50 protein-coding genes and 1 tRNA gene (1 of these 51 running past the window's edge) are annotated in these 57,671 nt (G+C 60.5%); 18 read left to right on the top strand and 33 right to left on the bottom strand.

From position 1 onward, the window contains the following. The first annotated feature begins 160 nt into the window (after positions 1 to 160). Positions 161 to 607, top strand: a complete 447-nt coding sequence (locus HX793_RS23550; RefSeq protein WP_016977834.1) for a response regulator — start codon at positions 161 to 163, stop codon at positions 605 to 607. Positions 608 to 726: 119 nt separating this feature from the next. After that, entirely contained in the window at positions 727 to 1,182 is a 456-nt protein-coding gene (locus HX793_RS23555) for a hypothetical protein (protein ID WP_157787149.1), read from the top strand. A 73-nt stretch (positions 1,183 to 1,255) separates the two neighbouring features. On the opposite strand, the gene HX793_RS23560 is transcribed toward HX793_RS23555, so the two are convergent. Next, on the bottom strand, positions 1,256 to 3,433 hold the full coding sequence (locus HX793_RS23560; RefSeq protein ID WP_177052749.1) for a malate synthase G: 2,178 nt from the start codon (positions 3,431 to 3,433) through the stop codon (positions 1,256 to 1,258). A 363-nt stretch (positions 3,434 to 3,796) separates the two neighbouring features. Between HX793_RS23560 and HX793_RS23565 the strand changes: the two genes are divergently transcribed. Further along, positions 3,797 to 4,309 (top strand): glycine cleavage system transcriptional repressor, encoded by a 513-nt coding sequence (locus HX793_RS23565; RefSeq protein ID WP_177096555.1) that lies wholly within the window; start codon positions 3,797 to 3,799, stop codon positions 4,307 to 4,309. A 237-nt stretch (positions 4,310 to 4,546) separates the two neighbouring features. On the opposite strand, the gene rarD is transcribed toward HX793_RS23565, so the two are convergent. From rarD to HX793_RS23590, 5 genes are all read right to left on the bottom strand, one after another. Then, positions 4,547 to 5,431 carry an EamA family transporter RarD gene (gene rarD / locus HX793_RS23570; RefSeq protein ID WP_016977837.1) on the bottom strand — a complete coding sequence of 295 codons (885 nt, stop codon included), beginning with the start codon at positions 5,429 to 5,431 and terminating at the stop codon, positions 4,547 to 4,549. Positions 5,432 to 5,486: 55 nt separating this feature from the next. After that, on the bottom strand, positions 5,487 to 6,461 hold the full coding sequence (locus tag HX793_RS23575; RefSeq protein WP_016977838.1) for a serine/threonine protein kinase: 975 nt from the start codon (positions 6,459 to 6,461) through the stop codon (positions 5,487 to 5,489). Positions 6,462 to 6,626: 165 nt separating this feature from the next. Further along, positions 6,627 to 8,525, bottom strand: a complete 1,899-nt coding sequence (locus tag HX793_RS23580) for a PhoX family protein (protein ID WP_177059268.1) — start codon at positions 8,523 to 8,525, stop codon at positions 6,627 to 6,629. Between the two features lie 78 nt (positions 8,526 to 8,603). Next, positions 8,604 to 9,368 carry a TOBE domain-containing protein gene (locus tag HX793_RS23585; RefSeq protein WP_016977840.1) on the bottom strand — a complete coding sequence of 255 codons (765 nt, stop codon included), beginning with the start codon at positions 9,366 to 9,368 and terminating at the stop codon, positions 8,604 to 8,606. A gap of 58 nt (positions 9,369 to 9,426) precedes the next feature. Further along, positions 9,427 to 10,164 carry a ComFC family protein gene (locus HX793_RS23590; protein WP_177059270.1) on the bottom strand — a complete coding sequence of 246 codons (738 nt, stop codon included), beginning with the start codon at positions 10,162 to 10,164 and terminating at the stop codon, positions 9,427 to 9,429. A gap of 92 nt (positions 10,165 to 10,256) precedes the next feature. Between HX793_RS23590 and bioB the strand changes: the two genes are divergently transcribed. From bioB to HX793_RS23640, 10 genes are all read left to right on the top strand, one after another. Further along, positions 10,257 to 11,312 (top strand): biotin synthase BioB, encoded by a 1,056-nt coding sequence (gene bioB, locus HX793_RS23595; RefSeq protein WP_016977842.1) that lies wholly within the window; start codon positions 10,257 to 10,259, stop codon positions 11,310 to 11,312. 3 nt (positions 11,313 to 11,315) lie between these two features. Next, entirely contained in the window at positions 11,316 to 12,497 is a 1,182-nt protein-coding gene (bioF, locus tag HX793_RS23600) for an 8-amino-7-oxononanoate synthase (RefSeq protein WP_177096553.1), read from the top strand. Further along, a complete protein-coding gene (locus tag HX793_RS23605) occupies positions 12,490 to 13,221 on the top strand; it encodes an alpha/beta fold hydrolase (protein WP_177059274.1) in 732 nt (243 codons plus the stop codon). The genes bioF and HX793_RS23605 overlap by 8 nt, the downstream gene beginning before the upstream one ends. Continuing rightward, positions 13,214 to 14,026 (top strand): malonyl-ACP O-methyltransferase BioC, encoded by an 813-nt coding sequence (gene bioC, locus HX793_RS23610; RefSeq protein WP_177059276.1) that lies wholly within the window; start codon positions 13,214 to 13,216, stop codon positions 14,024 to 14,026. The genes HX793_RS23605 and bioC overlap by 8 nt, the downstream gene beginning before the upstream one ends. Beyond that, on the top strand, positions 14,023 to 14,703 hold the full coding sequence (gene bioD / locus HX793_RS23615; RefSeq protein WP_177096551.1) for a dethiobiotin synthase: 681 nt from the start codon (positions 14,023 to 14,025) through the stop codon (positions 14,701 to 14,703). Before bioC ends, bioD begins: the two co-directional genes overlap by 4 nt. Positions 14,704 to 14,809: 106 nt before the next feature. Then, positions 14,810 to 15,091, top strand: a complete 282-nt coding sequence (locus tag HX793_RS23620) for a hypothetical protein (protein ID WP_016977847.1) — start codon at positions 14,810 to 14,812, stop codon at positions 15,089 to 15,091. Positions 15,092 to 15,429: 338 nt separating this feature from the next. Beyond that, complete coding sequence (locus HX793_RS23625) at positions 15,430 to 17,235, top strand: phenylacyl-CoA dehydrogenase (protein ID WP_016977848.1); 1,806 nt, start codon at positions 15,430 to 15,432, stop codon at positions 17,233 to 17,235. A 306-nt stretch (positions 17,236 to 17,541) separates the two neighbouring features. Beyond that, on the top strand, positions 17,542 to 18,831 hold the full coding sequence (locus tag HX793_RS23630) for a GGDEF domain-containing protein (protein ID WP_025999849.1): 1,290 nt from the start codon (positions 17,542 to 17,544) through the stop codon (positions 18,829 to 18,831). 90 nt (positions 18,832 to 18,921) lie between these two features. Then, a complete protein-coding gene (locus HX793_RS23635; RefSeq protein WP_177052753.1) occupies positions 18,922 to 20,691 on the top strand; it encodes an acyl-CoA dehydrogenase C-terminal domain-containing protein in 1,770 nt (589 codons plus the stop codon). Between the two features lie 123 nt (positions 20,692 to 20,814). Continuing rightward, entirely contained in the window at positions 20,815 to 22,593 is a 1,779-nt protein-coding gene (locus tag HX793_RS23640) for an acyl-CoA dehydrogenase C-terminal domain-containing protein (RefSeq protein WP_016977851.1), read from the top strand. A gap of 226 nt (positions 22,594 to 22,819) precedes the next feature. Here HX793_RS23640 and HX793_RS23645 read toward each other — a convergent pair whose 3' ends face one another. Next, positions 22,820 to 23,719: a LysR family transcriptional regulator gene (locus tag HX793_RS23645; protein WP_177052754.1), complete on the bottom strand. Its 900-nt coding sequence runs from the start codon at positions 23,717 to 23,719 to the stop codon at positions 22,820 to 22,822. A gap of 209 nt (positions 23,720 to 23,928) precedes the next feature. Here HX793_RS23645 and HX793_RS23650 point away from each other — a divergent pair, with 209 nt between their 5' ends. Both HX793_RS23650 and HX793_RS23655 read left to right on the top strand, forming a co-directional pair. After that, positions 23,929 to 25,191: an aspartate aminotransferase family protein gene (locus HX793_RS23650; RefSeq protein ID WP_016977853.1), complete on the top strand. Its 1,263-nt coding sequence runs from the start codon at positions 23,929 to 23,931 to the stop codon at positions 25,189 to 25,191. Positions 25,192 to 25,375: 184 nt separating this feature from the next. Next, positions 25,376 to 25,534, top strand: coding sequence for a YqaE/Pmp3 family membrane protein (locus tag HX793_RS23655; protein ID WP_007904205.1), 159 nt, complete (start codon positions 25,376 to 25,378; stop codon positions 25,532 to 25,534). A gap of 5 nt (positions 25,535 to 25,539) precedes the next feature. On the opposite strand, the gene pqqE is transcribed toward HX793_RS23655, so the two are convergent. The 14 genes from pqqE to rpsU all read right to left on the bottom strand — a co-directional run bounded on the left by pqqE (position 25,540) and on the right by rpsU (position 42,988). After that, positions 25,540 to 26,670, bottom strand: a complete 1,131-nt coding sequence (gene pqqE, locus HX793_RS23660; protein ID WP_177059280.1) for a pyrroloquinoline quinone biosynthesis protein PqqE — start codon at positions 26,668 to 26,670, stop codon at positions 25,540 to 25,542. Continuing rightward, positions 26,663 to 26,938, bottom strand: a complete 276-nt coding sequence (pqqD, locus tag HX793_RS23665; protein WP_033898094.1) for a pyrroloquinoline quinone biosynthesis peptide chaperone PqqD — start codon at positions 26,936 to 26,938, stop codon at positions 26,663 to 26,665. The genes pqqE and pqqD overlap by 8 nt, the downstream gene beginning before the upstream one ends. Continuing rightward, on the bottom strand, positions 26,935 to 27,687 hold the full coding sequence (pqqC, locus tag HX793_RS23670; protein ID WP_016977856.1) for a pyrroloquinoline-quinone synthase PqqC: 753 nt from the start codon (positions 27,685 to 27,687) through the stop codon (positions 26,935 to 26,937). The genes pqqD and pqqC overlap by 4 nt, the downstream gene beginning before the upstream one ends. 11 nt (positions 27,688 to 27,698) lie before the next feature. Then, positions 27,699 to 28,610: a pyrroloquinoline quinone biosynthesis protein PqqB gene (pqqB, locus tag HX793_RS23675; protein WP_177059283.1), complete on the bottom strand. Its 912-nt coding sequence runs from the start codon at positions 28,608 to 28,610 to the stop codon at positions 27,699 to 27,701. Between the two features lie 66 nt (positions 28,611 to 28,676). Then, positions 28,677 to 28,751, bottom strand: coding sequence for a pyrroloquinoline quinone precursor peptide PqqA (pqqA, locus tag HX793_RS23680; RefSeq protein WP_003194766.1), 75 nt, complete (start codon positions 28,749 to 28,751; stop codon positions 28,677 to 28,679). Positions 28,752 to 28,910: 159 nt separating this feature from the next. After that, positions 28,911 to 31,253 (bottom strand): pyrroloquinoline quinone biosynthesis protein PqqF, encoded by a 2,343-nt coding sequence (gene pqqF, locus HX793_RS23685; RefSeq protein WP_177059285.1) that lies wholly within the window; start codon positions 31,251 to 31,253, stop codon positions 28,911 to 28,913. 48 nt (positions 31,254 to 31,301) lie between these two features. Next, on the bottom strand, positions 31,302 to 32,096 hold the full coding sequence (locus HX793_RS23690) for a carbon-nitrogen hydrolase family protein (protein WP_177059287.1): 795 nt from the start codon (positions 32,094 to 32,096) through the stop codon (positions 31,302 to 31,304). Positions 32,097 to 32,106: 10 nt separating this feature from the next. Then, positions 32,107 to 33,810, bottom strand: coding sequence for a flavin monoamine oxidase family protein (locus HX793_RS23695; RefSeq protein ID WP_028618176.1), 1,704 nt, complete (start codon positions 33,808 to 33,810; stop codon positions 32,107 to 32,109). 132 nt (positions 33,811 to 33,942) lie between these two features. Then, on the bottom strand, positions 33,943 to 34,389 hold the full coding sequence (locus HX793_RS23700) for an Lrp/AsnC family transcriptional regulator (RefSeq protein WP_177052760.1): 447 nt from the start codon (positions 34,387 to 34,389) through the stop codon (positions 33,943 to 33,945). Positions 34,390 to 34,477: 88 nt separating this feature from the next. Beyond that, a tRNA-Ile gene (locus HX793_RS23705) sits at positions 34,478 to 34,554 on the bottom strand. A gap of 16 nt (positions 34,555 to 34,570) precedes the next feature. Further along, positions 34,571 to 38,314, bottom strand: coding sequence for a bifunctional diguanylate cyclase/phosphodiesterase (locus HX793_RS23710; protein WP_177052761.1), 3,744 nt, complete (start codon positions 38,312 to 38,314; stop codon positions 34,571 to 34,573). 121 nt (positions 38,315 to 38,435) lie between these two features. Beyond that, positions 38,436 to 40,286 carry an RNA polymerase sigma factor RpoD gene (gene rpoD / locus HX793_RS23715; protein ID WP_016977864.1) on the bottom strand — a complete coding sequence of 617 codons (1,851 nt, stop codon included), beginning with the start codon at positions 40,284 to 40,286 and terminating at the stop codon, positions 38,436 to 38,438. A 67-nt stretch (positions 40,287 to 40,353) separates the two neighbouring features. After that, positions 40,354 to 42,327: a DNA primase gene (gene dnaG / locus HX793_RS23720; protein WP_016977865.1), complete on the bottom strand. Its 1,974-nt coding sequence runs from the start codon at positions 42,325 to 42,327 to the stop codon at positions 40,354 to 40,356. A gap of 445 nt (positions 42,328 to 42,772) precedes the next feature. Beyond that, positions 42,773 to 42,988, bottom strand: a complete 216-nt coding sequence (gene rpsU / locus HX793_RS23725; protein ID WP_002551877.1) for a 30S ribosomal protein S21 — start codon at positions 42,986 to 42,988, stop codon at positions 42,773 to 42,775. Positions 42,989 to 43,190: 202 nt separating this feature from the next. Here rpsU and tsaD point away from each other — a divergent pair, with 202 nt between their 5' ends. Continuing rightward, positions 43,191 to 44,216: a tRNA (adenosine(37)-N6)-threonylcarbamoyltransferase complex transferase subunit TsaD gene (tsaD, locus tag HX793_RS23730; protein ID WP_177052762.1), complete on the top strand. Its 1,026-nt coding sequence runs from the start codon at positions 43,191 to 43,193 to the stop codon at positions 44,214 to 44,216. Positions 44,217 to 44,249: 33 nt separating this feature from the next. Here the strand turns inward: tsaD and plsY are convergent, their stop codons facing one another. Next, positions 44,250 to 44,819 (bottom strand): glycerol-3-phosphate 1-O-acyltransferase PlsY, encoded by a 570-nt coding sequence (gene plsY, locus HX793_RS23735; protein WP_016977867.1) that lies wholly within the window; start codon positions 44,817 to 44,819, stop codon positions 44,250 to 44,252. A gap of 74 nt (positions 44,820 to 44,893) precedes the next feature. Here plsY and folB point away from each other — a divergent pair, with 74 nt between their 5' ends. Both folB and folK read left to right on the top strand, forming a co-directional pair. Continuing rightward, positions 44,894 to 45,247: a dihydroneopterin aldolase gene (folB, locus tag HX793_RS23740; RefSeq protein ID WP_133075364.1), complete on the top strand. Its 354-nt coding sequence runs from the start codon at positions 44,894 to 44,896 to the stop codon at positions 45,245 to 45,247. Beyond that, a complete protein-coding gene (gene folK, locus HX793_RS23745) occupies positions 45,238 to 45,756 on the top strand; it encodes a 2-amino-4-hydroxy-6-hydroxymethyldihydropteridine diphosphokinase (RefSeq protein ID WP_177052763.1) in 519 nt (172 codons plus the stop codon). The genes folB and folK overlap by 10 nt, the downstream gene beginning before the upstream one ends. 57 nt (positions 45,757 to 45,813) lie before the next feature. Here folK and HX793_RS23750 read toward each other — a convergent pair whose 3' ends face one another. From HX793_RS23750 to HX793_RS23800, 11 genes are all read right to left on the bottom strand, one after another. Beyond that, entirely contained in the window at positions 45,814 to 47,043 is a 1,230-nt protein-coding gene (locus tag HX793_RS23750; RefSeq protein WP_016977870.1) for a multifunctional CCA addition/repair protein, read from the bottom strand. 63 nt (positions 47,044 to 47,106) lie between these two features. Continuing rightward, complete coding sequence (locus HX793_RS23755) at positions 47,107 to 48,672, bottom strand: SpoVR family protein (protein WP_016977871.1); 1,566 nt, start codon at positions 48,670 to 48,672, stop codon at positions 47,107 to 47,109. Further along, complete coding sequence (locus HX793_RS23760) at positions 48,669 to 49,940, bottom strand: YeaH/YhbH family protein (protein ID WP_016977872.1); 1,272 nt, start codon at positions 49,938 to 49,940, stop codon at positions 48,669 to 48,671. The genes HX793_RS23755 and HX793_RS23760 overlap by 4 nt, the downstream gene beginning before the upstream one ends. A 113-nt stretch (positions 49,941 to 50,053) precedes the next feature. After that, the gene (locus HX793_RS23765; RefSeq protein WP_016977873.1) at positions 50,054 to 51,976 is read right to left on the bottom strand and encodes a PrkA family serine protein kinase; all 1,923 of its coding nucleotides are present in this window, start codon (positions 51,974 to 51,976) and stop codon (positions 50,054 to 50,056) included. A gap of 285 nt (positions 51,977 to 52,261) precedes the next feature. Then, the gene (gene glpE / locus HX793_RS23770) at positions 52,262 to 52,591 is read right to left on the bottom strand and encodes a thiosulfate sulfurtransferase GlpE (protein WP_033898114.1); all 330 of its coding nucleotides are present in this window, start codon (positions 52,589 to 52,591) and stop codon (positions 52,262 to 52,264) included. Between the two features lie 9 nt (positions 52,592 to 52,600). Next, positions 52,601 to 53,452: a symmetrical bis(5'-nucleosyl)-tetraphosphatase gene (locus HX793_RS23775; protein WP_177096549.1), complete on the bottom strand. Its 852-nt coding sequence runs from the start codon at positions 53,450 to 53,452 to the stop codon at positions 52,601 to 52,603. After that, a complete protein-coding gene (gene apaG, locus HX793_RS23780; protein ID WP_003194726.1) occupies positions 53,452 to 53,832 on the bottom strand; it encodes a Co2+/Mg2+ efflux facilitator ApaG/CorD in 381 nt (126 codons plus the stop codon). Before apaG ends, HX793_RS23775 begins: the two co-directional genes overlap by 1 nt. Before the next feature lie 97 nt (positions 53,833 to 53,929). Next, positions 53,930 to 54,742 carry a 16S rRNA (adenine(1518)-N(6)/adenine(1519)-N(6))-dimethyltransferase RsmA gene (rsmA, locus tag HX793_RS23785; RefSeq protein WP_016977876.1) on the bottom strand — a complete coding sequence of 271 codons (813 nt, stop codon included), beginning with the start codon at positions 54,740 to 54,742 and terminating at the stop codon, positions 53,930 to 53,932. After that, positions 54,739 to 55,728: a 4-hydroxythreonine-4-phosphate dehydrogenase PdxA gene (gene pdxA, locus HX793_RS23790; RefSeq protein ID WP_177096547.1), complete on the bottom strand. Its 990-nt coding sequence runs from the start codon at positions 55,726 to 55,728 to the stop codon at positions 54,739 to 54,741. Before pdxA ends, rsmA begins: the two co-directional genes overlap by 4 nt. Next, positions 55,725 to 57,062: a peptidylprolyl isomerase gene (locus tag HX793_RS23795; RefSeq protein ID WP_016977878.1), complete on the bottom strand. Its 1,338-nt coding sequence runs from the start codon at positions 57,060 to 57,062 to the stop codon at positions 55,725 to 55,727. Before HX793_RS23795 ends, pdxA begins: the two co-directional genes overlap by 4 nt. Further along, positions 57,037 to 57,671: the final stretch of an LPS-assembly protein LptD gene (locus HX793_RS23800; RefSeq protein WP_177096545.1), read on the bottom strand. The gene runs 2,179 nt beyond the window's last position; the window shows 635 of its 2,814 coding nt (coding positions 2,180-2,814); the start codon falls outside the window, past its right edge — the gene reads right to left on this strand; its stop codon occupies positions 57,037 to 57,039. The genes HX793_RS23795 and HX793_RS23800 overlap by 26 nt, the downstream gene beginning before the upstream one ends.

Genomic DNA, 57,671 nt, shown 5'->3' on the forward strand with positions numbered 1-57,671 from the left:
GCTACTTCAGACCATCCCTAGGGAAAAACCTTACATGACTATCGTCCAAAACCCGTAGAACGCCCACTAGGCAAACTTTCCGACGAAGTGCACATTGATCGCCCTTCCGCAGATGTCTGACGAGTGTGCTGGGAGATTGATGAGAACTGCTGAGAACCGTATGTCCGACCACGATATTTTGAGTGATGCCGAGCGCGAGGCGCTGAGCGCCGTGATGCTGGAGCCTGATTTACCGCCACAACGCGTGTTGATCGTCGACGACGACAAGGACGCACGCGAACTGCTGGCGGAAATCCTGGGGCTGGATGGTATTCGCTGCATGACCGCCGACAGTGGTGAGGCGGCGTGGGATTTATTGAAGACCAGCAGCTCCATCGGTTTGCTGATCACCGACCTGCGCATGGCGCCCAGCAATGGCCTGGAACTCATCCGACAAGTGCGTGAATCTACGCGTGCGGCGCTGCCGATCATCATCATGTCGGGGGACGCCGAGGCGCCGGACGTGATTGATGCGATGCATTTGAGCGTGGTGGATTTTTTGCTGAAGCCAATTGATAGCGTGAAGTTGGCGAAGATGGTGAAGCGGGAGTTGGGGATGGCGCAGTAGATGCCGCTGGTCGAGACTGTTAATTCTGACAGTAGATGGACTGAAGTCGCACTTGTTTACTGAGTGAGAGGACGCTGACGCTTGATCAGCATGCCCTACTTGGGAAGCAGGGGTTCATCATGACGGCTATTAAATCGGGTTTTTCAAAAGAAGAATGGAAACAGGCTCGCGCTAAAATCAATGAAAGTGATGCGTTCATTCTGATTATCACAAATGGTGCCGCAGATTTTTTTCGAGCGAAGATTGTGAGTGGATCGAAGCAGGGCACTTCAATTTACAGAGACGTTCTGCCCAGCCGCGAGCGCGTGAATTGGCGGTACGAGGAGGCATTAACTGATGGACTACATGAATTTGAAGTGGATAATTTAATTCAGTTTGAATATGTAAATGCCTCCGGAACTTCGTTTTATCCCTCCGATCCCCCCGAACCCTTCCATCCTGGCAAAATTATTGTCACGGTTGAGAATCATGCAGATGGTAGCTTCACCCACTCGGGAATACTGTTGAATGTACATGTCTCAGCAGGCCAAGAGCATGCTTCAGTTAACGGTACTTATGTGTTTCATGGTTTCTGAAGTCGACCCTGCGTTGTAGGGACCAAGACGCCCTGATCGAATGATCAGGGCGTCTTGGTTTTTCAGCGGTTACTCAAAGACCATTCCTAGCCTTGAACTCCCGACGCCGACGGTGCAACACCGGCTCGGTATACCCATTCGGCTGCTTGGTCCCTTCAATCACCAACTCCACGGCCGCCTGAAACGCGATATTGCTATCGAAGTCCGGGGCCAGCGGGCGGTACAGCTTATCCCCAGCGTTCTGACGGTCCACCACCGGCGCCATGCGCTTGAGGCTTTCCATGACCTGGTCTTGGTTGACGATGCCGTGGCGCAGCCAGTTGGCGATGTGTTGGCTGGAGATGCGCAGGGTGGCGCGGTCTTCCATCAGGCCCACATCGTTGATGTCCGGCACTTTCGAGCAACCGACGCCCTGGTCGATCCAACGGACCACATAACCCAGGATGCCCTGGGCGTTGTTGTCCAGTTCGTTGCGGATCTCTTCGTCGGACCAATCGGTGTTGCTGGCCAGAGGAATAGTCAGGATGTCGTCCACCGACGCACGCTCGCGCTTGGCCAACTCGGCCTGGCGGGCAAACACGTCCACCTTGTGATAGTGCAACGCGTGCAGCGCAGCCGCCGTTGGCGATGGCACCCAAGCGGTGTTGGCGCCGGCCAATGGGTGGGCGATTTTCTGTTCGAGCATCGCCGCCATCAGGTCGGGCATGGCCCACATGCCTTTACCGATCTGCGCGCGACCTTGCAGGCCGGTGCTCAAACCGATATCGACGTTCCAGTTTTCGTAGGCGCCGATCCATTTTTCCGCCTTCATCGCGGCCTTGCGCACCATCGCGCCGGCTTCCATGGAGGTGTGGATCTCGTCGCCGGTACGGTCAAGGAAGCCGGTGTTGATAAACACCACGCGCTCGCTGGCCGCCTTGATGCAGGCCTTGAGGTTGACCGTAGTACGGCGCTCCTCGTCCATGATCCCGACTTTCAGCGTGTTACGTGGCAGGCTCAGTACGTCTTCGATGCGGCCGAACAGCTCGTTGGTGAACGCGGCTTCTTCCGGGCCGTGCATCTTCGGCTTAACGATGTACACCGAACCGGTGCGGCTGTTCTTGCGGCTGTTGTTGCCGTTGAGGCTGTGGGTCGCGGCGAGGCTGGTGACCAGGCCGTCGAGGATGCCTTCCGGCACTTCGTTGCCGTCTTTGTCGAGGATCGCATCGATGGTCATCAGATGACCCACGTTGCGCACGAACAACAGCGAGCGACCGTGCAGCGTCACGTCCTGGCCATCCACGCCGGTATAAACGCGGTCGGCGTTCATCGTGCGGGTGAAGGTCTTGCCGCCCTTGGCCACTTCTTCGGCCAGGTCGCCCTTCATCAGGCCGAGCCAGTTGCGGTAAATAACCACTTTGTCGTCGGCATCGACGGCGGCGACGGAGTCTTCGCAGTCCATGATGGTGGTCAGCGCGGCTTCCATCAGCACATCTTTGACGCCGGCGGCGTCGGTCTGGCCGACCGGGGTGCTGGCGTCGATCTGGATTTCGAAGTGCAGGCCATTATGTTTCAGCAAGATCGCAATCGGCTCAGCCGCAGGGCCCTGGAAACCGATCAACTGTGCGTCGTCGCGCAGGCCGCTGTTGCTGCCGCCCTTGAGGCTGACAATCAGAGTGCCGTCGACGATCTTGTAGCCGGTCGAGTCGGCGTGGCTGCCGGCGCTGAGCGGTGCGGCCTCATCGAGGAAGGCGCGGGCGAAGGCGATGACTTTGTCGCCACGCACTTTGTTGTAACCCTGGCCCTTTTCGGCGCCGTCGGCTTCGCTGATGGCGTCGGTGCCATACAGCGCGTCGTACAGCGAGCCCCAGCGCGCATTCGAGGCGTTGAGGGCAAAGCGGGCGTTCATCACCGGCACTACCAGCTGCGGGCCGGCCATGCGGGCGATCTCGTCATCGACGTTTTGGGTCGTGGCCTGGAAATCTGCGGCTTCTGGCAGCAGGTATCCAATATCTTGCAGGAAGGCTTTGTAGGCCACCGGGTCGTGCGCCTGGCCGGCATGAGTCTGGTGCCAGGTATCGATCCGCGCTTGGAAATCGTCGCGTTTGGCGAGTAGGGCTTTGTTCTTCGGGGCCAGGTCATGGATGACCTTGTCGGCACCGGCCCAGAACTGGTCGGCAGTAATGCCGGTGCCGGGAATGGCTTCGTTGTTCACGAAGTCGAACAGGACTTTGGCGACCTGCAGGCCACCGACTTGAACGTGTTCAGTCATTGCTTGCCTCACTCTGCACAGCTTAAGCGCTTTTTAGATTTTCATTATGTAGTGCCAGGTTGCGCATACTACATGATGACTTGCGGTTGTGAAAATTAGACTAAATACGTCGTTTAGCGACCCACTTTGGTCGTACGGTCACAGCGGAGAACCGGATGTTCTCAAAAAACTATTGGATTGTTCCAGATAAATATAAAAATGGTACACGATTTGTTTTCAAACGCACCTGCGTCCACCTTGTAGGAGCGAGCTTGCTCGCGAAAAACGAATAGGCGACGCGAGCTGTCTGAAAGAGCTGCGTTATCGTTGACGTATTTCGCGAGCAAGCTCGCTCCTACAGGTCATGCACCAGAGGGCTTTGCCATGGACCATCTTGTACTCACAATTATCGCTGCCGACAAACCCGGACTGGTTGAACGCATCGCGCAGAACATCGCCGCCCACGGTGGCAACTGGCTGGAAAGCCGCATGGCGCACATGGCCGGACAGTTTGCCGGGATCCTGCGGGTCAGTGTGCCTGCAGAGAACCGTCAGGCGTTGGTGGGGGCGCTGGAGGATTTATCCACCCATGGCATTCGCGTGTTGGTGGGCGAGGGCAGCAGCGGGCAGGCCTCGTCGTCCAAGTCGATCATGATGACGCTGGTGGGCAATGACCGTGCGGGCATTGTGCGTGAGATCACGGCACTGTTGAGCAAGCAAGGCGTGAACCTGGAGAGCCTGAGCACCGATGTGCGCCCGGCGCCCATGAGCGGTGATCCGTTGTTTACCGCCGAGGCGCTGTTGCAGGTGCCGACCGCGTTATCCCTGGACACCTTGCAGTTGTCCCTGGAAACCCTGGCCGATGACTTGATGGTGGAACTGCATCACGAGGAATAAATCACGAGGAATAATCTGCCCACAGGGTTATGCATGGAAATCTTGCATGGGCCTGTGGATAACCTGTAGAGACCCCTCGCCAGGCCACGCCGGCCGGGGTTCTTCGCGGATTGAGCAAAAAACGAGCAATTTCAAAAGCTTGTGCACAAATGGCGGGGATCAGGTTGTGGATAACCTTGGGGTGGATGCCTGCAAGCCATGTCCGCTGTGGCTTGCAGAGGTTTGTACGTTATTTGATCAGCGTTTGCGCGCGCTGAGCCAGATATCCACGCTGTACACCACCAGGCCCGCCCAGATGAAGGCGAAGGCGGTCAGGGTGCTTGGTGCCAGGTGTTCGCCGAACAGCAGCACGGCTTCCAGCAACACCAGGGTCGGTGCGACGTACTGCAAAAAGCCCAGCGCGGTGTAGGGCAAATGCCGTGCGGCGGCGTTGAAACACACCAGCGGGATCAGCGTCACCGGGCCGGCCGCTACCAGCCACCAAGCTTCGGACGTACTCCAGAATGCCATCTGCGCGCTATGGGCGGTCGGGTTGAACAGCAGCCAGGCAATCGCAATCGGCACCAGCATCCAGGTTTCCACCACCAGCCCCGGCAGCGCCTTGACCGGCGCCTGCTTGCGAATCAGCCCGTAGAAGCCAAAGGTCAACGCCAGCACCAGCGACACCCATGGCAAGCTGCCGACCTGCCACACCTGTTGCGCCACACCCACGGCTGCCAGCCCGACGGCGACCCACTGCAAGCGGCGCAGGCGCTCACCCAGGATCAGCATGCCCAGCACCACGTTCACCAATGGGTTGATGTAGTAACCCAGGCTCGCCTCCAGCATGCGCCCGGTGTTCACCGACCACACATAGGTCAGCCAGTTACCCGCGATCAGTGAGCCACTGAGGGCCAGGATCGCCAGGCGCTTGGGGTTGTCGCGCAATTCGCGGAACCAGCCGGGGTGCTTCCACACCATCAACAGCAAACCGCCGAACAGTGCCGACCACAACACGCGGTGCACGATGATCTCGGCGGCGGGCACGCTGGCGATGGCTTTGAAGTAGAGCGGGAACAGACCCCAGATGACGTAGGCGCTCAGGCCCAGGATGTACCCCTTGCGGGGGTTGGCGGCTTGCATTGCAGAATCCTTGCTTAGGCAGCTAACAAAGCGCGATTGTAAGGATATTTGTCCGTCAAAACAGCTTCAATGGCTCTTCATTCAAGGCGGCCAATTGTTCGCGCAACGCCAACACCTGATCGCCCCAATAACGCTCGCTGCCAAACCACGGAAAGCTGTGGGGAAACGCCGGGTCGTCCCAGCGCCGTGCCAGCCAGGCGCTGTAGTGCATCAGGCGCAAGGCGCGCAGGGGTTCGATCAGCGCAAGTTCACGCGGGTCGAAGTCATGGAATTCCTGGTAGCCGTCCATCAATTCCGACAACTGTCCCAGACATTCCTGACGGTCGCCGGCGAGCATCATCCACAGGTCCTGTACCGCCGGGCCCATGCGGCAGTCGTCCAGGTCGACGATGTGGAACATCTCGTCGCGGCACATCATGTTGCCGGGGTGGCAATCGCCGTGCATGCGGATGTTCTTGTGCGGCGTGGCTTTGTACACCTCTTCCACACGCTTGAGCAGGTCGCGTGCCACGGACTCGTAGGCCGGCAGCAGGCTCTTGGGGATGAAATTGCCTTCCAGCAGCGTGGTGAGCGAGTCGTGACCGAAGTTCTTCACGCCCAAGGCTTCGCGGTGTTCGAACGGGCGGGTGGAGCCCACCGCATGCAAACGGCCGAGCAATTGCCCAAGGCGATACAGCTGATCGAGATTGCCCGGCTCCGGCGCACGGCCGCCACGGCGGGGGAACAGGGTGAAGCGGAAACCGGCGTGTTCGAACAGACTTTCGCCGTTGTGGATCAGTGGAGCAACCACCGGCACTTCGCATTCGGCCAGTTCGAAGGTGAAGCGGTGTTCTTCGAGGATCGCCTCGTTGGTCCAGCGCTGCGGCCGATAGAACTTGGCGATCAGCGGTTCCGAGTCTTCGATGCCCACTTGATAGACGCGGTTTTCGTAGCTGTTGAGCGCCAGGACGCGGGCATCGCTGAGGAAACCGATGCTTTCGACAGCGTCGAGCACCAGGTCGGGCGTGAGTGTTTCAAACGGGTGGGCCATGCGAACTCCTGCGCGCAGCAGGGCGCCGCGTCCGGCCGGGTATGGTAACCCTGTAGGAGCGAGCTTGCTCGCGAAAAACCTGAGCGCGCCTCGGGGCGTCAGGCTTTGCGCGTTTTCGTTGACGTTTTTCGCGGGCAAGCCCGCTCCTACAGGGACTGTGGTCTATCAGGCGCCGACGATGCCGCCATCATCCCGCCGAATTGCCATCACCGACGAGCGAGGCTTGCCATTCGGCAGATGCTCCGGCCAGGTCGAGCCGCCGGTTTCGCCGGGATGCTGGATCCCTACAAACAGCGTCTTCTGATCCGGCGAGAAGCTGATGCCCGTCACTTCACAGGCCACCGGTCCGACCATGAAGCGGCGGATTTCTCCGGTGGAAGGGTCGGCGCAGAGCATCTGGTTGTTGCCCATGCCGGCGAAGTCACCCGCGTTGCTGTAGTCCCCATCCGTAAGAATCCACAGGCGTCCAGCCTTGTCGAAGCCCAATCCGTCTGGACTGTTGAACATGTTCTGCGGGTTGATGTTCGACGAGCCACCTTTGGGCGTACCGGCGTGCACGCCCGGGTTGCCGGCCACCACGAACAGGTCCCAGCTGAATTCCGTGGCGCCGTGGTTATCAGCGTCGGCCTTCCAGCGCAGGATCTGGCCGTAGACGTTTTTCTCACGCGGGTTGGGGCCGCCCACCGGTTGGCCGTCTTCACCGCGCTTGGCGTTGTTGGTCAGGGTGCAATAGACCTGGCCGTCGGTGGGGCTGACCACGATCCATTCCGGGCGGTCCATGCGCGTGGCTTTCACCACACTGGCGGCGAGGCGCGCGTGGATCAGCACTTCGGCCTGGCTGGAGAAGCCGGTGCTGGCGTCGATGCCGTTTTTACCGTGGGTCAGCTCGACCCATTGGCCTTTGCCCTTGGGGTGATCGGCGTTGCCATCGCCCGCGTCGAAGATCGCGACATACAAGGTGCCGTGGTCGAGCAGGTCTTTGTTGGCCTTTGGATTTTTGTGGTTGATCTTGTCGCGGCTGACGAACTTGTAGATGAACTCGCCGCGCTCATCGTCGCCCATGTACACCACGGCGCGGCCGTCGCGGGTTTCTGCCAGGGCCGCGTTTTCATGCTTGAAGCGGCCCAGGGCGGTGCGCTTGGCCGGGGTGGATTGCGGGTCGAACGGGTCGATTTCCACCACCCAACCGTGGCGGTTGAGTTCGTTGGGGTTCTTCGCCATATCGAAACGAGGGTCGTGTTGATGCCAGTTGATATCTTTGCTGGCGGCGACCACGCCATAGCGTTTCTGCCCGGCATCGAAGGTCTGTTGTGGGTTGCTGCTACCGAAGCAGTCCGTGAAGTTCTCTTCACACGTCAGATAAGTGCCCCACGGCGTCTTGCCGTTGGCGCAGTTCTGGAAGGTGCCCAGGGCCTTTTTGCCAGATTTGTCGGCGCTGGTTTTGAGCCAGTCGTGACCGGCGGCCGGGCCGCTGAGGCGGATCGGCGAATTACCGTGGATGCGGCGGTTGTAGCGCGAGTCCTGCACGAACTGCCAGGTGTCGCCCTTGCGCCGCACTTCGATGACCGACACGCCTTCGCTGGCCTGGGCCTTGTGCACGTCTTCGGCCGACTGCGGCGCGCCACCGTGGGCGAAGAGGTAGCGGTAGTTGGTGTATTCGTTGTTGATCGCCATCAGCGCGCGGTTGTCGTCGCCGGGAAAGGCAAACAGGCTCATGCCATCGTTATTGTCGCCGAACTGCTGTTCCTGGGCCTTGGCCGTGCCGTTGCCGGACGGGTCGAAGGCCGGCGCGTTCTTGCTCAGCGGCTGGCCCCAGCTGATCAGCACCGAAGCGCTATAGCCCGGCGGCAGAGTGATTGCGTCGCTGGTGGCGGCGGCGATGCTGGTAAAACCCAGCAAGGGGCTGGCGCTGGCGGCGTTGACGGCGAGGGCGCTGCGGGTCAGCAGGTTGCCACCCAGAAACATCGCGGCGCCACACAGGGCACCGGCGCCGATAAAGCGGCGACGGGTGAGGCCGACCATCTGTTCAAGGTCGGTGGCTTGGTTTTCTTCTAATAGGCTCATCTCAGGCTCCCTGCGGTTTTTGCAGACACCATAAGGAGCGGGCGTGACGAAATTGTTGCAGTTTAAATAGCGGGCCGCTTACACCGGCGTGCCGAGCAGCACATTGCTCGGCGCAAATTGCACCTGGATCGCTTTGCCTTCGGTCACACGCAGCGCCTTGAGCGCGGCGGGCTGCGCCAGGGCGCATAAAACCTGGCCGTTGGGCAGTGTGACGCGCACTTCGCTGGGCCCGTCCTCTGCGTCGAGAACGGCGTCGACGATGCCGCTCATGCAATTGTGTCCAGTTGTTGCGGGAGCCTCGGGTGCCAGCAACTCCAGCCAGCCGGCTTTGATCAGTGCGACCACTTCCACGCCAGTTTCCAGCTCCAGTCGCTGCGTGCTGTCATGGGTAATCTGTGCAGCCAGGGTCAGCCCGCCGGCCAGTTGCAGGCGGATCAGATCATTGCGGCCATGCTGCTCGATGGCGACGACCTGACCATGCAGTTGATTACGCGCGCTGGTGCGCAGCATCAGGCGGCCGAGCAGGTTGAAGTCGCTGGCAGCTTCGTCCGAGCCCAGCACTTCGGCCTGCACCGCTTGCAGGCGCTGGTAAAGACGCAGCACGCGCTCGCCTTCTGCCGTCAGCTTGGCACCGCCGCCGCCCTTGCCGCCGACGCTGCGTTCCACCAGCGGTTTTTGCGCCAGGTTGTTCAACTCGTCGATAGCATCCCACGCCGCCTTGTAACTCAAGCCGGCACTTTTTGCCGCGCGGGTGATGGAGCCCTGCTCGGCGATATGCGCCAGCAAGGCAATGCGCTGGGGACGGCGGATGATGTGTTGGCTGAGGGACGTTGGCAGAGACATGGGGATACGCTTCGATGTGATGGACCGAACGTTGCGGGCAAGGTGGGACGGAGTCAAGTCAACTGCCCGGTTTGGGCGTGCGGGCCAGGCAGTACACATCGACCTGTCGCGCCCCGGCGTTCATCAGCAACCGCGCCAGGCTGTGGGCGGTGGCGCCGGTGGTGAGCACGTCGTCCACCAGTGCGAAGTGACGGCCTTGTACCTTGGCGTCGGGCGCCAGGGCGAAGGCGCCGAGCAGGTTGCGTTGGCGGGTCTTGGCATCGAGGGCCTGTTGGGCGACGGTTTCATGGGGGCGTAACAACAGGTGTTCATCGTAGGGGATGTTCAAATCGCTGCTGAGCCAGCGCGCGAGCATCAAGGCCTGGTTATAGCCGCGTTCACGCAGGCGCTTGCGCGCCATCGGCACCGGCAGCAGGCAGTCGGGGCGAGTGAGTTCGGTGTTGTCGAAGCGATGTTGCAGGTGCTGGGTCAACAGTCGCGCCAGCATCTGCCCCAGGGGCCAGCGCGCTTGGTGCTTGAAGCGGCTGATCAGGCTGTCGACCGGAAAGCTGTAGGTCCAGGGCGCAATCACCTGTTTAAAGGCCGGCGGATGTTTCTGGCATTGGCCGCAGATCAAGCCCTCCATCGGCAGGGGCAGGGCGCACAGGTTGCAGTGTTCTATCAGCCACGGCAGCTCGGTTTCGCAGACGTTGCACACAGAGTCGGCTGATTCCGTTGCCTCATCGCAGAGTAAACAGGTTTGAGTGTTTATTGACCAGATGTAAACCTGGTGTTTGTAGTCTGGTTGACAGTGCATGAATCTTCCTTAAATATGCCGAGCATCCGTGTCGTGCCTGTGGGTATTGCCCTTCCCGCAGCGCTTGCCAAAGCATAATCAAGGAATCGCCCATGAGCGCCAGCACCACCGCCACCTTGCGTCACGATTGGTCCCTCGCCGAAGTCAAAGCGCTGTTCGTGCAGCCGTTCAATGACCTGCTGTTCCAGGCGCAGACCGTGCACCGCGCGCATTTCGACGCCAACCGTGTACAAGTGTCGACGCTGCTCTCGATCAAGACCGGCGCCTGCCCGGAAGATTGCAAATATTGTCCGCAGTCTGGCCACTACAACACTGGCCTGGAAAAAGAGAAGCTGATGGAAGTGCAAAAGGTCCTCGAAGAGGCTGCCCGCGCCAAAGCCATCGGCTCGACCCGCTTCTGCATGGGCGCCGCCTGGAAGCACCCGTCGGCTAAAGACATGCCCTACGTGCTGCAGATGGTCAAAGGCGTGAAGGCCATGGGCCTGGAAACCTGCATGACCCTTGGCCGCCTCGATCAGGACCAGACCGAAGCCCTGGCCCAGGCGGGCCTGGACTATTACAACCACAACCTCGATACCTCGCCCGAGTTCTACGGCAGCATCATCACCACCCGTACCTACAGCGAACGCCTGCAAACCCTGGCCTACGTGCGGGATTCGGGGATGAAGATTTGCTCCGGTGGCATCCTCGGCATGGGCGAGTCCCTCGATGACCGCGCCAACTTGCTGATCCAACTGGCCAACCTGCCGGAGCATCCGGAGTCGGTGCCAATTAACATGTTGGTCAAGGTGGCCGGTACGCCGCTGGAAAACGCCGAAGACATCGACCCATTCGACTTCATCCGCATGCTCGCCGTGGCGCGCATCCTGATGCCGCAGTCCCATGTACGCCTGTCGGCCGGTCGTGAAGCGATGAACGAGCAGATGCAGGCCCTGGCGTTCTTCGCCGGCGCCAACTCGATTTTCTACGGCGACAAACTGTTGACCACCGCCAACCCGCAGGCGGACAAGGACATGCAACTGTTCTCACGCCTGGGCATCCTGCCGGAAGCCCGTGAAGAACACGCGGATGAAGTGCATCAGGCGGCGATCGAGCAGGCGCTGGTGGAGCAGAAAAGCAGCGAGCAGTTCTATAACGCTGTGGTGTGAGGGATGTCTTTCGATCTCGCCGCGCGCCTCGCTGCCCGCCGTGCCGAACACCTTTATCGCCAGCGCCCGCTGCTCGACAGCCCCCAAGGCCCGGAAGTGGTGGTGGACGGCAAGCCGCTGCTGGCGTTTTGCAATAACGATTACCTGGGCCTGGCCAATCACCCACAAGTGATTGAAGCCTGGCGCGCCGGTGCGTCCCGCTGGGGCGTGGGCGGCGGTGCTTCGCACCTGGTGGTCGGGCATGCGACGCCGCACCATGAGTTGGAAGAAGCGTTGGCCGACCTCACCGGTCGTCCGCGTGCGTTGCTGTTTACCACCGGCTACATGGCCAACCTCGGTGCGGTCACGGCGTTGGTGGGGCAGGGCGATACGGTGCTGGAAGACCGACTCAACCATGCCTCGCTGCTGGATGCGGGCTTGCTGTCGGGGGCGCGTTTCAATCGCTACTTGCATAACGACGCCGGGAGCCTGGCCAAGCGCCTGGAGAAAGCCACCGGCAATACCCTGGTGGTCACCGATGGCGTGTTCAGCATGGACGGCGACTTGGCCGACCTGCCCGCGCTGGCCCGTGAAACCAAGGCCAAGGGCGCCTGGTTGATGGTGGATGATGCCCATGGTTTCGGCCCATTGGGTGCCAACGGCGGCGGTATCGTCGAGCACTTCGGCCTGAGCCAGGAGGACGTGCCGGTACTGGTTGGCACCCTTGGCAAGGCGTTCGGCACGGCCGGCGCTTTTGTGGCGGGCAGTGAAGAGCTGATCGAAAGCCTGATCCAGTTCGCGCGCCCGTACATCTACACCACCAGCCAACCGCCGGCCCTGGCCTGCGCCACCTTGAAAAGCCTGGAGCTGCTGCGCATCGAGCATTGGCGGCGTGAGCACCTCAACGGCCTGATCCGTCAGTTCCGCCAGGGTGCCGAGCAGCTCGGGCTGGACTTGATGGACAGCTTCACGCCGATCCAGCCGATCCTGATCGGCGACAGCGCCAAGGCCATGCGCCTGTCGCAGATGCTGCGCGAGCGCGGCCTGATGGTGACCGCGATCCGCCCACCGACCGTGCCGGCCGGCAGTGCGCGTTTGCGCGTGACGTTGACGGCGGCCCACACCGAGGCGCAGGTGCAGCTATTGTTAAACGCATTGGAAGCGTGTTTCCGCGTATTGAGTAGTTCGGAGCCCGACCATGCGTGATCGACTGATATTGCTGCCCGGCTGGGGCCTCGGCGTATCGCCGCTGGAACCGTTGGCCGCTGCATTGCAGGGCCTGGACGAACACCTGCAGGTGCAGATTGAACCGTTGCCCGCACTGGATTCCAGCAACCTGGAAGAATGGCTCGACGAACTTGACGCCACGCTGCCGGACAACGCCTGGCTGGGCGGTTGGTCGCTGGGTGGCATGCTGGCTTCGGAGCTGGCGGCGCGGCGTGGCGAACGCTGCTGCGGCTTGCTCACGCTGGCGAGCAACCCGTGTTTTGTTGCCCATGAGGGTTGGCCGAGTGCGATGCCTGCCGAGACCTTCGATGCGTTTCTTGCCGGTTGCCACGCCGACTCCCAAGTTACCCTCAAGCGCTTCGGTTTGCTGTGCGCCAAAGGCGCCGAAGACCCGCGTGGATTGTCGCGCTTGCTGGTCAGCGGCGCACCCAATACCCCATCCAATGTGCTGATGCCCGGCCTCGAACTGCTCGCTCAACTCGACACCCGTGAAGCCTTGCTGGCGTATCGCGGCCCGCAGTTGCACCTGTTCGCCGGGCTGGACGGATTGGTGCCCGCCGAAGCCGCCAGCGACCTGCTGGCGTTGCTGCCCGATGTTGAAATCGGCCTGATTGAACAGGCCGGCCACGCGTTTCTTCTAGAAGACCCCCACGGTGTCGCGGGGGCCATCCAGGCTTTTTTGCATGAGTGCGTCGATGACTGATTTATCCCACGCCCCGCTGCCAGGCGCGTTGCCCGACAAGCGCCAGGTGGCGGCGTCCTTTTCCCGTGCTGCCGCCAGTTACGACAGCGTTGCCGAGTTACAGCGCGCAGTGGGCAGCCAATTGCTGGCACGCTTGCCGGCTGACATTGCGCCGCAACGCTGGCTGGACATGGGCTGCGGCACCGGTTATTTCAGCCGCGTGCTGGCCGAGCGTTTGCCCGCCAGCCAAGGCATTGCACTGGACATCGCCGAAGGCATGCTCAATCACGCACGCCCATTGGGTGGTGCCCAGCACTTCATCGCCGGCGACGCCGAACGCTTGCCGCTTAAAACTGACAGCTTGGAGCTGATCTTCTCCTCCCTCGCGGTGCAGTGGTGCGCGAACTTCGAAGCCGTGCTCAGTGAGGCCTCTCGCGTGTTGCAACCAGGCGGCGTGCTGGCTTTCGCCAGCCTGTGCGTGGGCACCCTGGAAGAACTGCGCGAAAGCTGGCGCGCGGCGGATGGCCTGGTTCACGTCAACCGCTTCCGCACGTTCGAGGCTTATCAACAACTGTGCGCGGCCAGCGGCCTGCGGGTGGTGAGCCTGGAGCGCCGCCCCCATGTGCTGCATTACCCGGACGTGCGCAGCCTCACCCATGAATTGAAAGCCCTGGGTGCGCATAACCTCAACCCCGGCCGGCCGGGAGGGTTGACGGGGCGCGCGCGGATTGTTGCACTGGTGCAAGCGTATGAGCGGTTCCGCCAGGCCCAAGGTCTGCCGGCGACTTACCAAGTGGTGTATGCCGTACTGGAGAAACCTCTATGACCGCCGCCTACTTCATCACCGGCACCGACACCGATGTCGGCAAGACCACCGTCGCCGCCGGCCTGTTGCACGCCGCCCGGCAAGCTGGCAGAAGCACCGCCGCCGGCAAACCCGTGGCTTCCGGCTGCCAGGTCACGCCCAAAGGCTTGCGCAACGCTGATGCACTGGCGTTGTTGGCCGAATGCTCGTTGCCCCTGACGTACGCCGAGGTCAATCCGGTGGCGTTCGAGCCGGCCATTGCGCCGCATCTGGCGGCGCGGGAGGCGGGCGTATCGCTGACTGTGCAAGCCTTGCTCAAACCCATGCAACAGATTCTGGCGCGCGAAGCGGATTTCACGTTGATCGAAGGTGCAGGCGGTTGGCGGGTGCCTTTGGCCGATCAGGCGAACCTGTCGGATTTGGCCATGGCGCTCAAGCTGCCGGTGATCCTGGTGGTGGGCGTGCGCCTGGGTTGCATCAGCCATGCCTTGCTCACCGCCGAAGCCATCGCCCGTGACGGTTTGCAACTGGCCGGGTGGGTGGCGAATATCATCGACCCCAAGACCTCTCGTCTGGAAGAAAACCTCGCCACCCTGGCCGAGCGGCTGCCTGCACCGTGCCTGGGACGTGTGCCGAAACTCAAGCATGCAGGGGCTGAAGCCGTGGCGGAGTACTTGCAGTTGGACCTGCTTGACTGATTTTGGCTATCGCTAAGGCATTATGCCATTAGTGTTTTTGACGGGCGTTTTGCGGGCGACTCTGCTTCAATCACGGTTCACGATTCTCTAAAGGCAGGCTTACGCCATGGAAATCTCTGGAAGCAGCGCGTTTTATTCGGGCCTGAGCAGCATTCAGACCGGGCAGAACCGTGTCGACCAGGCCGCCGGTAAAATTGCCAGCGCCGCGACGACCCAGCCCTCGGATGCGCAAAGCGACCGACTGCAAGCCAACGACCGCGCCCAGCCGTCCAACTCGGCCAGCAACATGGTCGAAATGGCCCAAGGCAAATTCCAAGTGGAGCTCGGCGCCAAAGTCGCCAAGGCTTCGGATGAAATGCTCGGCACCCTGATCGACACCTACGCTTAATCCCTCTACAGGCCGACCGGCTCTCGCTTTATGTGGGAGCTGGCTTGCCTGCGATAGCATCAACTCGGTCCTAATGATCTACCGCGGCGCCTGTATCGCAGGCAAGCCAGCTCCCACATTTGTCCTCCGTCGTATTGTTGAACTCCTACACTCCTGAATCATGTGGCACCCCGCCGCAGACGTCGCCGTGCGCGCCTTTGATTCATGTCATGACAAACGGCATCCGGACGACGCTTGACATCCCCAGGTGGTAAACGTATGTTTCAAACACCTGTTTGACCGCCACAACAATTCCACGCGGTTGTTCATTCCAGATACATCAGCAGAGGTTTATCGCTATGCCTGACTACAAGGCCCCCTTGCGTGATATTCGCTTCGTTCGTGACGAACTGCTTGGCTATGAAGCGCACTATCAGAGCCTGCCGGCTTGCCAGGACGCTACCCCGGACATGGTTGACGCCATCCTTGAAGAGGGCGCCAAGTTTTGTGAGCAAGTGCTGGCACCGCTGAACCGCGTGGGTGACATCGAAGGCTGCACCTGGAGTGAGTCGGGCGTTAAAACCCCAACCGGTTTCAAAGAAGCCTACAAACAATTCGTCGAAGGCGGCTGGCCAAGCCTGGCCCACGACGTGGAGCACGGCGGCCAAGGCCTGCCGGAATCCCTGGGTCTGGCAGTCAGTGAAATGGTCGGCGCCGCCAACTGGTCGTGGGGCATGTACCCGGGCCTGTCCCACGGTGCGATGAACACCATCTCCGAGCACGGTACTCCCGAGCAGCAAGAGGCTTACCTGACCAAACTGGTGTCGGGCGAATGGACCGGCACCATGTGCCTGACCGAGCCACATTGCGGCACCGACCTGGGCATGTTGCGCACCAAGGCTGAACCTCAGGCTGACGGTTCCTACAAAGTCTCCGGTACCAAGATCTTCATCTCGGCCGGTGAACACGACATGGCCGACAACATCGTCCACATCGTACTGGCCCGCCTGCCGGACGCACCGGCCGGCACCAAAGGTATCTCGCTGTTCATCGTGCCGAAGTTCCTGCCGAACGCCGACGGTTCGATCGGCGCGCGCAACGCCGTGACCTGTGGATCCCTGGAACACAAGATGGGCATCCACGGCAACGCCACCTGCGTGATGAACTTCGACGCAGCCACCGGTTTCCTGATCGGCCCGGCGAACAAAGGCCTGAACTGCATGTTCACCTTTATGAACACCGCTCGCCTGGGCACCGCGCTGCAAGGCTTGTCCCACGCCGAAATCGGCTTCCAGGGCGGCCTGAAGTACGCTCGTGATCGCCTGCAAATGCGCTCCCTGACTGGCCCGAAAGCGCCGGACAAGGCTGCCGACCCGATCATCGTGCACCCTGACGTGCGCCGCATGCTGCTGACCATGAAAGCCTTCGCCGAAGGCAACCGTGCGATGGTGTACTTCACCGCCAAGCAAGTGGACATCGTCAAATACGGCACCGACGACGAAGCCAAGAAACAGGCCGACGGCCTGCTGGCCTTCATGACTCCGATCGCCAAGGCGTTCATGACCGAAGTCGGCTTCGAGTCTGCCAACCACGGCGTACAGATCTACGGCGGCCACGGCTTCATCGCCGAGTGGGGCATGGAGCAGAACGTTCGCGACAGCCGCATTTCGATGCTGTACGAAGGCACCACCGGTATCCAGGCCCTCGACCTGCTGGGCCGTAAAGTGCTGATGACCCAAGGCGAAGCGCTCAAGGGCTTCACCAAGATTGTGCACAAGTTCTGCCAGGCCAACGAAGGCAACGAAGCGGTCAAAGAGTTCGTTGCACCGCTGGCGGCACTGAACAAAGAGTGGGGCGAGTTGACCATGAAGGTCGGCATGGCTGCGATGAAAGACCGCGAAGAAGTGGGTGCCGCCTCGGTGGACTACCTGATGTACTCCGGTTACGCGTGCCTGGCTTACTTCTGGGCCGACATGGCGCGCCTGGCTGCCGAAAAACTGGCTGCCGGTACCACCGAAGAGGCGTTCTACACCGCCAAGCTGCAGACTGCGCGCTTCTACTTCCAGCGCATCCTGCCGCGTACCCTGGCCCATAAAGCCACCATGCTGTCGGGCGCAAACAACCTGATGGACATGAAAGAAGAAGACTTCGGCCTGGCTTACTAAGCCTTACCAGGTTCACTTCAAGAGCCGCCGCTCCCTCACGGGAGCGGCGGTTTTTTCGTTTCTCTATAGGAGCGAGCTTGCTCGCGAAAAAGCCACAAGCGCCGCGTTTATTCAGGCGGCTCCCGTCATCGTTGACGACCTTCGCGGGCAAGCCCGCTCCTACAGAAAGCGTTGCAACAAAAAGCTCAGGGATTGGCGAAGCCTGCCGTTACAGTGATGGCAATGTGATACATGCGTGCCAGGTTGTGCTTAACTGTCGGCATCAAGGCACAGTGCCATCATTTTTTGCGGGTCGGAGTTTTACCCTTGTCGCGCGTGTCCGCTGTACGTTTCAGTCACTTTTTACCTTCGTTGCTGCTCTTGCTGGCCGGGCTCTCGGCTGCGTACGTCAAGGACCTCAACGTCTTCTTCACGTCGCTGTTCAATGTGTTGCCGACCCTGGTGCTGTTGCTCGGCGGCTCGTACTGCGCGGTGTATCGCCGTCAGCGCGAACTGTTCCTGATGATCACGGTGTACATCGCCTACTTCCTGCTGGATACCCAGACCGATTTCTATCGTGACAACGGCCGCGTGCGCGAAGACGCGGCCGTGGTGTTTCATCTGTGTTGTTTGTTGCTGCCGTTGTTGTTCAGCATCTACGCGCTATGGCAGGAGAAGACCCACCTGTTCCGCGACTTCGTCGCCCGTGGCGCGGTGTTGCTGGCGATCGGCAGCGTGGCCTTGGCGCTGGAGCAGAGTTATCCCCAGGCGGTGCTCAATTGGCTGGCGGAGATTCGCTGGCCGGCGCTGCATGGCAGCTGGATGAGCCTGATCCAGCTGTCATACCCGATGTTCCTGATCGGCTTCCTGACCCTGGCGGCGCAGTACTGGTATCAGCCCCGTCCGCTGCACGCGGCGCAATTGGTGGGCCTGCTGGGCCTATTCTGGATGTTGCCGCAGACCTTTATCTTGCCGTTCACCCTGAACATCATGTGCAGCCAGGTGATGCTGATGATTGCTGCCGGCGTGGCCCACGAGGCTTATCAAATGGCCTTCCGCGATGAACTCACCGGCTTGCCAGGGCGCCGCGCACTGAACGAGCGCATGCAGCGGCTGGGGCGCAATTACGTGCTGGCGATGAGCGACGTTGACCACTTCAAGCGCTTCAACGACACCCACGGTCATGATGTCGGTGACCAGGTGCTGCGACTGGTGGCGAGCAAGTTGTCCAAGGTCAACGGCGGCGGGCGGGCTTATCGCTACGGTGGTGAAGAGTTCGCCGTGGTGTTCGCCGGCAAGACGGTCGAGGAGTGCTTGCCGCACCTGGAGGAGATCCGCGAGATCATCGCGGATTACGATATCAAGCTGCGCAATGCCGACCGCCCGCAGGACGACCACCAGGGCCGTCAGCGTCGTGCGGGCAGCGGTGCATCGAGCGTTTCGGTGACCATCAGCATCGGCGTGGCCGAGCGTCAGGCCGAGCAGCGCACACCGGAAGAAGTGCTCAAATCCGCCGACCAGGCGCTGTACGCCGCCAAGGGCGCCGGACGTAACTGCGTAGTTGCGGCTGGGCAAACCCGTCGTGGCGCGGTGCGCACAGAGGGCGCTGCCGGTTGAGTGATGGCGCTGTATTCAGCAGCGCTACAGTGATTGTCCGAGGCAATGCCCGGCAGTAGGTTGAAACCATCTGCTGACGGAGACATTGCCATGCCTGACTACAAAGCTCCCCTTCGTGACATGCGTTTTCTGATCGACAACGTGTTTGATTTCCACGGCCATTACGCCGCGTTGGGCGCGACCGACGCCAGCCCGGACATGATCAGCGCGATTCTCGAAGAAGGCGCCAAATTCTGCGAAAACGTGCTCGCACCGCTCAACCGCAGCGGCGACGAAGAAGGCTGTCATTTCGACAACGGCGTGGTCACTACGCCCAAGGGTTTCAAGGAAGCCTTCGCCCAGTACGTGGAAGGCGGCTGGCACGGCCTGGCCGCAGACCCGGCCTACGGCGGCCAGGGCTTGCCGTCGTCGCTGGGCCTGGTGCTCAGCGAGATGATCGGTTCCAGCAACACGTCCTGGGGCATGTACCCAGGGCTGACCCACGGCGCGATGTCGGCGATCCACGCCCACGGCACCGCCGAGCAGAAAGACACGTTCCTCAGCAAACTCACCGCCGGCGAATGGACCGGCACCATGTGCCTCACCGAAGCCCATTGCGGCACCGACCTGGGCCTGATCAAGACCCGCGCCGTGCCCCAGGCGGACGGCAGCTATGCGGTCACCGGCAGCAAGATCTTCATCTCGGCCGGCGAACATGACATGAGCGCCAACATCATCCACCTGGTACTGGCCAAACTGCCTGACGCGCCGGCGGGCACCAAGGGCATCTCGCTGTTTATCGTGCCCAAGTTCCATGCGGATTCGGGCGAGCGCAACGCGGTGCACTGCGGCTCCATCGAACACAAGATGGGCATCAAGGGTTCGGCCACCTGCGTGTTGAACTTCGACGGCGCCAAGGGCTTTTTGATTGGCGAGGCGAACAAAGGCCTCAACTGCATGTTCACCATGATGAATCACGCGCGCCTGGGCACTGGCATGCAGGGATTGTGCAACGGCGAAGCGAGCTTTCAGGGCGCGATCAAATATGCCAACGACCGCTTGCAGATGCGCTCGCTGACCGGCGCCAAGGCCCCGGAAAAAACCGCCGACCCGATCATCGTGCACCCCGACGTGCGTCGCATGCTGCTGACCATGAAGGCCTTCAACGAAGGCAACCGCGCACTGACCTACTTCACTGCACAGTTGCTCGACACCGCGCACCTGAGCAGCGACGCCACCCAGCGTCAGGACGCCGAAGACCTGCTGGCGTTCCTCACGCCGATCTGCAAAGCCTTCATGACCGACACTGGCCTTGAGGTGACCAACCACGGCATGCAGATCTTCGGTGGCCACGGCTACATCCGCGAATGGGGCATGGAACAACTGGCCCGCGACGCACGGATTGCGCCGATCTATGAAGGCACCAACGGCATCCAGGCCCTCGACCTGCTGGGGCGCAAGGTGCTGGGCAGCCAGGGCAAACTGCTGCGTGGTTTTACCAAGATCGTGCATAAGTTCTGCGCGGCGAATGCCGAGCACCCGCAGCTCAAGGCCTATGTGGCGCAGCTCAACCAGCTGAACGGGGAGTGGGGCGAACTGACCACCAAAGTCGGCATGGCCGCGATGAAGAACCCCGATGAAGTGGGGGCGGCGGCCGTGGATTACTTGATGTACAGCGGCTACGTGATCCTTGCCTATCTGTGGCTGCGTATGGCGATGGCTGCCCTTGGGCAACCGGACTCGGATTTCTCCAAGGCCAAGCTCGCGACCTGCGACTTCTATTTCAAGCGCCTGTTACCGCGTACCGCCACCCACCGTGCTGCGGTGGAAGCGGGCAGCGAATGCCTGATGAGTCTGCCTGCGGAGGCATTTGCGCTGTAGTGACTTAAAAATACCGATCAGTCATAAGTGGACCCTATGTGTCTGAAAAGTTGTTCGGGTACACTCTGAGCCTGTAAAACCGACTCTTACCGAATTACTTTTCACGTTCTCACGAGGTTTGCCATGGCTGATTACAAAGCGCCGCTGCGTGATATGCGCTTCGTCCTCAACGAAGTCTTTGAGGTCGCCACCACTTGGGCCCAATTGCCGGCATTGGCAGACACCGTTGACGCCGAAACCGTAGAGGCCATCCTCGAAGAAGCCGGCAAAGTCACCGCCAAATCCATCGCCCCGCTCAGCCGCGGTGGCGATGAGCAGGGTTGCCGCTGGGACAACACCGCGGTGTTCACACCGGACGGTTTTCCACAGGCCTACAAAACCTATGCCGAAGGCGGCTGGGTTGGGGTAGGTGGTGACCCGATGTTCGGCGGCATGGGCATGCCCAAGGCGGTGTCGGCCCAGGTTGAAGAGATGATCAACTCGTCGAGCCTGGCGTTCGGTTTGTACCCGATGCTGACCTCCGGCGCCTGCGTGTCGATCAACACCCACGCCAGCGAAGCACTGAAAGCCGCTTATCTGCCGAAGATGTATTCCGGTGAATGGGCCGGCTCCATGTGCCTGACCGAAGCCCACGCCGGTACTGACTTGGGGATTATCCGCACCAAGGCCGAGCCACAGGCGGACGGCTCCTACAAAGTCAGCGGCACCAAGATCTTTATCACCGGTGGCGAACATGACCTCACCGACAACATCATCCACCTGGTGCTGGCCAAGCTGCCGGACGCACCGGCCGGTCCCAAGGGCATCTCGCTATTCCTGGTGCCGAAATTCATGGTCAATGCCGACGGCAGCCTGGGCGCGCGCAACACCGTGAGTTGTGGTTCCATCGAGCACAAGATGGGGATCCAGGCGTCGGCGACCTGCGTGATGAACTTCGACGAGGCCGTGGGCTACCTGGTGGGTGAGCCGAACCGTGGCTTGGCGGCGATGTTCACCATGATGAACTACGAGCGTCTGGGTGTGGGCATCCAGGGCCTGGCGTCCGGCGAGCGTTCCTACCAGAACGCCATCGAATATGCGCGCGACCGCGTGCAAAGCCGTGCACCGACTGGCGCCCAGCATAAAGACAAAGTGGCCGACCCGATCATCGTGCACCCCGACGTGCGCCGCATGTTGCTGACCATGAAGGCCGCGAACGAAGGCGGCCGGGCGTTCTCCACCTATGTGGCGACGCAACTGGACATCGCCAAGTTCAGCGACGATGCCGCTGCGCGTGAGCGCGCCGATAACCTGGTTGCGCTGCTGACTCCGGTAGCCAAGGCGTTCTTGAGCGACCTGGGCCTGGAAACCACCGTGCTCGGCCAACAAGTGTTCGGCGGCCATGGCTACATTCGCGAGTGGGGCCAGGAGCAGTTGGTGCGGGACGTGCGCATCACCCAGATCTACGAAGGCACCAACGGCATCCAGGCCCTGGACTTGATGGGGCGTAAGATCGTCGGCAGCGGCGGGGCGTTCTACACCCTGTTTGCCGATGAAATCCGCGCGTTCATTGCCTCGGCGGGTGCCGAGCTGACTGAATTCACCAAACCGCTGGGTGCCGCAGTGGATAACCTGGATGAGTTGACCGCCTGGGTGCTGGACCGCGCCAAGACCAACCCGAATGAAATCGGCGCGGCGTCGGTGGAGTACTTGCACGCCTTCGGCTACATGGCCTACGCCTATATGTGGGCACGCATGGCCAAGGCCGCGTTGGGCAAGGAGTCTGAAGAAGATTTTTACGTCAGCAAGCTGGGCACTGCACGTTTCTATTTCGCCCGCTTGTTGCCACGGATCCACTCGCTGAGTGCGTCGGTAAAATCCGGTAGCGAATCTCTGTTTTTGCTGGATGAGGCACTGTTCTAAGGGCTTGGAGGGCGCGTAAGCATTCTCTTACATGACGTGCTGCTAATCGTCCTCTATCGCCATATTGGATCCACGGATAATCTACTTCACATGGACGTCGCGCAGGAAGCGCAAAGCAACAACACGGACACGTAGGATTCTGCCAGGACGGCGGAGTGAAATGGATGTCAGGGAAACAGTCTGCAAAGCCCCGCTTCGGCGGGGTTTTCTTTTGCCCGCGAAAAAGTCAGGCGGTCGCCTGTGGGGCATTCATCACGTCTTCCAGCAGAGTGCGCAGCAACGCCACCGTCGCTTGCTGGCGCTGCACATCGCGGCACACCAGGCCGACTTTCAGCGGCACTCTGGGTTCACTCAAGGGTTTCCATAGCAGCGACTGACTGTTGTGTTCGTCCTGCGAGCGCCCCGGCAGCACCGTCGCCAGTTTTGTGTGCGGCAGACTGTCGAGAATCCCCACCATGGTGTTCAGTTCCGCCTGTACTTGCGGGCGCCGTCCGAGGTTGGACAGCTGTCCTTGCCAGATCTGCCGGACCTGGAACTCCTCCCCCAGCAGCAACATCGGCAGCTCCGCCGCCTGCTTCAGCGAGACTTTCTTGAATTCCCGCAGGGGATGGTCTTCGGGGATGACGACTTTCAGCTCATCTTCGTACAGCAACACGCCGTGCAGCCCCGGCTGGCGTGGCGGCAAGTAGCTTATGCCGATATCCAGCGAGCCGTTGAGCAGTCGTCGCTCGATCTCAAGTCCGGTCAATTCGTAGATCTGCACCACCAGATGTGGCTGGGCCTTGCGCACGCGCTCGAGCATTTGCGGCACCAGGCTGGTGTGCACGGTTTGCAGCACGCCGATGGCCAAGGTGCGCATCGCCTGGCCCTTGAAGTTGCGCAGGGCTTCAACCGCCTGTTGCATGCCATCGATCAGCGGCAAGGCATGGTTGTACAGCGTGTGCGCCGCCAGCGTCGGCAGCAGCCGCTTGCTGCTGCGCTCGAACAGACTCACATCCAGGTTCTGCTCCAGCTGGCGAATCTGCTGGGACAGCGCCGGCTGGGAGATCGACAGGCGCTCGGCGGCACGGCCTACGTGGCCTTCCTCATACACCGCGACGAAATAACGCAGTTGCTTGAAATCCATAAGACTTACTTATCGAAAAAGCTGGAAAAACGAAATGGCTGTTGGCCCCTGAGGAGCCTAGTCTAGCGCCTATTCGCAGGGCTTACAGGGCCGGATCGGGCAATGAACAGCGTTTATGTTGATGACGTTTACATAGGCAAGGCAAAAAACCTCAAGGCAGCACAGGCGTATCGCACCGACCAAGGTCCGGTTGCTATTGGGGGCGAGCTATGAATCTGTTTCGTCGCCCCGCGCCGAGCCTGGACGATTTGATTCTCGAGGCGCCCAGCGATACGTCTTCCAGCGAATCCCTGATGCCATCCGTCGCTCGCCCGCCGCAAGTGTTCGTACGCGGCCAGGGTTCCTGGCTGTGGGACAGCGACGACCATGCCTACCTGGATTTCAGCCAGGGCAACGCGGCCAACAGCCTCGGCCACAGCCCGCAGGTGCTGATCAAGGCACTGGCCGACCAGACCCAGGCGCTGATCAACCCCGGCAACGGCCTGCATAACCGCGCTCAACTCAACCTGGCTGAACGCCTGTGCCATCGCACCGGCAGCGATCAGGCGTACCTGCTCAACACCGGCGCGGAAGCCGTTGAAGCGGCTATCAAGCTGGCGCGCAAATGGGGCCAACTGCATCGCGGGGGGGCCTATCGCATCATCAGTGCCAGCGCCGGTTGCCATGGTCGCAGTTTTGCCGCGATGTCGGCTTCGGCGGGTGGCCCGGAAAATCGTTTTGAACCGCAATTGCCCGGTTTCAGCCACGTGCCTTTTAATGACCTGCCGGCCCTACATGCGGCAGTCGATGCGCAAACCGTCGCCATCCTGCTTGAACCGATCCAGGGCGAAGCGGGCGTCATCCCTGCGACCGAGCATTACCTCAAAGGCGTCGAGCGCTTGTGCCGTGAACTGGGGATCCTGCTGATTCTCGACGAAGTACAAACCGGCATGGGCCGCTGCGGCACCTTGCTCGCGGAGCAGCAATACGGCGTACGTGCCGACATCATCACCCTCGGCAAAGGCTTGGGCGGCGGGGTGCCCCTTGCAGCGCTGCTGGCGCGCGGCAAAGCCTGTTGTTTCGATGTGGGCGAGTTGGAAGGGACTCATCACGGTAATGCGCTGATGGCTTCGGCCGGGCTGGCAGTACTCGACTCCGTGCTGGAGCACGGCTTTATGGATCACGTGCGTGAGTCCGGCGTGTACCTGGGCGAAGGTCTTGCCCGCCTGGCCTACCGCTACGACCACGGTCAATTGCGTGGCCACGGCCTGATGTGGGGCCTGACGTTGTCGGATGATTCTGCGGATGCTGTTGTAAAAGCGGCGCTGCACGAAGGCCTGATCCTCCAAGCTCCGCAACCCAACTGCCTGCGCTTCACCCCGGCCCTGACCGTGAGCAAAAGCAATATCGACGAAATGCTCCTGCGTCTGGCCCGCGCCTTCTCCCGCGTGCGTACCGCCCAACTGCAATGCCGCAAGGGCATCGCCGTTTAACCCCCTTATTCCTGAACCGTCTCGCGGTCTACGCGGCGCCTCCGGCCTGATTCTTTTGGCTGGGGGCGTTTTTTTGCCTGTGCAATGACGGATGGCCCAAAGCCAGATCCCACTGAACCCTCACGAACGCCCAAGGTCGATTAGCTACACGGCTCACACGAGCCGATTTTCTGGAGCTGACCCCATGGATTTCATTCGTATCATCATCGCCATTCTGTTGCCGCCACTGGGTGTGTTCCTGCAAGTGGGTTTCGCTGGCGCGTTCTGGCTGAATATCCTGCTGACCCTGTGCGGCTACATCCCTGGCATCGTGCACGCGGTGTACATCATCGCCAAGCGCTAGGGTTGTCAGCCTTTTGCGATGAGTCGTGAGTTGCGCTCGTTGCGAAAGGCCAACTGCTCGATGGTCTGGGTGGCGTGTTCGGCTTCTTCCCGCGCTTGCAGGATGATGCCGTGCTGCTCGGACTTGCTGCACACTGGGTCGGCATTGCTCGCGTCTCCCGTGAGCATGAAGGCCTGGCATCGGCAGCCGCCGAAGTCCTTCTCCTTTTCATCGCATGACCGGCATGGCTCGGGCATCCAGTCGTAGCCGCGAAAACGGTTGAAGCCGAACGAGTCGTACCAGATGTGCTGCATGCTGTGGTCGCGCACATTGGGAAATTGCACCGGCATTTGTCGGGCACCGTGGCAGGGAAGGGCAGTGCCGTCCGGTGTCACGGTCAGAAAGATACTGCCCCAGCCGTTCATGCAGGCTTTCGGGCGTTCCTCGTAGTAATCCGGTGTGACGAAGATCAGCTTGCACGGGTGACCTTCGGCTTCCAGCTTGGCGCGGTATTCGTTGGTGATGCGCTCGGCGCGCACCAGTTGTGCCTGGGTCGGCAACAGCCCGGCACGATTGAGCTGGGCCCAGCCGTAGAACTGGCAGGTGGCGAGCTCGACGAAGTCCGCTTCCAGCGCAATACACAGCTCGATGATGCGGTCGATCTTGTCGATATTGTGCCGATGAGTGACGAAGTTCAGCACCATAGGGTAGCCGTGGGCTTTTACCGCGCGGGCCATTTCCAGTTTTTGCGCGAAAGCTTTTTTCGAGCCGGCCAGCAGGTTGTTCACTTGCTCGTCGCTGGCCTGGAAGCTGATCTGGATATGGTCCAGGCCGGCTTTCTTGAAGTCGCTGATCTTCTGTTCGGTCAAGCCGATGCCGGAGGTGATCAGGTTGGTGTAGAACCCCAGCCTGCGTGCTTCGGCGATCAGCTCGGCCAAGTCTTGACGCACCAACGGCTCGCCACCGGAAAACCCCAGTTGTGCCGCGCCCATCTCGCGGGCTTCGCGAAACACCTTGAACCATTGCTCGGTACTCAGTTCCTTGCCCTGCTCGGCAAAGTCCAGCGGGTTGGAACAGTACGGGCACTGCAACGGGCAGCGGTAGGTCAGCTCGGCCAGTAACCACAGCGGCAAGCCAACCGGCGGTTTTTCAGGCAAGGGTAATCCAGTGCTCTGCACGGGCGACCTCCATGAAATCCTCGATGTCTTTACCGAGTTCTGGCACGCCGGGGAACTGTTTATCCAGCTCGGCGATGATCGCCGCCACGTCGCGCTCGCCGTCGATCAAGCCACCGATCAGCGCGGCGCTGTCGTTGAGCTTGATCATGCCTTCGGGGTAGAGCAACACATGGCCCTTTTGCGCAGGCTCGTACTGATAGCGATAGCCCTGGCGCCAGGTGGGTTTCTTGCTGCGATCAAAGCTCATAGGGTGATCCCTTTATGCCATACCCGCTGGTCGGTCACGCTGTGATACGGCGGACGCTTGAGTTCGTAGGCCATGCTCATGGCATCCAGCATGCTCCACAAAATATCCAGTTTGAACTGGAGAATTTCCAGCATGCGTTCCTGGCCTTCACGGGTGGTGTAGTGCTGCAACGTGATCGCCAAACCGTGCTCCACATCACGACGGGCCTGGCCCAGGCGGGTGCGGAAATATTCATAACCGGCCGGGTCGATCCACGGGTAATGCTGCGGCCAGCTGTCGAGGCGCGACTGGTGGATCTGCGGCGCGAACAATTCGGTCAGCGAACTGCTGGCGGCTTCCTGCCAACTGGCGCGACGGGCGAAGTTGACGTAGGCGTCTACCGCAAATCGTACGCCGGGCAGTACCAATTCCTGCGAGCGCAGTTGGTCCGGGTCGAGGCCAACCGCTTGGCCCAGTCGCAGCCAGGCTTCGATACCGCCGTCTTCACCGGGGGCGCCGTCGTGGTCGAGCAGGCGCTGGATCCACTCGCGGCGGATCTCGCGGTCTGGGCAGTTGGCCAGGATCGCGGCGTCTTTCAGGGGGATGTTCACCTGATAGTAGAAACGGTTGGCGACCCAGCCCTGGATCTGCTCGCGGGTCGCGCGGCCTTCGTACATCGCCACGTGGTACGGGTGATGAATATGGTAGAAGGCGCCCTTGGCACGCAGGGCGGCTTCGAATTCCGCGGTGGTCAATGGCGTGTCAGTCATTTCGATCGCTCCTACAATTCAATGCTCATGCCGTCGTAAGCCACTTCGACATTGCGTCGCACCAGTTCCGCTCGCTCGGGGGAGTCTTCATCGAGGATCGGGTTGGTGTTGTTGATGTGGATAAGCACTTTGCGCTGCTTGGGCAATTGCTCCAGCACTTCCAGCATGCCGCCGGGACCGTTTTGCGCCAGGTGTCCCATCTCTCGGCCGGTGCGTGTGCCGACGCCACGGCGCTGCATTTCGTCGTCGTCCCACATCGTGCCGTCCACCAGCAGGCAGTCGCTGCCGGCCATGATCTCCAGCAACGACGCGTCGACCTTGCCCAGCCCCGGCGCGTAGAACAGTTTGCCGCCGGTGCGCAAGTCTTCGACGATCAGGCCGATGTTGTCGCCGGGGTGCGGGTCGAAGCGATGCGGCGAGTAGGGTGGAGCAGCGCTGCGCAGGGGCAGTGGGGTGAAACGCAGGTTCGGGCAGGCCGGAATGCTGAAGCTGGCGTCCAGCTCAATGCGATTCCAGGCCAGGCCACCGTTCCAGTGGGTGAGCATGGTGAACAGTGGGAAGCCGGTGCTCAGGTCTTCATGGACCATGTCGGTGCACCACACCTGGTGCGGGCAGCCTTCGCGCAGGCTCAACAGGCCGGTGGTGTGGTCGATCTGGCTGTCCATCAGGATGATTGCGCTGATGCCGGTGTCCCGCAGGGCGCGGCCGGGTTGCATCGGTGCAAAGCCCTGGAGTTGCGCGCGGATATCCGGCGAGGCGTTGCACAGCACCCAGTTCACACCATCGTCGGAGATCGCGATAGACGACTGGGTACGCGCCTGGGCCCGCAGGCTGCCATCACGAAAACCCGCGCAATTCACGCAGTTGCAGTTCCACTGTGGGAATCCGCCGCCGGCGGCGGAACCTAGAATCTGGACAAACATGGCAGCTCCATCAAGCTCAAAACAAAAACGCCCCGGGCGAACCGAGGCGTTGTATTACCCAGCGGATTAGCGGCTGGCGAAGTACATGGTGACTTCGAAACCGATGCGCAGATCAGTGTAAGCAGGTTTGGACCAGGTCATATTCTTACTCCTACGAAGGGATGGGACGTTTACTACCAAGTAATACATATAGTCCACCTCCAGTCGGAGATGTTCAGATGTGTGCGTATGAATGTTACGCAATTCTTTTCAAGTTAGCGCTGTCTTGGTGGAAAAAGCCTTTTGCAGGGGCGGCAATGATCAGTCCGCCGCTTGCCAGATTTCCGAGATGCACGGACCGTTGGCCACGCAACGCCAGCCGCCTGCGGCGTCGTTCAGTTGCTGGGCGGCAAGCTGCACTGCTTCGCGGGTGCAGGTTTGGATGTGGGATTGAAGGTCGGTCAGGTATCCCGACGAGTGGCCCGCCAAATGGGCATGCCACAGCAGCTCGGCGGCTTGGGCGTTGGGCAGTGTCTGTGCTGAGAATTGCTGCGCCAACGCCGTGTTGCCCAAGTCGTCGCTGCTATCGATCAGTGTCGGCAGTTGTTTCAGGAATACTTGCAGGTGATCAACGATGACTTCCCGCGACACGCTGGGGGATTGCACGCCGAATAGCAGGCCGGTCTGGCCATTGATCTGCCGGATACCGCTGAACACCGCGTAGCCGATTTGCAGCTCAACGCGCAGGCGCTGGTAGAACGGGCCTTGGATCAGATGGCCAAGCAATCGCCAAGCGGCTTCGTCCGCCAGGGATTGACTCGGCGTTGGGCAAAACAGCAGCAGTGCGGCTTCATCAGAGTCGGTTTTAATCCCATGCCAGATACGCTGGCCGCTGAGAGAGGGCAGAACATGATCGAGGTGTGCAGGCTGCCCTGGCAGACGGGCCGCTGCGGTCTTGATCGCGGCTTCATACGATGCCGAGAAACCCAGTCCCAGGCCATGCCAGCGCGCAGTGGACCACGATGCCGATTCGGGATTGTGCCCGTTGCAGCAAGCGGGCAGCGCCTTGAGCAATTCACGGATGGCAATCATCTGCGGTGAGTCGGGTGGGGCCTCTTGCGGTTGATTCAGGCTTTGCGCCAACGCGTCCAGCACCGCCGGCATGGGCTCCTGCAGCCCGATCATTTTCACCTGCCAGTCCTGGCCCAGGCTTTCGAACGACAATTCGACGCCTGCCTGACGGGCATTCTCACGTAACGGCTGCAAAGTGTTTTCCAGGCCGGAAGGCGCTGAGCGCCATTGCAGATACAGGGCACCTTCATCACCGTCATCTGCGAATGCCTGACTGAAGGTCAGCGCCGACACTTCCCTACGTCCACGGGAGCGATCCTGGGCAAAGGTGCGCAAGCCACGGTGAGCGCTGGTCTGGCCGCGAATCAGGCCGGCGCGTTCTTCCTTGACCGGTGGGCGCAGGAACGGGTTGTTCGGCGGTAACTGCCAAGTGTGTGTGGGGGGCGGCAGGTGCAGCGAATCAAGCATCGACTTGAGGGCGACAACGTCCTGTTCCGATAGGTCTTGGCTGTCGTTCCGGGCCAACGCAAGGGCGCCTTGGACCTGCTGTTGACGAGCGGCCAGCAGCGCGAACTCTTCCCGCAGTGACGCCCAGTCGCTGTGTGCGAAAAAGCTTAGCCAGTCGTGCAGCAACGCCTCGATCTGCGTGGCTGATTCGCCTTGGCTGGTGAAGTCGATATCCAACACGGCTTGCCCGGCGAAGTGATAAATCACTGACGCCTGCAGGGCACTCGCCAGTTGCCGCGTTTTCAGTTCAGCTAGCAACCCGCCGGGTGCTGAGGTGTTGAGCCAGGTGCAGAGAAACTCCAGTGCTTTGAGTGGCGCATCACAGGTAATGACGTGGTGCAGGTGATGGTTGGTGATGTGCTGATAGCTCTGCGCATCACCCTGCATCAATGCCGGCGGGGCGGATTGTGGGCGCAGAGGTCCAGAACTCAGCTGTTCACTGAATCGTTGCGCCAAGGTTTCCAGTGCTTCCAGTGATTGCGGGCCCGCCAAGCTCAAGGTCATCTGCCCGCTCTGATAGAACTGTGTGTGGAATTCCTGCAACGCCTGCTGAAATGCCTCACGCTCCACCGGCAGGCTATCGCGGTTACCTGCATGGAAACCCCTTAGCGGATGATCCGCGGCCAGCCCTTCCAGCAACGCGACCTGCTGCTGCGCCTTGGCGTCCTGGGACCAGGCGACGAACTCGGCGTGCAGCACCTCGCGCTCACGCATCTGGTCCTCCAGCGCCAGGCGTGGATGGGTCAGCATGTCAGCCAAACGCTCCAATCCCCCGGCAAACAGTGCAACTGGCAACTCAAAGAAAAATTCCGTGGTGCGCTCACGGGTACTGGCATTGACCTGGCCGCCATGACGCTGCACGTAGGCCATCAACCCTTCGTTCGTGGGAAAACGCTCGGTGCCGAGGAACAGCAGATGTTCCAGGAAATGCGCCAACCCCGGCCACGCCAGCGGCACATCATGGCTGCCTGCCGCTACGCGCAAAACGGCGGCGCAACGTTTCAGGCGTGGCGCATGCTGCAAGGAAACCCGCAAGCCATTGGCGAGGGTCAGGTGAAGGTGATGAGGGTAGGCCGGCGCAGGCATGGGCAGTTCCGAAACGTAGAATCTGCCTATGCTAACAAACCGGCTGGATCAGGGCTTGTGCAGCACACCGTATAACTCGGGGCGACGGTCCTGCAAGTAGTGATTGGCGGCACGGGCCTCCAGGATCGACTGACGATCCAGCTCCCCGACGATCAAGGCTTCATCCAGGCCCGCCTGGGCAATGCGCTGGCCATTCGGCGCGGCGATGCTACTTTGCCCGCAGTACTGGATCTCGCCTTCGTGCCCGCAATAATTGGCGTAGGCCACATAACATTGGTTTTCAAAGGCCCGTGCCCGCACGGTGACGTCGGCGACAAAGTCAAATGGCACCATGTTGGCAGTGGGCACCAGGATCAGCTCGGCACCGGCCAGGGCCAGGCGCCGGGTATTTTCCGGGAACTCCAGGTCGTAACAGATCAGGAAACCCAGCTTCCAGCCGTTCAGCTCCACCAGCGGGAAATCATCGCCACCGGCACTGAACATCGAGTGGTCCAGATCACCAAACAGGTGCGTCTTGCGGTAGTTGCACACACACTGGCCGTGGGCGTCGATCAACTGCACTGCGTTGTAGATCTGGCCATCCGCTGCCCGTTCCGGGTAACCGTACAGAATCGCTAGCCCGGCGCTTTTGGCCAGTTCGGCGATCGCTTGTGCCGACGGACCATCCTGCGCCTCGGCCAAGGCGCCAACCGCCTCGGCGCCGATGTTGTAGCCGGTGAGGAACATCTCCGGCAGCACCAGCACATCGGCGCCGGACGCCTCATGCGCCAGTTGATGCAGGCGCTTGAGGTTGCCGGCCACATCTAAAGGCAGCGGTGGGCATTGGTACAGGGCGACACGCATGTTCAACTCCTTAATCCGCCAGGGCGATCGGGCCGATTTCATCGAATACATCCCCCGGCCCCGGGTTCTCCGGGTGAGTGCTGCCGCCGAAGTGAGTCATGATGCCCCATACCGCGTTCAGCGAGGTTTGCACCGCACCCTCCACCCACGCAGGGGTCCAGGACACATCATCACCAGCGATAAAGATTCCGCGTTGCTCGGCTGGCATGTCCTTTTGCATGAAGTGCGCATACATGCGCTGGTTGTAGCGATAGTGGCCCGGCAGCGCGCCTTTGAAGGCCCCGAGGAAATGCGGGTCGGCTTCCCACGACACGGTAATCGGGTCGCCGATGATGCGTGCCTTGATGTCGACTTTCGGGTAGATCTTTTTCAGCGCGTCGAGGGCCAGCTTCACACGCTTATCGATGGGCTGCGGCAGCATTTTCAGCGCGTCGCTCATCCACGAGTACGACAGGCAGATCACTCCCGGCTTGTCGTCGCCGTTATCGAACAGGTAGGTGCCACGGGTCAGGCGATCGGTGAGGGTCATGCTCATCAGGTCGCGGCCGGTTTCCGGATCCTTATCCTTCCAGAAAGGACGGTCGACCATCACGAAGGTTTTCGACGATTGCATGTAGCGCGTGCGGTCCAGGGCCATCCACATCTTTTGCGAGAACAGGGTTTCGTCGCATTCGATCTGGGTGGTCAGCAGCCAGCTTTGGCAGGTGGTCAGCACCGCGGCGTATTCGCGGGTGTCACCATAGTTGTCGGTGACGGCGAAACGGCCATCGGCGGCATGGGCGATACGTTTCACCCCGGCCCGAGGCGCGCCCCGATGCAGCGAACTCAGGCTGGTGCCGGCCGGCCAGTGGGCGCAGCGCTCCGGCACATGACGCCAGATACCCATCGGTACCTGGGCCACGCCGCCGACCACCAGATGCTGGTGGTCATCGCAGTTGGTCATCACCACGCGGAAGATTTCCAGCATGGAGTTGGGGAAGTCCGAGTCCCAGCCGCCGGTGCCGAAACCGACTTGGCCAAACACTTCGCGGTGATGGAAGGATAATTTGGCAAATGCCTTGGAGGTGGCGACGAAGTCGTAGAAGGTGCGGTCATCCCACAGCGGCACGAGCTTGTTCCACAGTTCCTTGAGGCGTGGCACGTCACGGTCGCGGATGGCTTGCTGGATATCACCGAACTGCGAACCGGCTTCCAGAGCATCAGCCCAGGCGTCCGCCACTTCCTGGAACAGCACCGGCAAGTCGGAGAGTTTTTGCGCGTAGTGGGTCTGGCCCTCAAGGTCGATGACTGTGCTGCCGGAGGCTGGGGTCAACGGGTTGGGGAAAGGTTTGGTTTCCAGGCCGAGCTTGTCCACGTAGTGGTAGAACGCGGTGGATGACACCGGGAAGCGCATGCCGCCAAGCTCAGCGATGATGCCTTCGGCGCCTTCAAAGGCCTGGGAGCGCAGGCGTCCGCCCATTTTCGAGGCTTCGTACACCACCGGCTTGAGGCCCAGTTTCATCAACTCGTAGGCGGCCACCAGGCCCGCGATCCCGGCGCCGACGATCGCCACTTCGGCGCCGTGGTTGGCAGCAGGAATGCTGCCGAGGCCGGCCGGGTGTTCAATCCAGTCATCGAAGGCGAACGGGAAGTCCGGGCCAAAGATGGTGATGGGCTTCTTACCGTCGGCGGGGTGGCGATTGGTTTTGCTGAGGGTGCTGGACGGAATGCTCATGGCTGACCTTACTGGCGACTAGGCGGGCGTGACGAAAAGATGGCAGCCAGTTTAGAGAGCGTAGCGTTCGTTAATAAGACGCAAAGTGTCGTCAAATTGCTCTGTTTTTAGTCAGAGTGACGAGAACAGTGATCAGATTGGTTGTCCGCGATCCAGTTTGTTACTGAGGATGATCGAAGTGGTGGTTTTCTCCACGCCGTCGACGCTGCCGATCTGATCGAGCAATTGGTCCAACTGTTCTGGCGAATCGGTGCGCAGCCACGCCACGTAATCGAACTCGCCACTCACCGCACACAGCTGTTGAACCTGCGCCATTGCACTGAGCCTGCGCAGCACTTCCTTGCCCGAACGCGCTTGCACGGTAATGCCCACATACGCCTGCAAACCACCATCGACCACCCGTTGGCCCAGGCGTACGCCGTAACCGGTGATCACGTTGGTTTTCTCCAGGCGCGCCAGGCGCGAGGTGACCGTGGTACGCGCGATGCCTAACTGCCGGGCGAGCATGGCCACACTCTCGCGGGCGTTGATCTGCAAGGCGGCAATCAGTTGGCGGTCGATTTCATCGAGGACGGGCAAGGTGGGCACTCCAGTGCAGGCGGCAATGGGGCTGTATGTTACAGACTTCCAGACACACAAAAGCCGCGCAATGCGCGGCTTTCTTGTTTGGTGGGCCCACACGGACTTGAACCGTGGACCAAAGGATTATGAGTCCTCTGCTCTGACCAACTGAGCTATAGGCCCTGTAACAGGTCGCGGATTATAACGATGGTTTCCTCGCTGTGCCATCCGAATAATCCTCAATGCGCATACGAAGAAACGTAGCAGCAAAAAGCTCGGGCGGTAGCGGCAGGCTGACGATGTAGCCTTGCATCTGTTCACAGCCTTCAGCGGCGAGGAAGGCTTGCTGTGCGGGGTTCTCCACGCCTTCGGCGATGATGGTGAATTGCATGCTGTGGCCCAGGGCGATGATGGCGCGCACGATGGCGGCGTCGTGGGGGTCGTCGGGCAGGCCGCGGACGAAGGATTGGTCGATCTTGAGGAAATCCAGGGGCAGGCGCTTGAGGTAGCTGAGGGACGAGTAGCCGGTGCCAAAGTCATCAATCGCAAGCTGTACGCCGAGCTCTTTGAGCTGGTGCAGCACCTCCAGCGCTTCTTCGGCCTGGCTCATGATGAAGTTTTCGGTGATCTCCAGTTGCAGGCGGCCGGGGGCGAGTCGGTAGTCATGCAGCAACTGTTTGATACGGCCCAATAAGCCGGGGTGACGTAATTGCGCGCCAGCCAGGTTGACCGACAGCGGACCGAAATCGTCGAAGTGGCCTTGCCAGGCGTGCATTTGCCGGCAGGCTTGTTCCAGCACCCAGTCACCGATCTGCAGAATCATGCCGTTTTCTTCGGCCAGGGCGATGAAGTGTTCAGGGGGCACGTCGCCAAAGGTGGGGTGGCGCCAGCGTATCAGGGCTTCGGCACCGATCAGTTCGTGGGTCGTCAGGCTCAGCTTGGGCTGGTAGTAGAGGCTCAGCTCATCGCGCTCGATGGCGCGGCGCAGTTCGTGTTCGAGTGCCACGCGCTCGTTGGCCTGGGCGGTAAGGTCGCGGGTATAGCTTTCGACCCGGTTGCGGCCCTTGGCCTTTGAGCGGTACATCGCCGCGTCGGCGTTCTTGACCAGGGTGGCGACGTCGGTGCCGTCCTCGGGGTACAGGCTGGTGCCGATGCTGGCGCTGATAAAAAACTCGTGCTCACCCGCCTGGAACGGCGGCGTGAAGCAGGCCAGCAGTTTATTGGCCAGGTATTGGGCGTCGCTGGCGTGCTGCAGGCCGGGGAGCAGGATGATAAATTCGTCACCGCCCAGGCGGGCGACGGTGTCAATGTCGCGCAGTTGCTCCTTGAGGCGCACGGCGATGTCTTTGAGCAGCAAGTCGCCGATGGGGTGTCCGAGGCTGTCGTTGATGTGTTTGAAACGGTCCAGGTCGAGAAACAGCACGGCGCCCTGTTTACCGGTTTCCTGATGGCCGTTGAGGGCGGCTTGCAACCGGCTTTCGAACAGCGTGCGGTTGGGCAGGCCGGTCAATGGGTCGTGATGCGCCTGGTAGTCGAGGCGGGCCTGGGCGAGTTTGAGGCTGGAGATGTCGGCAAACACGGCGACGAAGTGCGTGATCAGCTGGTCGCGGTTGCGCACGGCGCTGATCGTCAACCAGCTTGGGTACACATCGCCGTTCTTGCGGCGGTTGGAGATCTCGCCCTGCCAGTGTCCCTGGGCGGTCAACTGGTGCCACATGGCGGCGTAGAAGGCGCTGTCATGCAGGCCGGAGGCCAGCAGGCGCGGGGTGTGGCCGAGGGCTTCGGCCTCGCTGTAGCCGGTGATCTCGGTGAAGGCACGGTTGACGGCGCTGATGTTCTGCCGGGTGTCAGTGATCAATACGCCTTCAGCGGTGCTCTCGAACACCGTGGCGGCCTGTTGCAGTTTTTCCTGCATCAGTTGGCGCTCGGTGATGTCCCGCGCGATGGTCAGCATGCAGTCGTCATCGCCAATCGGCAGCGGGCGGCTGGACAGCTCGCACAATCGGATCTGCCCATCGCTGCGGCGGATATGGCAGATGAAGTCACGCACAAAACCATCGCGCTGCATCATCTCCAGCATGTGTTTGCGTTCGTTGAGATCGACCCAGATGCCCAGGTCCAGGGTGGATTGGTCGAGGGAGGTGGCGCTGGTGAAGCCGGTAATCCGGCTGAAGCCATCGTTCACTTCAATCAACAGGCCATCGCGCTGTCGGCTCAGCAGCAAGCCGTCGGGGGAAGCGTGGAAGGCCTTGGCGAATTTCTCTTCGGAGGTCTGCAGTTGTTGCTGGGTTTCCTTGAGTTGGGTGATGTCACGCACTACCACGACGATGGCTTCTGTGGTGTCGAGTTGGAACGGTTCGGCGGAAATCAGGCCGGTAAAGGCCTGGCCATTGCTGCGCAGAAAGGGCATTTCCAGGTTGCGGATGCTAGTGGTCTGCACCCGTTGCAGCAGGTCGGGACCGACGCCCTGGATACCCCAGATATTCAGCTCGGTGGCGGTTTTACCGATGACCTGTTCGGCCGTCAGGCCAATCTGGTCTTCGAACGCCTTGTTCACCTCCAGCAGGCAGCCATCGGATAACCGAGCAATGACCAGCATGTCCGGGCACTGCTGAAATACCGAGGCGAATTTCTGCTCGGAGAGCTGCAACGCCTCTTCAGTGCGCTTGGCCTCGCTGATATCGATCATCAAACCGCGCAGAACCGGTTCATGACCATGTTCGATCAGGCTGACAATGTCGCGCACCCATAGGCAACGGCCGTCAGCGGTGATCACCCGGTAATCAATGCTGTGGTCGCGGTTGGCGCGGGTTTCCCGATAGCAGTAGGCCTCGGTGCGGATCAGGTCGGCGGGGTGAATGATATTGCGCCAGAACCCCGGAATCAGCCAATGCGCGCGTGGGTAACCCAGCAAATCTTCGGCGTGCGGCGACACGTAGCTGTAGGTGAAGTCGGTGATACTGGCTTCCCAGGCAATGGCTGACAGGCTCTCGACCAAGCCGCGATAGTGATATTCGCTGCTGCGCAGTTCCTGTTCGAGGGCTACGCGGCGGGAAATTTCCGAACTGAGTCGGCGATTGATCCTAATGACCACGGCCAATACGGTGCTCAGCAACAGCACGGCAGGCAGGCCGTAAAGCAGCAGGTCGGTCCAGAAGGTGCGGTGATCGGTAAAGCTGCCGACCCAATGTTGCTGGATGGCGTCGGTTTCTTGTGGGCTGAGGTCGGCGAGCACCTTGTCCAGGATACCCACCAGCATTTTATTGTCACGCGGTACGCCCATCGCCAGTTGGTAGCGGTAGGGCGTTTCGCCACTGACGTATAAGCCGTCGAGCTTGAGTTGGCGCAGGCTCCAGACACTGGAGGCAAGATCGCCGACCACTGCATCTACTTCATCGGTGGCCAGGGCTTGCAGCGTCGAGCTGACATTTGGCATGGCGACCAGGTTGAGATCGGGATGATGGGTGCGCAGCAGCTCATGGGGGGCGTAGTTTTCCACCACGGCAATCTTCAAACCGTAGAGGTCTTTCAGGGTGCGCGGTTTGGCGCCGCCCTCATGGGCCAGGATAACGATGGGGAAGTCCAGGTAAGGCCGGGTGAACGCCATATAGCCCTGGCGTTCCGGCGTGGACATGATGCCCGGCAGCAGGTCGAGTTGGTTGTTGCGGGCCTGCTCCAGCACTGCACTCCAGTTTGCCGGCTCGATCAATTTGACGCGCACGCCGAGGCGATCCTGGATCAGGCGCACGTAATCGGCCGCCAAGCCTTGGTAGCGGCCATTTTCGTCACGGTATTCAAAGGGTGGCCATGACGCATCCACCCCGAGGCGCAACTCCTGATGGTCCGCCAGCCAGTCACGCTCATCATCGCTAAGAGTCAACGCGCCAGCCGTTGCGGTCCAGGTCAGCAGCCACAGCAAAAACACAGCCGGCAATCTGGGCATAACGGTCTCGTTATGGCACGGGGAATGTTTCGAGTGTAGACGGGCATTGCGGGGGAGGGGTGTTGCGCAAGGTTTTATCGATACAAAACAAAACCCCCGGCCTGGGCCGGGGGTTCTGGTATCACTCGTCGAGGAAGGAGCGCAGATGCTCGCTTCGCGTCGGGTGGCGCAACTTGCGCAGCGCCTTGGCTTCGATCTGACGGATCCGCTCACGGGTCACGTCAAACTGCTTACCGACTTCCTCAAGGGTGTGGTCGGTATTCATGTCGATGCCGAAACGCATGCGCAGTACCTTGGCTTCACGGGCAGTGAGGCCGGAGAGTACGTCACGAGTCGCTTCTTTCAGGCTCTCAACGGTAGCGACATCGATTGGCGACTGCATGGTCGAGTCTTCGATGAAGTCACCCAGATGGGAGTCTTCGTCATCACCAATCGGGGTTTCCATGGAGATCGGCTCTTTAGCGATCTTCAATACCTTGCGGATTTTATCCTCAGGCATTTCCATGCGTTCGCCCAGCTCTTCCGGGGTCGGTTCGCGACCCATTTCCTGCAACATCTGCCGGGAAATACGGTTGAGCTTGTTGATCGTCTCGATCATGTGCACCGGAATACGGATGGTGCGGGCCTGGTCGGCGATCGAGCGAGTGATCGCCTGACGGATCCACCAGGTGGCATAAGTCGAGAACTTGTAACCACGACGGTATTCGAACTTGTCCACAGCCTTCATCAAGCCGATGTTGCCTTCCTGGATCAGGTCGAGGAATTGCAGGCCACGGTTGGTGTACTTCTTGGCGATGGAGATCACCAGACGCAAGTTCGCTTCAACCATCTCTTTCTTCGCGCGGCGGGCCTTGGCCTCACCGATCGACATGCGACGGTTGATGTCCTTGATCTCGGCAATCGTCAGACCGGTTTCGGTCTCCAATGCTTGCAGCTTTTGCTGGCAACGGATGATGTCCGGCTGCAGGCGACCAATGGCTTCGGCGTATTTCGCCTTACCCTTGGCCAGTGCGTCGGTCCAGCTTTCATCTACTTCGTTGCTCGGGAACTGACGCAGGAAGTCGGCACGCGGCATGCGCGCGTCACGGACACAGAGCTGCATGATCGCACGCTCTTGTGCACGCAGACGCTCCAGGGCGCTGCGAACCCGCTCAACCAGGCCTTCGAATTGCTTCGGCACCAGCTTGATCGGCATGAACAGCTCAGCCAGGGCCAGCAGCTCGGCGATGGCCTGCTTGTTGGCGCGACCGTGCTTTTTCAGGGCCTTGCGGGTGATTTCCATTTGATCGGAAACCGCACCGAAACGCTGGGCAGCGATGATCGGATCTGGACCGCTTTCAACTTCGTCTTCGTCGTCGCCGCTGGCTTCAGCGTCGTCGTCTTCGGAGTCGTCGTCCGCTTTCGCAGCCTTGGCATCGACAGGCGGCGGCACTTCGGCGGCTGGCGGCGCGATGCCGTCATCCGGATCAATGTAGCCACTCAGCACGTCGGACAGGCGGCCACCTTCGGTGGTGACGCGGGTGTACTCGGAGAGAATATGGTCAACCGTGCCAGGGAAGTGCGCGATTGCGCCCATCACTTCACGTATGCCCTCTTCGATACGCTTGGCGATTTCGATTTCGCCTTCGCGTGTCAGCAGCTCGACGGTACCCATTTCACGCATATACATGCGCACAGGGTCGGTGGTACGACCGATATCGGTCTCCACAGCAGCCAGCGCGGCGGCCGCTTCTTCAGCGGCAGCCTCGTCGGTATCGGCGTCCGCCAGCATAAGGGAATCCTTATCTGGCGCAGCTTCGAATACGTTGATCCCCATGTCGTTAATCATGCGGATGATGTCTTCCACCTGCTCTGGATCTGAAATATCCTCAGGCAGGTGGTCGTTGACCTCCGCGTAAGTCAGGTAACCCTGCTCACGACCGAGAACGATCAACTCTTTGATACGAGACTGCTGTTGCGCTTTTCCGGACATAACACCCTATCCACTGAAGGTCTTGGCGGGCAAAAAACAAGCCGAGGATTATACCTGAGCTATGACCTCACGCGCCAGTTGAGGTCGGGTTTGATGCGCAAACGTTCTGTTTTAAGAGGTCGCGCATCTGTTTTGCTATCTGAATCTTCTCTTCAGCCGATAAATCCGGCTGCCTTGCTTTCTTGATCAGATCATCGAGGGTCTGCGTGTGCTGACCCGCGGATAGCCTAGTAATGGTGTCTAAAAACTGTTGTTCAAGGTTATCGCCGTCAATTAGCCACTCCTTTTCCGCGAGGGCTTTCAGCAGTCGGCCCTGTTCGGTGCCGTGCCAGCGCGCCATCAACTGGATTGAGTTTAGCTTAGGATTTTTCTGTACCGCCTCAATCAGGGCGATCAGTACCTGGGCGTAAGTGTTGCTCGCATTGGCAAAATGATCAGCACTCTCGACCTTTTCCGCCAGTTGCGGGTGATGGATGAGTGTGCGCAGCGCAATGAGCGTTGGAGCCTCTACGGCGACAGGAGTTCGCGGAGCGTAGGCTTCATCGCGATCACCGCGCTTGCCGTTCTTGCTCCAGGGTTTCTTTTCCCATTTCTTGCCGTCGCTGCCAGACTTTTTCGGTGTCCACTCTTGCTGGGGCGCGTAGGCCTCCTGCGGTTGATGGAAGTCGGAATAGTCCGGCATGGCGTCGTAATCCATGCCTGGGTCATAGGCCGGTGGCGGCGCATCATGCGGGGTGTTGTGCACCAGTTGGCTGACGGCTTCGCCGCTTAACCCGGTGATTTCCTGCAAGCGCATGCGCATCAGCGATTTCAGGTTGGCGCCGGGTACTTTGTCGATCAGCGGCGCCGCGAGGGTGGCCATGTGGGCCTTGCCTTCAAGGGAGCGCGGGTCGGCTTCTTCGGTCAGTTGCTGGAAGAAGTAGTCGGCCAGCGGTTGTGCATGCTGGTTGATGCGCGCGCGGAATGCGTCGGTGCCTTCGGAGCGGACCAGGGTATCCGGGTCTTCGCCTTCGGGCAGGAAGAGGAAGCGTGCGCGACGTCCGTCCTGCAGGCTCGACAGCGTAGCTTCGAGTGCGCGCCAGGCGGCATTGCGGCCAGCCTGGTCTCCATCGAAACAAAACAGCACGCTGGGCACTACGCGAAACAGGCGCTTCATGTGTTCTTCGCTGGTTGCGGTGCCCAGCGTGGCGACGGCATTGCGCAGGCCCTGTTGGGCGAGTGCGATCACGTCCATATAGCCCTCAACCACGATAATTTCATCGAGATTGCGATTGTTCTTGCGTGCTTCGAACAGGCCGTAGAGTTCCTGGCCCTTGTGGAATACCGGGGTTTCCGGGGAGTTCAGGTATTTGGGTTTGTCGTCCCCCAGTACCCGGCCACCAAAGGCGATGATGCGGCCCCGGCTGTCGCGGATCGGGAACATCACCCGGTCGCGGAAACGGTCGTAGCGCTTGCCGGTCTCGGCGTTTTCCACCAGCAGGCCGGCGTCGATCATGGCCTTTTGCTGGAGAGTGTCGCTGCTCAGGTGTTTGTACAGGTTGTCCCAGCCGGGCGGTGCGAACCCCAAACCGAAGTCCCGGGCGATTTCCCCGGTGAGGCCGCGGCCTTTCAGGTAATCGACAGCGGCCTTGCGCTGCGGATGGCTTTTAAGCGCTTGACGATAAAACTCGGCAGCGGCTGTCAGCAGCGGGTACAGCGGCGAATCGGTGGGCTGGCGCGGCTTGTGTGGGCGGCCACTTTCTTCGCGTGGGACTTCCATGCCGGCGGCTTTTGCCAGGTCCTCGATCGCCTGGGGGAAATCCAGGTTGTCGTGGTCCATGAGAAAACCCAGGGCGTTGCCGCCTGCGCCGCAGCCGAAGCAGTAGTAGAACTGCTTGTCGGGGCTGACGCTGAACGAAGGGGTTTTCTCTTTATGGAACGGGCAGCAGGCGGTGTAGTTCTTGCCGGCCTTTTTCAGTTGCACACGCGAGCTGACAACATCGACGATGTCGGTGCGGTTCAGAAGGTCGTCAATAAAGCTCTGGGGAATCAGCCCGGCCATGGCGTTCTCGTCATCACTGCGTGTCAATGAGGGCCCAATGATTGCTCAAGCGCACGCAGTGCGTGGCTTGTTCATCAGTTGTCTGCTTGGGCATTCAGGAAGTGTATCTGCCGTTCATTCACTGACGTTAGTTTCAATCAGGTTTTTGGCATGGAAATGTTGCCCCGGCATCCGGTCTAGGCCAATGTTGGCCTCGGAAGCTCATCGTCGGGCACAGTCGATACAGTTGATCGCCTGTTTGAAGAATAAGTGTGCTCGTCAGTAGCCTTGATAGGCTCGTCAGAAGAGACGTGCACCGCTGGCAAAAGAGCCAGTCCTGACGTGTGAAGCAGTTGTATCGGTCGCATGTGCGGCGTCAACAGTGAAGCATCAAGCGATATCCGCAAATGCCATTAGCCCGGCTGAGGGCCGGGCTTGGCAGAAGCTTGCTACGAACGTCTGTGTATTAGTACAGACGAACGGCGCGGCGCTGTTCGCGCTGAACTTTCTTGGCGTGACGCTTAACAGCGGCTGCTGCTTTACGCTTACGCTCAGAAGTTGGCTTCTCGTAAAATTCGCGGCTACGAACTTCAGCCAGTACACCGGCTTTTTCGCAGGAGCGCTTGAAACGACGCAGAGCTACGTCGAAGGGTTCGTTCTCTTTAACTTTGACGGCTGGCATCCAGAGCTACCTTCTTTCATTACCGGGATCAACGTTCTCGTCGCAAAAAATTCGCGGCTGAGGTCGTCGGTTTTTAAGGGTTGCGGATGTTAACCCCTCATTGCCCGGAATGCAAAGCCTCTGATCGAAAACCGCTAGTCGGGAGGGGGAGTGGCGACTATTATGCGCGCCTTCGAATTCAGCCTCTACAAGGCGCAAACCCATGCTAGTACTGGGACTTGAAACCTCCTGCGACGAAACCGGTGTCGCACTTTACGACAGTGAACGCGGGCTCTTGGCCGATGCGCTGTTCAGTCAGATCGACCTGCACCGTGCCTATGGTGGCGTGGTGCCGGAGCTGGCCAGCCGTGACCACGTCAAACGCATGCTGCCCCTGATCCGTCAGGTGCTGGATGAAGCCGGCTGCGTGCCGACCGAGATCGATGCAATCGCCTACACCGCAGGCCCCGGATTGGTCGGAGCCCTGCTGGTTGGGGCCTCTTGCGCCCAGGCGCTGGCGTTTGCCTGGGGCATTCCGGCCCTCGGCGTGCACCATATGGAAGGCCATTTACTGGCACCGATGTTGGAAAAAACACCGCCAGAGTTCCCGTTCGTCGCATTGTTGGTTTCAGGCGGCCATACGCAGTTGGTTCAGGTGGATGGAATCGGCCAATACACCCTTTTGGGTGAATCCTTGGACGATGCTGCCGGTGAAGCCTTCGACAAGACCGCGAAGATGATGGGCCTCAATTACCCCGGTGGCCCGGAAATCGCCCGTCTCGCCGAAAAAGGGGTCGTCGGTCGCTACACCTTCCCGCGACCGATGTGCGATCGCCCTGGCCTGATGTTCAGCTTCAGCGGTTTGAAAACCTATGCGCTGAACACCTGGCAGCACAGCGTCAGCGCCGGAGACGACAGCGAGCAAGCCCGTTGCGACATCGCTCTGGCGTTCCAGCAGGCCGTGGTGGAGACTTTGACCGTCAAGTGCAAGCGCGCCCTGAAACAGGCGGGCATGAAGCGCCTGGTGATCGCAGGCGGCGTCAGCGCCAACAAGGCCTTGCGCACTTCGCTGGAAAAAATGCTCGGCGACATGAAGGGCGACGTGTTCTACGCTCGCCCCGAGTTCTGCACCGACAACGGCGCGATGATCGCCTATGCCGGTTGCCAGCGCTTGCAGGCTGGGCAGCACGAAAGCCTGGCAATCAGCGTGCAGGCGCGCTGGCCGATGGAGCAGTTGTCGCCGTTGTAAGGCTGCAAGGTGGGCCGGGCTCATCGACGGTATTTAAAAATGCCGTTCGCGCCCGGCAAACAGGTCGCGTAAATTGCCCCGGTGGCGCCAGACGATCAGCAGCGTCAGCACGCTCATCGGCAGCAGTGCCGCCGGTTCTTGCCAGGCCAGTAGCGGCAGGGTGAGCGGGGTGGCGATCAGCGCGGCGAGCGAGCTGGTGCGGGTCAGGTAGAACGTCAGCAGCCAGGCGAGTACGGCCAGCAACGCCGCCGGCGGGTAGATCCCCAGCAACATGCCGGCTGCCGTGGCGACGCCTTTGCCACCGCGAAAGCGAAAGTACAGGGGAAACAGATGGCCGAGGACCGCGCATACGCCGATCCAGGCCTGCTGTTGCAGGGTCAGGCCGGCGAGGCTGGCGATCAGCACGGGCAACAGGCCCTTGCACAGGTCGCCCAGCAGCGTCAGTACGGCGAGTTTCTTGCCGGCCAGGCGCAACATATTGGTGGCGCCGGCATTGCCTGAGCCACTCATTCGCGGGTCGGGATTTCCCGTCAGGCGGCTGAGCAAAATGGCGAAGGACAGCGAGCCGAGCAGGTAGGCGAAAATCGCCAGTAACCAAAACATGCTAACTATTCCGGGCGAGGACGCCCTGATTCTAACGGGGCATCGCGCCCTTGTCGTGCTGCGGAGAAGAGTGCTTGGACAGAGTGTTTATCGAAGGCCTGGAAGTCGACACCGTGATCGGGGCCTACGACTGGGAGCGCGGAATCCGCCAATGTCTGCGCCTGGACCTGAGCTTCGCCTGGGATAACCGCCCGGCCGCGGCCGGTGATGACCTGACGTTGGCGCTGGATTACGCCAGTGTATCCGTGCGTATCCAGGCCTTTGCCGAGCAATCCCAGTACCAACTGGTGGAAACCTTTGCCGAGCGCTTGGCCGAAGTATTGATGAGTGAATTCCAGATTCCCTGGTTGCACCTCAAGCTGACCAAGCCAGGCGCCGTACCGGCGGCCAAGGGTGTGGGCGTGGAGATCGAGCGCGGATGCCGCTAACTCAGGTTTACCTAGGTCTAGGCAGCAATATCGAGCGCGAGTTTCACCTCTGCGCTGGCCTGGATGCGCTGGCAGGTTTTTTGACGGATGTGCGCTGTTCAGCGGTGTTTGAAAGCCAGCCGGTGGGCATCAAGAGCGGGCCGTTCTTCAATCTGGTGGTGTCGGCCTACACCGATCTGTCGCTGATGGAGTTGGACCGCCGGTTGAAATTCATCGAGGCGGATAATGGTCGTTATGCGCCGGATCGCAAGGGCTTGCCGCTGGATATCGATGTGCTGTTGTATGGCGATCTGGTGGGTAACTTCGATGGTTTGATCCTGCCGCGTGCAGAAATCCTCAAGAACGCGTTTGTGCTGTGGCCGCTGTCGTTGATGGCGCCGCAGCGTGTGCATCCTGAGGTGGGCAAGACGCTGGCCGAGTTGTGGCGTGATGCGCAGATCGATCAGGTGCTGGCGCCTGTCGCATTTGAATGGCAAGGCCAGCAACTCACGCCGAACATTCTCCTGTAGGAGCTGGCTTGCCGGCGATGGCGTTCCTGAGGTCGCTATCGCCGGCAAGCCGGGCTCCTACAGTGCGTGGCTTTCTTTGTAGATTTTTAGGGCCTTGAGCCTTTCGCGCTTGAGCGCTTCGCCCAGTTCCGGGCCTTTGAAGCCTTTCTCCAGCAAAGGCGCCACCGCGACTTCGCGGGCAACCTTCGCGGCCCCGCGCAAGTAATCCGCTTGTGGATAACTTCTCTGCTCCAGACCCTTGCGCCCCCGGGCGTCCATTTCGCAAGCGACCACGAATTCTTCAAAGCGCTGCGGCCGACGGTAAACGTCGAAGCTTTGCAGCAACTCCAGCAATGTCGAGGCTTTCAGCTCCAGTGCACGATGACCGTGGGTGTGATACTGGCCCACCAGCAACGCCAACTCCTGGCAATCCCTTGGCACCTTGAAGCGTTCGTTGACGGCCTTGATCAGCTTCAAACCCCTCTGTTCATGGGCGATGTGCTGCGGCAACTTATCCACAGGCGTCGTGCCTTTGCCCAGGTCGTGCAGCAGGCAGGCCCAGCGCACCGTAAGGGGCTGCTGGTGCAAGGCCGCTTGCTCCAGCACGCTCAAGGTGTGGATGCCGGTGTCGATTTCTGGGTGATGGGCTTCGGGTTGTGGGACGCCGAACAGGGCATTCACCTCTGGCATCAAGGTTTTCAGTGCATCGCAGTCGCGCAGTACCTGGATGAACACGTGGGGTTGGTCTTCCATCAGTGCGCGGGAGATTTCTTTCCAACTGCGCTCGGGCGTCAGCGCCTCCAGTTCGCCGGATTCGCTGAGCTGGCGCATCAGTTCAAGTGTTTCTGATGCGACGGTAAACCCCAGTGCCGCGTAACGTGCGGCGAAGCGTGCAACACGCAACACTCGCAGGGGATCTTCGGCGAATGCCGGAGAAACATGGCGCAGAACGCGGGCTTCAAGATCTCGCTGACCGTGATAAGGGTCGGTCAAGTTACCGTCGTCGTCTTCCGCCATAGCATTAATGGTCAGGTCGCGGCGAATCAGATCTTCTTCCAGTGTGACGTCGGGGCTGGCGTGGAACACAAAGCCACCATAACCCCGGCCGCTCTTGCGTTCGGTGCGGGCCAGGGCGTACTCGTCGCCATTATTCGGGTCGAGGAACACCGGGAAGTCCGAACCCACCGGCTTATAGCCCAAGGCGAGCATCTCTTCGGCCGTGGCGCCGACCACAACACGGTCAATATCGGTGACCGGGATGCCCAGCAGGCGATCCCGCACCGCACCACCGACTTTGTAGATTTTCATGAAAAAGCCTCCATTAGCGGCACAGGATACCGCCTGTGCCTGGCTAATGGAGGCTTTGCTGCTTCAGAGGTGAACGACGGCCAGGTCCAGGCGGCCATAGTCGTTGTCGTTGTGATCGCTGCGCGGTGGCACATGATGAGTCTTCATCACCTGATCGCCCTGCAAGGTTTCCAGGTGAATATCGAAGCCCCACAACCGGTGCAGGTGCTTGAGCACTTCCTCGGTGGACTCGCCCAGGGGTTTGCGGTCGTGCTGCTGGTGACGCAAGGTCAGCGAGCGGTCGCCGCGCACATCGATGTTGTAGATCTGCACGTTGGGCTCGCGGTTGCCCAGGTTGTACTGCGCCGCCAGGGTTTCGCGGATGGTGCGGTAGCCGGGTTCATCGTGGATGGCCGGTACCACCAGGTCATCCTTGAGGTCATCATCGAGAATGCTGAACAGTTTCAGGTCGCGAATCACCTGCGGCGACAGGTACTGCAGGATAAAACTCTCATCCTTGAAGCTGCTCATGGCGAACTTGATGGTGGACAGCCAATCGCTGCCGGCGATTTCCGGGAACCAGCGGCGGTCCTCCTCGGTGGGGTGTTCACACATGCGCCGGATGTCGCGGTACATGGCGAAGCCCAGGGCATAGGGGTTGATGCCGTTGTAGTAAGGGCTGTCGAAGCCGGGCTGGAACACCACGCTGGTGTGGGAGGTGAGGAACTCCATCATGAAACCGTCGGTCACCAGGCCTTCGTCGTACAGGTCGTTCATCAGTGTGTAGTGCCAGAACGTGGCCCAACCTTCGTTCATCACCTGGGTCTGGCGCTGTGGATAAAAGTACTGGGCGATCTTACGCACGATACGCACGATTTCACGCTGCCAGGGTTCCAACAGCGGCGCATGTTTTTCCAGGAAATACAGGATGTTTTCCTGAGGTTCGGCGGGGAAGCGTGCATTGTCCTTATCGCTGTTCTTGCCGGTTTTTTTCGGAATGGTGCGCCACAGGTCGTTGATCTGCTTCTGCAGGTGTTCCTCGCGCTCCTTCTGGCGCAGGCGTTCTTCCTCGGCGGAGATCGGATACGGGCGTTTGTAGCGGTCGACGCCGTAGTTCATCAGCGCATGGCATGAATCGAGCAGGTCTTCCACCGCATCAATGCCGTGGCGCTCTTCGCATTGCATGATGTACTGCTTGGCGAACACCAGGTAATCGATGATCGAACTGGCGTCGGTCCAGGTGCGGAACAGGTAGTTGCCCTTGAAGAAGCTGTTATGCCCATAGCAGGCATGCGCCACTACCAACGCCTGCATGCAGATGGTGTTCTCTTCCATCAGGTAGGCGATGCACGGGTCGGAGTTGATCACGATTTCGTACGCCAGGCCCATCTGGCCCCGGGTATAGGACTTCTCGGTGCTGAGAAAGTGTTTGCCGTAGGACCAATGGTGATAACCCAGCGGCATGCCGACCGAGGCGTAGGCATCCATCATCTGTTCGGCGGTAATCACCTCAATCTGGTTGGGATAGGTGTCCAGGGCATAACCCGCCGCAATGCGGCTGATTTCCCGGTCATAGGCCTGGATCAGTTCAAAGGTCCACTCGGAACCCGTGGAGATCGGTTGGCGTCTTTGCTCTTTTTTGGCGGTCATGTCACTAACCTGCGCTGGAAGAGTTCACGGAAGACCGGGTAGATATCGCCGGCCGAGACCAGTTGCTGCTGGGCGAACGTGTCGGCAAAGGCTTCGCCGATGCGCTCGTATTCGAACCACAGGGCCTGGTGCTCACGGGGGGTGATTTCAACATAGGTGTAGTACTGCACGAACGGCATGATCTGATTGATCAGGATGTCGCGGCAGATCGGCGAGTCGTCGTTCCAGTTATCACCGTCCGAGGCCTGGGCGGCGTAGATGTTCCATTCGTTGGCCGGGTAGCGCTCGGCCATGATCTCCTGCATCAGCTTCAAGGCGCTGGAAACGATGGTGCCGCCGGTTTCCCGCGAATAGAAAAATTCCTCTTCGTCGACTTCCCGCGCGCTGGTGTGGTGGCGGATGAACACAACGTCGATCTTGTCGTAATTGCGCTTCAGGAACAGGTACAACAGGATGAAGAAGCGCTTGGCGATGTCCTTGGTGGCTTGGGTCATGGAGCCTGACACGTCCATCAGGCAGAACATCACCGCCTTGGAGCTGGGGTTGGGTTGTTTGACCAGCAGGTTGTACTTCAAGTCAAAGGTGTCGAGGAACGGCACGCGGTGGATGCGCGCGCTGAGTTTCTCGATTTCTGCCTCGATTTCCTGGATATCGCCGAAGTTGTCCGGTTCTTCGCGCTTCAGGCGCGCCAATTCTTCCTTGGCCTCCTTCAACTTGGCGCGACTGCTGCCCGATAGGGCGATACGCCGGGCATGGGCCGAGCGCAGGGTACGGATGATGTTGATCCGGGACGGGTTGCCTTCATTGCTGATCCCGGCGCGAACGGTCTTGAAGGTGTCGGTGCCGGTCAGGTTGCGTTTGACCAGGTTGGGCAGTTCCAGGTCTTCGAACATGAATTCGAGGAATTCTTCCTGGGTGATCTGGAACACGAACTCATCCATGCCTTCGCCGGAATTACCCGCTTTGCCCGGGCCTTTACCGCCGCCCCCGCCTTGGGGGCGCTGGATATGTTCACCGGTGGTGAATTCCTTGTTGCCGGGGTGCACGACGGTCTGTTTGCCGCCCCGGCCATGGTGCAGCACCGGTTCGTCGATGTCCCGTCCGGGAATGCTGATTTGCTCGCCATGCTCCATGTCCGTGATGGAGCGGCGGCTGACGGCCTCTTCGACGGCCTTTTTGATGTGGTCACGGTAACGCCGCAGGAAACGCTGACGGTTTACCGTGCTCTTGTTCTTGCCATTGAGGCGTCGGTCGATCACATAGCTCATGGGGAGCCCTCCGGGCAGCTTCACGTTACAAGCTTCAAGCCGCGAGCTGGAAGCTTAGAGACAAGCGGTCAGCTGCCAGGCCAGTGGCCCGGCAGTTCACGCCTGTCGCTGCCTTACTGCGATTTGCGAACCCGCAGGTACCACTCGGAGAGCAGCCGTACCTGTTTGTCGGTGTAGCCGCGCTCGACCATGCGTGTGACGAAGTCGTTGTGTTTTTGCTGATCCTCCTTGCTGGCCTTGGCGTTGAAGCTGATGACCGGCAGCAGGTCCTCGGTGTTGGAGAACATTTTTTTCTCGATGACCACGCGCAGCTTCTCGTAGCTGAGCCAGGTCGGGTTTTTGCCGTTGTTGTTGGCGCGGGCGCGCAGCACGAAGTTGACGATTTCGTTGCGGAAATCCTTCGGATTGCTGATGCCGGCCGGTTTCTCGATTTTTTCGAGTTCCTCGTTGAGGGCCACGCGGTTGAGGATCTCGCCGGTTTCCGGGTCGCGGTATTCCTGGTCCTGAATCCAGAAGTCGGCGTACAGCACGTAGCGGTCGAAGATGTTCTGGCCGTACTCGCTGTAGGACTCCAGGTACGCGGTCTGGATTTCCTTGCCGATGAACTCGATGTAGCGCGGTGCCAGGTATTCCTTGAGGAAACGCAGGTAACGTTCGCGGGTTTCGGCCTGGAATTGTTCCTGTTCGATCTGCTGTTCCAGCACGTAAAGCAGGTGCACCGGGTTGGCCGCAATCTCGTGTGGGTCGAAGTTGAAGACCTTGGACAGGATCTTGAACGCAAAACGCGTCGACAGACCGTTCATGCCTTCATCCACACCGGCGGTGTCGCGGTACTCCTGGATCGATTTGGCCTTGGGATCGGTGTCCTTGAGGTTTTCGCCGTCGTACACGCGCATCTTCGAATAGATGTTCGAGTTCTCCGGCTCCTTGAGGCGCGACAGCACGGTGAACTGGGCGAGCATCTTCAAGGTGTCGGGTGCGCAATGGGCCTTGGCCAAGGAGCTGTTGAACAGCAATTTATCGTAGATCTTGATTTCATCACTGACCCGCAGGCAGTACGGCACCTTGACGATGTAGATCCGGTCGATGAACGCTTCGTTGTTCTTGTTGTTGCGGAAGGTGTGCCACTCCGACTCGTTGGAGTGCGCCAGCAGGATCCCGGTGAACGGAATCGCCCCCAGGCCTTCGGTACTGTTGTAGTTACCTTCCTGGGTGGCGGTGAGCAGTGGGTGCAGCACCTTGATCGGTGCCTTGAACATCTCCACGAACTCCATCAGGCCCTGGTTGGCCCGGCACAGCGCGCCCGAGTAGCTGTAGGCGTCGGCGTCGTTCTGTGGGAATTCTTCGAGCTTGCGGATATCGACCTTGCCCACCAGCGCCGAGATGTCCTGGTTGTTCTCGTCGCCCGGTTCGGTCTTGGCCACGCCGATCTGGTTGAGGATCGATGGGTAGAGCTTGACCACGCGGAACTGGCTGATGTCACCGCCGAACTCAGCCAGGCGTTTGGTGGCCCAGGGCGACATGATGGTGTTGAGGTAGCGGCGCGGGATGCCGAAGTCTTCTTCGAGGATCGCGCCATCTTCCGTGGCGTTGAACAGCCCCAAAGGCGACTCGAAGACCGGCGAGCCCTTGATGGCGTAGAAGGGCACCTTCTCGATCAGTTGTTTGAGCTTTTCGGCCAGGGACGATTTACCACCGCCGACGGGGCCGAGCAGGTAGAGGATCTGCTTCTTCTCTTCCAGGCCTTGGGCAGCATGGCGGAAGTAGGAGACGATCTGGTCGATGCATTCTTCCATCCCATGGAAGTCTTCAAAGGCCGGATAGCGGCGGATCACCTTGTTGGAGAATATTCGCGACAGGCGCGAATTGTTCGAGGTGTCTATCAGCTCCGGCTCGCCAATTGCCAGCAGCAAGCGTTCGGCGGCAGACGCGTAGGTGCTGCGATCCTGTTTGCACAGCTCGAGATACTCTTGCAGCGTGAGTTCTTCCTGCTGTGTGGATGCGAAGCGTTGTTGGAAGTGGCTGAATATACTCATGACGTCGTCACCTCGCTCGATACGTGGAGCCGACGCCGGATCAATCAGTCGATGCTGGCAGACATTGGCAGACGCCAATGGCCGTTTTCCCCCCAGAACACCCTGAAACGCTACCGATGACCCGCACGCCGGTGTACCGGCTCTCCCCTGATTCGGATGGCCTGCGCTTAAGGATAGTTCGGAATCGGAGAGGTCAAGGCGCGATGCGCAATTAGTTTGGCTGCGCCGTTCGTCAGAAACGGCGCGAGCCCAAGCGTCACGCGGGGTAGCGGGGTGTGAAAAAAATTATTGCGAATTGCCCGAAGAAATTTCCGCAGGATAAGTCGTACGCCACAGTTCAAAGCCGCCGTCCAGGCTGTAGACGTCGGAGAAGCCCTGGCTGATCAGATAGGCTGCCGCGCTCTGGCTGGAGTTGCCGTGATAACAGGCCACGATTACCGGCGCGTCGAGGTCGGCGGCGCGGATGAAATCGGCGATGTTGACGTTGTCCAGGTGCTGGGCGCCAGTGATGTGGGCGGCCGCATAAGTCGGCTGGTCACGGATGTCGACAACCACGGCGCCTTGCTCGCGCAGGGCCTGGGCTTGTTCGGGGGGGATACGTTTGAATTCGCTCATGGCGGGCTCCTATGGCTTGGCAGTAGCCGGCAGTGTAACGGGAAGAGGGGATTCGCACTGGCAGCTATAACGCTCGCCGGTGTCGATGTTCATCAGGGTCATGGCGCCGCCCCATACGCAACCGGTGTCGAGGGCGAACACGCCGGGTTCATCGCACTTGCCCTCAAGGGCCGCCCAATGGCCAAAAATGACCTTGGTGTCACGGGTCTTGCGCTCTTTGTGAGCGAACCACGGCTTGTAGCCCGGCAGCGCAGTGTCGGCGCCTTCCTTGCTCTTGAGGTCGAGCTTGCCTTCGGCGGTACAGAAGCGCATGCGCGTGAAGTAGTTGGTGATGACCCGCAGGCGTGTGACGCCGCTGAGGTCATTGTCCCACTTCACCGGCTCGTTGCCGTACATGCCGTCGAGGTAGGCGGTATAGAGGTTGTCATCGGCCAGGGCGCTTTCGACTTCGGCGGCGCACTTGAGGGCTTTCTTCAGTGTCCATTGCGGCGGGATGCCTGCATGGACCAGGGCCATGTTGCGGGCTTCGTCGTAATGCATGATTTTCTGCCGGCGCAGCCAGTCGAGCAGTTCGGCGCGATCCGGCGCTTCGAGGATTTCCCGCAGGGTATCGCCCTTTTTCAGGCGCTCGATGTTATTGGCGGCTGCCAGCAGGTGCAGGTCGTGGTTGCCTAATACGCACACCAGGGTGTCGCGCAGGCTATATAAGTAGCGCAGCGTCTCCAAGGATTCCGGGCCGCGATTGACCAGGTCACCGACCAGCCACAGGCGATCCTTGGCCGGGTCGAAGGCCACGCGCTCGAGCAGGCACTTGAGCGGCTCCAGGCAACCTTGCAGGTCGCCGACCGCGTACGTCGCCATCAGTGCAGGGCTCCCGGCACGGCAAGGCGGAAGGGCTTGATGATGGCGTCGAACAGTTGGCCGTCGGTGGCTTTCATCTGATACGAGCCCTGCATGGTGCCGACTTTGGAGGTCATTACCGTGCCGCTGCTGTAGGTATGGCTGGCGCCACTGTCGATCAACGGTTGCTGGCCCACCACACCGGCGCCGCGCACTTCTTCGACCTGACCGTCACCGTCGGTGATTACCCAGTGGCGCGACAGCAGCTTGGCCGGCACCAGCCCGTTGTTTTTCACCGTGATGGTGTAGGCAAAGGCGAAGCGGTTGTGTTCAGGTTGGGATTGGTCCGCCAGGAAGCGGGTGACGACGCTGACGTCGATCTGGTAGCGAGGATCGGACATGCAAGAGGCCTTAAAAGCGGAGGACAGCAGATGCGGGTCAGTCTAGGCCAAGAGGAGGGCACTAGGCCAGACATGTGTCTGGCCTTGCCTGGCGCTGTCAGTCTGCGGCTGGCGCAGGCTGGATGGCCAACTGGTCGGCCAGGCGCACAAAGGCGGCCAGGTCCAGTTGCTCGGGGCGCAGGCCGCCATCGACGCCAGCGGCTTCGATTTCGGCATTGCTCAGCAGCGCCTTGAGCGTGTTGCGTAGGGTCTTGCGGCGCTGGTTGAAGGCTTCGCGCACCACGCGCTCCAGCAGCTTATGGTCCTTGGCCGGGTGTGGCAGCACGGCATGTGGCACCAGGCGCACGATGGCCGAGTCGACCTTCGGCGGCGGGTTGAACGCGCCAGGGCCGACGTTGAACAGGTGTTCGACGCGGCAGTGGTACTGAACCATGATCGACAGGCGGCCCCAATCACCACCACCAGGACCCGCGGCCAGACGTTCCACGACTTCCTTTTGCAGCATGAAGTGCATGTCGCGGATGATGCCGGCGTTGTTCAGCAGGTGGAAAATCAGCGGCGTGGAGATGTTGTACGGCAGGTTACCCACCACACGCAGGCTGTTGGGCGCGGCATTGAGGGTGTTGAAGTCGAACTTCAGCGCATCACCCTGATGCAGGTTGAAGTTGGGCTTGCCGGCGAACTGCTGGTTGAGGATCGGGATCAGGTCCTTGTCCAATTCCACCACGTCGAGTTGGCCGCCGCTGGCCAGCAGGCCTTGCGTCAGTGCGCCCTGGCCCGGGCCGATTTCCAGCAGACGGTCCTCAGGCTTGGCATGGATGGAACGAAGGATGCGGTCGATCACGCCAGCGTCGTGCAGGAAGTTTTGCCCGAAGCGCTTGCGCGCCCGGTGTTGGTAATGCTCAGTCATAAACGGGTCTCGGCCATCTGATAGGCGGTTTCCAGGGCCACGTGCAGGCTACCGGTATCGATCTTGCCGCTGCCCGCCAGGTCCAGGGCAGTGCCATGGTCGACGGAGGTGCGGATGATCGGCAGGCCCAGTGTCACGTTGACTGCGGCGCCGAAGCCTTTGTATTTAAGCACCGGCAGCCCCTGGTCATGGTACATCGCCAGCACTGCGTCGCAGTGCTCCAGATATTTGGGGGTAAACAGAGTGTCCGCAGGCAGTGGGCCGCGCAGGTCCATGCCTTCTTGGCGCAGACGCTCCAGGGTGGGTTCGATGATGTCGATTTCTTCATGGCCCAAGTGGCCGCCTTCGCCGGCGTGGGGGTTGAGCCCGCAAACCAGGATGCGCGGTTGGGCGATGCCGAATTTCTGCTGCAGGTCGGCGTGTAGGATCCGCGTGACGCGTTCCACCCGCTCGACGGTGATGGCATCGGCAATCTCGCGCAGCGGCAGGTGCGTGGTCACCAAGGCGACCCGAAGGCCACGCGTGGCCAGCATCATGACGACTTGTTCGGTGTGGGTCAGCTCGGCGAGGAACTCGGTGTGGCCCGAAAAAGCGATGCCGGACTCGTTGATCACGCCTTTGTGCACGGGCGCAGTGATCATGCCGGCGAAGTCGCCATCGATGCAGCCTTGCCCGGCGCGAGTGAGGGTTTCCAGCACGAACGCCGCGTTGGCTTTGTTCAGTTGCCCGGCGACCACGTTGGCCTGCAGCGGGGTGTCCCACACATACAGGCTGCCTGCCGGGGCGGGCAGATCGGGCCAGTTGCCAGGCGCTGTGTCCAGCAGTGTGACAACCACACCCAGCTGCGCGGCCCGCTCAAGGAGCAGGTCGCGGCTGGTAATGGCAATCAGGGGGTGTGGCTGGGGTTGCGAGGCGAGCAGCAGGCACAGGTCAGGACCAATGCCGGCCGGCTCGCCGGGTGTTACCGCGAAACGCTGGGGTTTCACTGCGCTGCCTGGTCGGTGCCTGTCTGGGCGCCTGGCAGCTTGTTCTCAACATAGGCTTCGTCGCGGATCTGACGCAGCCAGGTTTGCAGCTCTTCGTCGTATTTGCGGTTACGCAGTACGTTCAGCGCTTGTTGCTCGCGGGCCTGGTTGGTGTTGTCGGTGGCGCGACGGCCAAGGACTTCCAGCACATGCCAGCCATATTGGGTTTTGAACGGCTTGGACAATACGCCCTGCGGGGTATCGGCCATCACCTGTTGGAACTCCGGCACCAGCGCTTTCGGATCGATCCAGTTCAGGTCGCCGCCGTTGAGGGCAGAACCCGGGTCTTCCGAGAAGCTCTTGGCCAGGGTGGCGAAGTCTTCACCGCTCTGGATGCGGTCATAGATCTTCTGGGCCAGTTCCTTGGTTTGGGCTTCGGTGCGAATTTCGCTTGGTTTGACCAGGATGTGGCGAACGTGCACCTCATCCTTGAGCGACGTCTCGCCGCCACGTTTTTCCAGGAGCTTCAGGATGATGAAGCCACCCGGTGTGCGCGCAGGTTGGGTGATGCCACCCACTTCCATTGCGCTCAGCTCGCGGTCGAACGGAGGAGGCAATTGAGCCGCTTTACGCCAGCCCATGTCGCCGCCTTCCAGTGCGTTGTCGCTACCGGACTGGGCGATCGCCATTTGGGCGAAGTCGGCACCTGCCTTCAAGCGATCATAGATAGCCTGGGTCTTGGCGGCCGCTGCATTGAGCTGCTCGGAGTTGGCGCTGTCCGGTGTCGGGATCAGGATGTTGGCCAGGTGCAGTTCTTCGGAAAGCTGCATCTTGCCCAGGTCCGACGCCAGGAAGTTTTTAACCTCCTGCTCGGACACCTGAACCCGCTCGGCCACACGGCGCTGACGCACACGGCTGATGATCATTTCACGGCGGATCTGGTCACGGGCGTCCTCATAGGACAAACCGTCGTGGGCCAAGGCTGCACGGAACTGGTCGATGCTCATGTTGTTGCGCTGGGCAATGGTGCCCACGGCCTGGTTCAGTTCTTCGTCCGAAATACGGATGCCGGAACGATCGCCGATCTGCAGTTGCAGGTTCTCGACGATCAAACGCTCGAGTACCTGCTGGTCCAGGACGCTGGTCGGTGGCACGCCACCGCCACGTTTGGCGATGGTTTGCTGGACTTCCTTGACGCGCTGGTCCAGTTGGCTCTGCATGATCACGTCGTTATCGACGATGGCCACTACCTTATCCAGTTCTTGAACCGCAGCGTGCGCCGATGCGGTACCCAGGAACAGTGCGCCCAGCACTAGCGGGCGCAGACAATCAGAAAGCTTGGTCTTCACGTTCACGATAACCTTCAATGCCTTTGTCGAGGAAGCTCTCTACCTTGGCGCCGGTCAGGCCGCCGAGTCCTTTGAGGACGATCTGGAAGAAGAGCCCGTGGTCACCCTTTTCGTTAAGCGGGGCGATCTGGCTGTATTCGTCGTTGGAAACCCAGTAACGGTTGATGACGCGCAGTTTCCAGCAGCAGTTGTCGTACTCGAAACCACCGAAGGCTTCCAGGGTACGGTTGCGAGCGTAGTCATACTGCCAGCGGGTGATCAGGTTCCACTGAGGAATGATCGGCCACATCATCGAGAAGTCGTGTTGCTGGATTTTGTAGTAATCCTTCACGAAGTTCGGATCGCCTGGCTGGCCATAGTCACCACCGAACTGCCATTTGCCGGTCAGCTGGTTGTAGACGACCTGGTCGTTACGATAGCGATAACCGACGTTGATGATCTTGTTCGGGTTGTCTTCCGGCTGGTAGTGAAGCATCGCGCTGCCGGAACGAGGGCTGTGTTCCTCGGTGTCCCAGTTGTAGTCGGCAGTGGCGCGCCAGTCACGGTTGAAGCGGAACTCGTAGTCCAGGGCAACCGGCGAAACATCCGACTGTGCATCGGCACGGTCAGCCGCCA

Source organism: Pseudomonas reactans (assembly GCF_013387025.1).
Lineage (GTDB): Bacteria > Pseudomonadota > Gammaproteobacteria > Pseudomonadales > Pseudomonadaceae > Aquipseudomonas > Aquipseudomonas reactans.

Coding starts and splice junctions, on each gene's coding strand:
- HX793_RS23580 (WP_177059268.1), bottom strand. CDS start 8,525: ATGAGCCTATTAGAAGAAAACCAAGCCACCGACCTTGAACAGATGGTC.
- pqqB (WP_177059283.1), bottom strand. CDS start 28,610: ATGTTTGTCCAGATTCTAGGTTCCGCCGCCGGCGGCGGATTCCCACAG.
- bioD (WP_177096551.1), top strand. CDS start 14,023: ATGACCGCCGCCTACTTCATCACCGGCACCGACACCGATGTCGGCAAG.
- pqqC (WP_016977856.1), bottom strand. CDS start 27,687: ATGACTGACACGCCATTGACCACCGCGGAATTCGAAGCCGCCCTGCGT.
- rarD (WP_016977837.1), bottom strand. CDS start 5,431: ATGCAAGCCGCCAACCCCCGCAAGGGGTACATCCTGGGCCTGAGCGCC.
- glpE (WP_033898114.1), bottom strand. CDS start 52,591: ATGAGCGAATTCAAACGTATCCCCCCCGAACAAGCCCAGGCCCTGCGC.
- pqqF (WP_177059285.1), bottom strand. CDS start 31,253: ATGCCTGCGCCGGCCTACCCTCATCACCTTCACCTGACCCTCGCCAAT.
- rsmA (WP_016977876.1), bottom strand. CDS start 54,742: ATGACTGAGCATTACCAACACCGGGCGCGCAAGCGCTTCGGGCAAAAC.
- HX793_RS23585 (WP_016977840.1), bottom strand. CDS start 9,368: ATGTCTCTGCCAACGTCCCTCAGCCAACACATCATCCGCCGTCCCCAG.
- HX793_RS23655 (WP_007904205.1), top strand. CDS start 25,376: ATGGATTTCATTCGTATCATCATCGCCATTCTGTTGCCGCCACTGGGT.
- tsaD (WP_177052762.1), top strand. CDS start 43,191: ATGCTAGTACTGGGACTTGAAACCTCCTGCGACGAAACCGGTGTCGCA.
- HX793_RS23555 (WP_157787149.1), top strand. CDS start 727: ATGACGGCTATTAAATCGGGTTTTTCAAAAGAAGAATGGAAACAGGCT.
- HX793_RS23575 (WP_016977838.1), bottom strand. CDS start 6,461: ATGGCCCACCCGTTTGAAACACTCACGCCCGACCTGGTGCTCGACGCT.
- bioC (WP_177059276.1), top strand. CDS start 13,214: ATGACTGATTTATCCCACGCCCCGCTGCCAGGCGCGTTGCCCGACAAG.
- HX793_RS23640 (WP_016977851.1), top strand. CDS start 20,815: ATGGCTGATTACAAAGCGCCGCTGCGTGATATGCGCTTCGTCCTCAAC.
- dnaG (WP_016977865.1), bottom strand. CDS start 42,327: ATGGCCGGGCTGATTCCCCAGAGCTTTATTGACGACCTTCTGAACCGC.
- rpoD (WP_016977864.1), bottom strand. CDS start 40,286: ATGTCCGGAAAAGCGCAACAGCAGTCTCGTATCAAAGAGTTGATCGTT.
- plsY (WP_016977867.1), bottom strand. CDS start 44,819: ATGTTTTGGTTACTGGCGATTTTCGCCTACCTGCTCGGCTCGCTGTCC.
- apaG (WP_003194726.1), bottom strand. CDS start 53,832: ATGTCCGATCCTCGCTACCAGATCGACGTCAGCGTCGTCACCCGCTTC.
- HX793_RS23760 (WP_016977872.1), bottom strand. CDS start 49,940: ATGAGCTATGTGATCGACCGACGCCTCAATGGCAAGAACAAGAGCACG.
- bioF (WP_177096553.1), top strand. CDS start 11,316: ATGTCTTTCGATCTCGCCGCGCGCCTCGCTGCCCGCCGTGCCGAACAC.
- HX793_RS23605 (WP_177059274.1), top strand. CDS start 12,490: ATGCGTGATCGACTGATATTGCTGCCCGGCTGGGGCCTCGGCGTATCG.
- HX793_RS23695 (WP_028618176.1), bottom strand. CDS start 33,810: ATGAGCATTCCGTCCAGCACCCTCAGCAAAACCAATCGCCACCCCGCC.
- HX793_RS23625 (WP_016977848.1), top strand. CDS start 15,430: ATGCCTGACTACAAGGCCCCCTTGCGTGATATTCGCTTCGTTCGTGAC.
- folK (WP_177052763.1), top strand. CDS start 45,238: ATGCCGCTAACTCAGGTTTACCTAGGTCTAGGCAGCAATATCGAGCGC.
- HX793_RS23550 (WP_016977834.1), top strand. CDS start 161: ATGTCCGACCACGATATTTTGAGTGATGCCGAGCGCGAGGCGCTGAGC.
- HX793_RS23710 (WP_177052761.1), bottom strand. CDS start 38,314: ATGCCCAGATTGCCGGCTGTGTTTTTGCTGTGGCTGCTGACCTGGACC.
- pqqD (WP_033898094.1), bottom strand. CDS start 26,938: ATGAGCTTTGATCGCAGCAAGAAACCCACCTGGCGCCAGGGCTATCGC.
- bioB (WP_016977842.1), top strand. CDS start 10,257: ATGAGCGCCAGCACCACCGCCACCTTGCGTCACGATTGGTCCCTCGCC.
- HX793_RS23775 (WP_177096549.1), bottom strand. CDS start 53,452: ATGGCGACGTACGCGGTCGGCGACCTGCAAGGTTGCCTGGAGCCGCTC.
- HX793_RS23750 (WP_016977870.1), bottom strand. CDS start 47,043: ATGAAAATCTACAAAGTCGGTGGTGCGGTGCGGGATCGCCTGCTGGGC.
- HX793_RS23565 (WP_177096555.1), top strand. CDS start 3,797: ATGGACCATCTTGTACTCACAATTATCGCTGCCGACAAACCCGGACTG.
- HX793_RS23635 (WP_177052753.1), top strand. CDS start 18,922: ATGCCTGACTACAAAGCTCCCCTTCGTGACATGCGTTTTCTGATCGAC.
- rpsU (WP_002551877.1), bottom strand. CDS start 42,988: ATGCCAGCCGTCAAAGTTAAAGAGAACGAACCCTTCGACGTAGCTCTG.
- HX793_RS23650 (WP_016977853.1), top strand. CDS start 23,929: ATGAATCTGTTTCGTCGCCCCGCGCCGAGCCTGGACGATTTGATTCTC.
- HX793_RS23620 (WP_016977847.1), top strand. CDS start 14,810: ATGGAAATCTCTGGAAGCAGCGCGTTTTATTCGGGCCTGAGCAGCATT.
- HX793_RS23765 (WP_016977873.1), bottom strand. CDS start 51,976: ATGAGTATATTCAGCCACTTCCAACAACGCTTCGCATCCACACAGCAG.
- HX793_RS23690 (WP_177059287.1), bottom strand. CDS start 32,096: ATGCGTGTCGCCCTGTACCAATGCCCACCGCTGCCTTTAGATGTGGCC.
- HX793_RS23755 (WP_016977871.1), bottom strand. CDS start 48,672: ATGACCGCCAAAAAAGAGCAAAGACGCCAACCGATCTCCACGGGTTCC.
- HX793_RS23645 (WP_177052754.1), bottom strand. CDS start 23,719: ATGGATTTCAAGCAACTGCGTTATTTCGTCGCGGTGTATGAGGAAGGC.
- HX793_RS23590 (WP_177059270.1), bottom strand. CDS start 10,164: ATGCACTGTCAACCAGACTACAAACACCAGGTTTACATCTGGTCAATA.
- HX793_RS23560 (WP_177052749.1), bottom strand. CDS start 3,433: ATGACTGAACACGTTCAAGTCGGTGGCCTGCAGGTCGCCAAAGTCCTG.